Origin of the sequence: Herbaspirillum lusitanum (genome assembly GCF_046025995.1) — a bacterium.
GTDB classification, from domain to species: Bacteria; Pseudomonadota; Gammaproteobacteria; order Burkholderiales; family Burkholderiaceae_D; genus Herbaspirillum; species Herbaspirillum lusitanum_A.
Map to the genome: position 1 here is coordinate 173015 of NZ_JAQQFM010000008.1, position 57671 is coordinate 230685.

Sequence of the window (57671 nt, forward strand, 5' to 3'; positions counted from 1 at the left end):
CGGCTGATTCGCGCATGCAGCGCTGCTACTGATCATTCCCCGAGTTCGTAATAGCGGCGATCCAGGTAGACCAGCCCGCGCGCCGCATCGCCGAGCGCGATCGCCTGCACTTCACAGAACAAGACATCGTGCGTGCCGACGCTGGTGCGGTTGACGATGCGGCAATCGAAGGACACCAGAGCACCCTGCAGCAGCGGTGCGCCGCTCGCCTGGGTGTGCCACTGCGCGGCGGCAAAGCGTTCACCCATCGCAGTCTTGCCGCCGAACAGATTCGACAACGCCTGCTGGCCGGCGCCCAGCACGTTGACGCACAGCACGCCATTGACATCGAAGGCCGCATACACCGAGGCGCTGCGATTGAGACAGACCAGCAAAGTCGGCGGCGAGTCCGTCACGCTGCACACGGCCGAGGCAGTAAAACCCGCACGCCCGCCGGGGCCGTCAGTGGTGACGATGTTCACCGCAGTCCCCAGGCGCGTCATGGCATGGCGAAATTCATCCTTGCCGGGCGCCGTGGCAGCCGACGACAACGGTTCCGCAATGGCCGCCATCAGACCAGGCAGCGACTGCGCAGGGCTCGATGAAATTGCATCCGAGGATGCCGGCGCCAGTACGGTAGCCATGATGTGCTTCCTTTCAAGTCAGCAGGATCGAACGCCTGCTGTCGCCTGCCGCGATGAATCGAGAGCAGCCAGAAACGCCAGCATGCTGCGATTGAACGCATCGGCGCAGGTGACATTGTGGGCATGGCCGCCGGCCGGCGACAATTCGAGACTGGCATTGGGCAGGCGATCTGCCAGACGCTGCGACGCGGTCCACGGCACCAGCACATCGTCGCGCGATGCGGCGAGCCAGACCGGCACGCTGATCTCGCCCAGACGCTGCTCGACGTCGAAGGCCTTGAGCGCCGCCACTCTGGCGTGCAGAACATCGGCGCCGGGGAAATGCGCGCAGGCGTGCTCCACTTCCGCCGAGATCTGTGCAAGATGCGCCTCGCTCCAGGCGGCGGGATAGAGAAACAGCGGCTGCGCCTCGACATAGGCGCGTGCGCCGCAGGCATCCAGCAGCGCCAGACGCGCGGCAAAACAGCGCTGGGTATGCGCCGCCACCCGCGCCCAGGCGTTGATCAGCAACAGGCTGTCGATGCGCTGCGGCGCACTCAGCGCCAGTTGCAGGGCCACCAACCCGCCCAGCGCATGACCAGCCATGTGGCAGCTGGCGGTACCGCTGTGATCGAGAATGTCGATCACGTCCTGCATCATGTCGGCAATCGAATAAGGCTGCGGCAGCGCACCTTTGCTGCGGCCGGTGCCGCGATGATCGTAGACGATGACGCGATAGCCTGCCGCCAGCAGCGCCGGCCATTGCGCCTGCCAATACCCGGCTGCGCCGCCCAGCCCGGAAGACAGCAATACCGTCGGCACCGCGCACTGATCCGCACGCAAGTCATGCGGATCATGCACATCGTAGGTCAGGCCATTCACCGTCGCGCTGCGCATGATCGGCTCAGGTCTTTTTGCCGACGTTGGCGATCGAGGCGATTTCGACCAGCGCATCGGGTTTCACCAGGCCGCACTGTATGCAATAGCGCGCCGGCTTCACGTTGGCGAAATACTCGGCGTAGACCGTGTTGATGGCCGCGTAATCGGCCCAGTCTTTCAGCATGATCATGTTGAAGGTGACGTCATCCATGGTGCCGCCGGCTTCGGCCAGCACCGACTTGATGATGTCGAGCACATGGCGCGTTTGGGCCGCCGCGTCGCCCACGTGCACCACATTATTGTCTTTGTCGAAGGGCAAGGTGCCGGACACGAACACGAAGCCTTCGGCCAGAATGCCCGGTACGAAGGGAGCGATGGGTGTGCCGCTGCCGGCAGGGATGAGCGCTTGTTTTGGCATTGCAGTTCCTTGTTGTTGAGGGGATGCGGTAATAGAAAATCAGAAGTGAAATTTCAGCGTGTGCCGGTCTCGCTTTCAGCCGCCAGCGCGGCGCAGAATTGGTCCACCGTGGAGACCCAGCCGAAGAAGGTTTCTATGTTGTAGACGGCGGCAGCCTGAATCGCCGGCCCGCCCAGTTCATGCGTCGCGTCTTCCAGCATCAGGCCGAAATATTCCAGATGAAAGGCATCGCGCAAGGTGGACTCGACACAGACATTGGTGGCGATGCCGGTGAACACCAGATTGCGGATGCCGCGGGCGCGCAGCGTGCTGTCGAGTACGCTGTTGAAGAAACCGCTGTAGCGCGTCTTCGGCACCACGATGTCGCCGGCCTGCGGCTTGAGTGCATCGATCAGTGCGTAATCCCAGCCGCCCTTGGCCAGAAAGCGCCCCTGCAATTCTGGGCGACGGCGCATGGTCTTGAGCGCATTCGACTTGTACCAGTTGGGCGAACCGGGGCCGCCGGCTTCGACGTAATCGGCGTCCCAGCCGTTCTGTAAATAGACGATGAGGATGCCGGCGGCGCGGGCCGCTTCCACCGCGCGCGCGATATTGCCGATCACGCCGCGCGCGCCGGAGATATCGAAGCCGGCGGTATCGACATAGCCGCCTGCTGTGGAATAGGCGTTCTGCATGTCGACCACGATCAGCGCCGTGGCGCCGCGCGCCATCGCCAAAGGTTCCGGCCGCGCCGGCACCACCAGCGGCGGCGGCATGCCCGGCAGCACGGGAGCGCCAACGGCGACATCGGAATGCAGCGTGGCGTTTCTTTGCGGGGTAGCGGACTCAGTCATGCGCGCTCCTCAGGCGGCCGTGAGTTGGGTCGCGGTGGCGCGACTGGCGACCGGGGTATCGATATGCATGCGGCTTTGCATCAGCGGCTGAATCCGTTCGCCAAACGCCTGCACGCCGCCGACAAAATCGTCGAAGGTCAGCAGCACGCCTTCGGTGCCGGGCACCTCGGCCACTTCATCGAGCATGCGCGCGACGCTGGCGTAAGAACCCACCAGCGTACCCATATTGATGTTCACCGCCGAGGCCTGATCCGCCATCTGCCGCACATTGGTATCGCTGCCGGAACGGGTGTCGACCGCGCTTTGCTGGCCGAGCCAGGCAATCGCCTCCTGATCGGCGCCGGCCTTGTAGTACTCCCATTTGGCGCGCGCGGCTTCGTCGGTTTCATCGGCAATCACCATCATCAGCACATAAGTGGTGACATGGCGGCCGGTTCTGGCGGTGGCCTGAATCAGTTTTTCGGCGGCCGGCGCAAACGCTTTGGGCGTGTTGATGCCCTTGCCGAAGCAGAAATTGTAGTCGGCGTGTTTTGCGGAAAACTCCATGCCCGCATCGCTCTGGCCGGCGCAGATCACTTTCATGTCGGCTTGCGGCCGCGGACTCAGGCGGCAATCATCCATCTGGAAATGCGCGCCCTTGAAATCCGATCTGCCCTCGCCCCACAGATCGCGCAGCACCTGTATGTATTCGGACAGGTATTCGTAGCGATTGCCGAAGAACTGATCGCCCGGCCACATGCCCATTTGCGAATACTCGGGACGCTGCCAGCCGGTGACGAGATTGAGACCGAAGCGGCCGTTGGAGATGGAGTCGATGGTGGAGGCCATGCGCGCGACGATGGCCGGCGGCATCACCAGCGAGGCCGAGGTGGCAAACAGCTTGATCTTGCTGGTCACCGCCGCCAGCCCGGCCATCAGCGTGAAGGATTCCAGGTTGTGATCCCAGAACTCGGTCTTGCCGCCGAAGCCGCGCAGCTTGATCATCGACAGCGCGAAATCGACGCCGTAGTGCTCGGCCGATTGCACGATCTGCTTGTTCAGCTCGAAGCTGGGCTTGTACTGAGGAGCGTTTTCCGAAATCAGCCAGCCGTTGTTGCCGATGGGAATGAAGATGCCGACATTCATGATTGCCTCGCTAGAAAGGTGGGTCACGCGTGCTCACCTGTTTCTTAGCAATCGTCATGCCATAAAAATTAGTCTCTAATAATCAATTACTTGCGTTTAATTATTATTTATTTTTTACCAAACGGTCTATTTTGAAGCAAGCGATCAAACCGACTTCGTGCCGCGCTGGTGCGCGGCGCACCGGAATGGCATTACCGGCGCCGTCGCTCCTGCCCTGCCCGGCCCTGATGCTGCGTTTATTTCTCTTGAGGCTGATCGTCGGGATGTTGCTTATCCGCCGCTTCCTCCTGCGCAACTGCCTGTCGCTTGCTGCTGAGGCTGGTCACAGGCCAGCTGGCGATTGATTCCTGACGCCGCTTGATCTTGGCGTTGTGCGCTTCGATCCGGTGCGCCTCTTCGGCGGCGATCTGCTGCGGCAGTTCAGCTGCGCCTTCGGCGTTTCCAGCGATTGCAGGCAGGCTTGCGGCGCGCAGGCCCACGGCATCCGGATGCTTGTTCAGACTCAACATGTTGATTTCCTTTTCACGATCTACTTGGAGGGACATCGGAATGCTTCCCGATGCGATGCCGGAGATGACGCGTGATCCTGCGCTCAAACCGGGCAAGTAGATGTAGGCGCAATCCTCATGGGCTCGTAGTCGTCCCGGCGAAATGGCAAATCAGCTAGCTTGCGCGCAAATCAAGGCTCACGCCGCGCAAGGCGCTCAGAACTCAATCGGCTGTTCAGCCAGGGCATAGCGGCGGCAATGCTCAAGATAGGCGCGCTCGTGACTGGCGACCAGATCAACCACGCTGCTCCACAGCCAGGACGGCACCTCCAGCGTCCTGGAGCGATGGCGCGCCAGTTCCGCGCTCCATGCGGCTTTGGTGGGTTCATCCATCTGTTGGGCATGCGCCAGGCCGACCACGCGCGCCAGATAGCGCGCCGCGCGAATCGCCTCCGCTTCGCTGACGTGATCGATCTCCAGCTTGAGATCCTGCGGCAGCAACTCGCGCATGAAGACCGGCTTGTCCAGCACACGCGCCGCCTTCATGCGCATCCCCAGATGCGGGGCAAGCTGGCGCGCGCCTTCGACGACACGCTCGGCATTGTCGCGCGGCATGCTGGCATTGCGGTAGCGCGGGGCGGCGGCGGTCACCGCTTCCTTGATGTCGAACAGGCACAGATCGCTTTGCTCGACCGCCTGACCACCGGCGTCGAGCAGCACGGCAAAGCGCAGAAAGCCGAGCGAACTGCAGCCCTTCATCCAGTAGGCGGTATCGAGCATCTTGACCTTGGCGTAATCGGAACGGTGGCGCAAGGAGGTCACCAGTTCCTGGGCATCGGCTTCCTGAAACAGTTCTCCGATGACCTGGCGCTCATGCTTGGACGCCGGCCAGAAACGTTTTCCCAGCGGAATGCGCACCGTCTTTCCTTCAACGCGCTCCCTGGCCAGCTCTTGCCAGGTGCGACGATGCGCGCTCTTGAGCGCAACGCGAACGGATTTGGGTTTCTTGCCGACCTTGGCGTCGGCTTCTGCCAGAAACGCCGACTCGTAGCCCTGTACCAGCACCTCCATCAGCTTGGCCGTGATGACGCCCGGAAGATCGGAGCTGCGCGCCGCCATCGCCAGCGAAAGCGCCAGGCGAATCAGATCATGCGATGGATTGCCGATCACGGTCTGGTCGAAATCCCTGATCTGGATTTCAATCTTGCCGTCGGAATTGGCGACCGGCCCCAGATTACCGATATGGCAATCGCCGCAAATCCAGATGGCCGGCCCCTCCGGCAGACTGGTCGACTTGACTTCATTGAGCCAGTCATAAAAGCGCAGCGTGCTGCCGCGTACGTAGGCATGGGCAGAGCGGGCCATCTTCAGGTTCTTGGCAGTTTTGAGGATGTCTTGTCGTTGAGAAGGACGTGGTTGTTTTCTGATCAGTTTGCTGGGCATGGGCGTATGTGGATAACGTTCAGGAAAGGCGCGAAGTTTTTTTATGAAGAACAGAATGAGGGTGAGCACAGGACTTCCGCCTCAGCGTTGCCCCGACCCGGAGTTGCGTCTAACAAAAGCGTAAGACCGCATGGAGTATCCGCCGGTCTGGTCGGCCTGCGTAGCGGCGTAGCGATACACCTCGCGTAAGACAGCATGCTGTGCATGCCATTCGCACCCGCGTAACAGGCAGAGAAAAAATATATACAGCCTTGCGCAGGCATGTGGCAGAACCCGGCGACCCGATGTACCGGCATTTGCGGGCACTTTATAATCAGGAAACTTTACGGAGAATGCGGCGATTTCTTTCGTTGCAGACCTGACAGACAAGCTGCTTCGCCGGAGTCGGGATTGGCCATGGAGGCCTCGCTCGCGCGACAAGCGGCAAGCTCTGCCGCCGCGATTGCTGCAAGCTCATCCGTTCGCAATGGAAGTCGGACGCCGGCGGAATCGTCCCCAAAGGGATGATGTCGTCATATCCCGCGTAACGTGTGGCCAGCGGGTAGCTATCCGCATTGACTTCCAGGATGATGCGCGCACCACTACGCTGGCGTGCCCAAGCCACCATGCGCAGAAACTGGAAGGTGTCGCCATAGCCCTGCTCCTCCTGGATAAGCAGGTCTTTCCCACTATCGGCTGACCTTCCCAGGGCCTTGTCAGGTCATGGTGATCGGGAATTCAATCTTCCGATCTTCACTGCTGTCAGGAGCAGGCATGGCCGCAGCCATGGTGCCAAGCCTTACGTCACGGTGGTCCGCTATCGGCCTGGAGCCGTCATCTCAAAAAAGTGAAAAAGCCCACTTAACGGGCTTTACGATATTCGGCTGCCTGGTTGCAAGTCCGGATAACGACGGCCGAGATTACTTCCCCGCCGAGTAATTGATGGGAACCCATTGGAAGCCCTGCGGTTTCGCCTGCAGCCGGCCCAACCCGGGAAAGGGGATGTGAGCGGCGGCGAACAATAGCTTGCCATCCGCGATGCTGGTGAATTCCTTGAGGCGTTCCTTTTCGGCCTGTTTGCTGTCGCTGTCGAACGCAACGGAGACCGTCGGATCCTGGAACTGAATGGCCGCGACATGGATAATGTCACCCACGACCATCAGCCGATTTGCCTGGCTCTCGATCATGTAGCCCACGTGCCCAGGTGTATGTCCGGCGCTTTGATATGCCCGGATGCCGGGACTCAGTTCTGCCTCGCCGTCAAACGGACGCATCCGGCCAGCCTTGACGTAGGGAGCCATGATTGTCATGGCGCGGCGGTAGGTCCCTTTCTGGTCGCCGCGATTGCCCTCAGGCGCCTTGGCCATGTTCGCTTCGCTCAGCCAGTAGTCGAGTTCCTTCCGATTAGCGCGGATGATCGCATTGGAAAAGTTCATTTCTCCATCCGTCGTCAGCCCGCCGATATGGTCCGCGTGCATATGTGTGATGTAGATCTCGTCCACTTGAGACGGGGTGTAGCCCGAGGCGCGCATGTTTGCTGCCAGCTTCCCGAGACGCGGGCCGAAGATGTTGCCGGCACCGGTGTCGATCAGGATGAGTTTGGTTCCCGTATTAATCAGGAAAGCGTTATAGGAGGTTTCAAGCGGGCTCTCCAGGTAGTGCGCGGCCAGCGCGTCGTTGATTTTTTGGGGAGTGGTGTTGATGAGGAACTGGTCGACCGGCAATTCCAGCGTGCCGTCATTGAGCGCGGTGATCTCGAACCCGCCCATCATGAAACGGTAGAACCCCGGTGCCGACGTGCGCGCCAACGGGGCAGCCGCGTACGCCGCACATTGCAGCAGCAGGCACAGGGCAAGCAAGATGTACAGGGCAAGTAGCTGGTGCGATGATAGTGAATCGCGGTATTTCATGATTGTCCTTTTGTTGAATTCAGGGGCAACGCAAACGATTAAAACGGTGCATCGGCGCATGGCGCCTGGTTTGGTCATGACAGCCAATGCGACCGCGTCTTCTATTGTCCGCCCAGAGTCGCTCTCGCCATCGCCGACCAGTCATGGTCACCGTAGCCGGCATCCACTGCGGCCTGCATGCGCGCATGAACGATGTCGAGCATTGGCAGGTTGCCGTTGGTATTCCTGCCGGCCTCTTTCGCCAGGCGCAGATCCTTCAGGCCCAGAGTGGCCTTGAAGCCTGGCTGGTACTCGTTCTTGATAATGTTGCTGGAGTAGGTCTGGTAAGGCCGGCTGCCGAAGAGAGTTCCGAGGATCAGTTCAAGAAAGCGTTCCCGAGGGACGCCATGCGCTTCGGTAAGCACGACCGCTTCGGCCATTGCTTCGATCGCGAAGGTAATCATCATGTTGCAGGCCAGTTTGGCGGCATAGGCCATGTGAGGGTCCTCACCCATGTGCCAGATGCGCTTGCCAATCGTCTCCAGCACCGGCTTGACCTTGCCGATCGCGTCCGGGGCTCCGGCCACGAGAATGTTGAGTTCCGCCCGGGCGGCCACATCCGGCCTTCCCAAGACCGGCGCCGCCACGAGAGCAACGCCTCTGGCGCGATGATGGTCCGCCAGTTCCTGCGCAAATGCGACCGAGATGGTGGACGCCACCACATGTACCAGGCCCGGCCGTGCCTGCGCCAGCATGTCGCCCTCCATCAGCACGCCACGGATAGCCGAGTCCTCGGACAACATGGTCAATGCCATGTCGGCCTGCAATGCCTGCGCAGGCGTATCTACCATATGCACGCCCTCGACATTTCCGCCTGAGCGGTTCCACGCGATGACGGTATGTCCGGCCGCCACCAGGTTGCGTGCGATTTCGCGGCCCATCGCACCAAGGCCGATTATTCCGATTTCCATGTGATTTACTCCCTCGATAGGCTCGCTCCATTGAAACGGAGCGGCTAGTTGGCGACTGAAGCCGGCCGTATGACATGCAACGGAGCGTAGTGTCGCAAAGTTCGATATTGTTCATCAACTGAATATAATGAACACCATCCGTTCAATTTTGTAAGGGAGTGATATGGAGTGGAGCGATGTCAGGATCTTTCTGGCCGTAGCGCGTACAGGCACGCTCGGCGCCGCCGCACGCTCACTGCATCTTAGCCACCCGACCATTGGGCGGCGGCTGCGCGCCTTGGAGGAAGCCACGGGGCAAGTGCTTTTCCAACGGACGGCCGACGGCTTCGTCCTGACCGAAGAAGGCATGGGGGTTCTTCCGCTGGCCGAACAAATCGAGGAGGGAGCACTGGCGATGGAACGGCGGCTGGCCGGGAAGCAGCGAACGCTGGACGGCACCTTGCGAGTTACCTCCGCCGACTGGTTCGGCGCCTATGTATTGCCGCCGGTGCTGGCTGAATATGCGGCCAGCTATCCCTTGGTCGAGATCGAGGTGCTCACCGGAACGCGCCTGTTCAACCTGGCGCAGCGCGAGGCCGACGTAGCCTTCCGCATCGTTCCCTTCGAGGAACAGGACACCGTGCAAAGACGGTTGCTCAGGATGCGCTATGGCGTCTATGTGGCCACCGCCAGCCCCGACCCGGTCGTCGGCGACGGCAGCGGGATCCGCCTGATCACCCCCGATACTTTCAGCGGGACTTTTCCGGATACCGCATGGCTGAGGGAGATGTTCCCGAACGCTGGGGTCGCATTGCAATCGAACAATCGGAACATCAAGGCGCAGATGTGTGCGATGGGGATGGGCATTGCGGTGCTGCCGCGCCCACTGGGCGATCAGGTTATTGGCATCCGCCGGCTGGAGTTGGGCGTGGAGCCGCCGCATCGCGAGATCTGGATGGGCTACCATCGCGACCTCAGGCGGCTGAATCGTCTGCGCGCATTCGTTGACCTTGCAGTTAAGCATCTCGCCAATTCGGTGTTTGACGCGTCTACCGAACTCACATGAGCTTCTGAAAATGGACGTTTTTTTGCCTCGTCCTATGTTCGTTTCATACAGACGAGGAGCGCTGGGAAAACCCAGGGAACATGCGTAAGATCCGAAGTCGCCTGCCGGCCAGTAGCCGCCATATTTGAAGAGCCTAGGATCGACTGCAAATTATCCGCATGAAAATAACAAACACTAGTGGGCACCTTCTACTGACAATGTATTGATTTTTTCGCAGAATTGGCCCCTCTGCAATTTATCCATCTTCCAGTGCCTGGCGAAGGCGGCGACTGGATCGTACGCTCCCTCATAAGTTAACGTTCGCAGCTCCAATGGCGCTGTTTTAACGTACGACGTTGCTTGCGTGTCTTGGCCGCATCGGTCTTCAACCAGGCCGAGGGTTTGAGATGTACTTGTCCAGAGAACTCCGTGGGCCTCTTTCTGCATCGCCTGGCTAAATGGTTTCGGCACGGAGGTAACGCCTGGTCATTGCGAGAGATACCTGAGAGTCTGGCGATCTCTAGCAATGGGGCCCGGTCACGAAAGTGCCACCGTCGAACAATGCCTAGTAATGCCACGTCGATCACTCCAAACGCCTGCTTATGGTCATAAGCAGAATTGCGTTCTAAACAAAGGCCAATTCTCGGTGCAAACTATGCGGCCAAACGGGTCAGTTTCCCGGCTCAAATCAGCATTAACCGCTGCCAATCTTTCAGAATCGATTTACTCCATCTAAGATAAGGCGATCATCTTGGCAAGCATCAATGCGACTTATTGGCAAGTCTGAATATAAATGAGCGACGGTGGCCAATGCGAATCGGTGGCAGGTTGTATGCGAACGAATGGCTGCGTGAATATTCGAATTGATTCAATGTTTATGCGCATACGCACACTTCATCGCCCTCGTCCCTTTCGCTTTCAGCGCAGATTCTCTAATAGCACCTGCAAGGGATGCCGAAGCTGTCTTGCCGAAAGGCGTTTGACCTGACTACGGCACGAATAGCCGGTGGCCAGCACTTCCCCCTCCTGCGCAGCATCTTGCTCCACCCGAGCTTTCCACGATTGCGCGTAAATCTTCCGTGAGGTATCCAGATTGCGCAGTTCATGTCCGTAGGTGCCCGACATGCCGCAACAGCCGGCAGCTTCAATGTTCAGGCGCAGACCGAAGCGCTGAAAAACGCCAAGCCATTGGCTGCTGCTATCCGGGGCGTTGGTTCTTTCTGTGCAATGGGGCATCAGACGATAGTTGCCAGCATGCTTGCGGCCATGTTCCGGGCGCGATGCACTTTGTGGAAGATGCGCAAGGAGCCACTCCTGCGGCAAGGCAACCTTGGGCACTTGGCCTATGCCATCTATCTTGAGATATTCCTGACGATAGACAAGCGTCATGGCGGGATCAAGCCCGACCAGGGCAATATCCTGCGCGGCCAATGCCTGCAATGAATGCGCATTGCGAATGGCTGCCTTGTGGAAGGCGTGCAGAAATCCTTGCACGTGCAAAGGCTTGCCGTTGGGCAGCAAGGGGGCCAGCCAGACCTGAAAACCGAGGCGGGAGGCCAGTTCGATAAACGTCTCCAGTTGTTCGGTTTCAAAAAAGCGCGTGAAGCTATCCTGAACCAGCACCACGCTGCGCGCGCGTTGGGCTGCAGACAAAGCGGACAAAGCTTCGGGGGTGGCAGGTTTCACTTGCCAGGTCTTTAGCGCGGCGGCCAGATCAATGCGGCTGATCATGGGGCTATCAACGAGCCCTATCCTTTTTTCCAGAAACTGCCGGACCCGGCTTTGTCGCATGATTCCGTTGTAAATAAAGCCGGTTCTCGCAAACCATGGGATGGTGAATTCCAGCGAGCCGATCATGTAATCGCGTAGCGGACGCAAATAGCGCTGATGGTAAAGCTGCAGGAAGCGCGCACGAAATTCGGGCACGCTGACTTTGACAGGGCATTGCCCGGCGCAGGATTTGCAGGCCAGACATCCCGCCATTGCGTCATACACCTCATGCGAAAAATCGGACGTGCCGCGTGCAGCATCACGCGTGTTGTGCCAGCGGCTCCAGAGTTGCCTGACTGCGGTAGCCCAACGTCCGGCTCCGGTACGAGTTTTTCCCAGTCCCAGTTCCAGTACATTCACACCGGCCAGTGATTGCAGGCGCAGCCATTCACGCATCAGCGATGCCCGTCCCTTGGGAGAATGCACGCGCTCGCGTGTGGCCTTCCACGAGGGGCACATCGCATCGTCCGGGTCGAAGTTGTAGCAGGCGCCATTGCCGTTGCAATGCATGGCGGCGCCATAGCTTTGCCACACGCGTTCGTCGATCTGGCGGTCGTGCTCGCCGCGCGTCGGCACGCTGTCTATCTTCAGCAGCAATTGCTCGCTCAGCGGGGAGGTGGCGATTTTTCCGGGATTGAATTGATTGTAGGGATCGAACGCGCGCTTGATTTGCTGCAGGAAGGGATAGAGCTCACCAAAAAATTGCGGCGCATACTCTGAACGCACGCCTTTGCCGTGCTCTCCCCAGAGCAGGCCGCCATAGCGCTGGGTCAGTGCCGCCACTGCATCGCTGATCGGGCGCACCAGCGCAGCCTGCGCCGGATCTTTCATGTCCAGCGCCGGGCGCACGTGCAAGACTCCGGCGTCGACGTGCCCGAACATGCCGTACTCAAGCTTGTACCCGTCCAGCAAGGCACGGAATTCAGCGATGAAACCGGCCAGTTGTTCAGGCGGGACAGCGGTATCTTCTACAAACGGCTGAGGACGCGCCTCGCCTTCGACATTGCCCAGCAATCCCACCGCTCGCTTGCGCATGGCATAGACGCGTTTGAGCGCCGCCTCACCCTCTGCCAAGGTATGCCCCAGACGGTCGACGGTCTGGTCGTCTCTCAGATAGGCAAGGAAGGCCGCTACTTTCGTATCGACGGCATCGCGCTCGTCGCCGCTGAATTCAATCAGGTTGATGCCCAGCGTCTGGCGCGATGACTCCTGAGGAAAATACTCGGCGACGCTGCCCCAGACAAAATCTTTCATCGCCAGCAGCAGGACCTTGGAATCCACTGTTTCGATCGACAAGGGTTGATGCGTGATGAGCGTCTGCGCATCCCGCAAGGCATCCATGAACGCGGCGTAACGCACGTTTACCAATACCGAGTATTTGGGAATGGGCAACACGTTGAGCCGCGCCTCCACCACAAATCCCAGCGATCCTTCTGCGCCGCACAGCAGGCTGTTGAGATTGAAATGGCCATCCGGCTGCCACAGATGTGCGAGGTCGTAGCCGGTGAGACAGCGGTTGAGTCTGGGAAATTTCGACTCAATCAGATCGGCCTGCTCTTCGCTGATGCGGCGTGCCGTGCTGAATACCTTGCCGATGCGGTCCGGGCGCGCGCAAGCCTGTTCCAGCTCATCTGCGTCGAGCGCCCGGCTGTGCAGATGCTCTCCGCCCATCAGGACAAAATCCAGCGTCTGCACGTGGTCACGCGTCTTTCCGTAAACACAGCTGCCCTGCCCGCTGGCATCGGTGTTGATCATGCCGCCGATGGTGGCGCGATTGGACGTCGACAGCTCGGGCGCAAAGAACAAACCGTAAGGCTTGAGGGCCGCATTGAGCTGATCCTTGACGACGCCCGCCTGCACGCGCACCCAGCGTTGCGCGGCATTGATTTCCAGAATCCCGTTCATGTTCCGCGATAAATCGACGACCACGCCGTCACTCAGCGACTGGCCGTTGGTGCCCGTGCCGCCGCCACGCGGTGTAAGCGTGACGGCGCGGTATGCAGGTTCGGCCAGCAAGTTCGCCAGAATTTGCACATCGCCGGCATGCGCCGGATAGACGGCCGCCTGAGGCAAACGTTGATAGATAGAGTTATCCGTGGACAACACGGTACGTTCGGCATGGCTGGCAGAAATTTCCCCCTCAAATCCTGCGGCCTTCAAGGCGATGAGAAATTCACGGTAAGGCTGTGCCGGCGGCGGAGCGGGCTGCGAAATCGATGCAATTGACATGGTGAAGACGATGGGGTTTGAAGGCTGATCCTGATGAGTCGGGTAAAAATGCATGCAAAAGATGCATGCAAAAAATACCTCATTGGAATTGTGCTCAGGGCATACTTTCAGTATCTTCGCGGGAAGGATCTTCCACAAACGGAAATCTTCACCACCAATAATGCATAAAACTCATGAATCATCGCCGCCTCACGCCGTCCATGTCCTTGCTTCTGGTGTTTGAAGCCGCCGCCCGCCATGAAAGCTATACGCGCGCAGCCGATGAACTTTCACTGAGCCAGAGCGCCATCAGCCGGCAGGTCCAGACGCTGGAGCAGCAGATGGGTGTGAGTCTGTTCCGGCGTGAGGGCCGCTCGGTCAGGCTGACCGATGTGGGGCGGCGTTATTTCATGGAGCTGAGCGCCGCACTGGGCCGGATACGCAGCGCCACCCTGCAGGCCATGTCACATCAGTCCGGCATGGGCTCGCTGCGACTGGCGACGCTGCCGACCTTTGGTTCCAAGTGGTTGCTGCCGCGGCTCCATGATTTTTATGTCGCCAACCCCGGCATCACGGTGCATATCCACTCGAGAATCGGCAACATCGATTTCGATGCCGGTGAGCTCGATGCCGCGATTACCGTCGGCTCAGGCGAGTGGCCGGGACTGACGGCGCACCGTCTTTACAATGAGTTTCTGGTTGCGGTCACCGGCCCTGCCGGTTTTGATGACAAAAATCAGCCAACGCCTGCGTGGGCGAAAAATCAGACCTTGCTGACCATTGCCAGCAATCCGCAAGCATGGGCCGAATGGTTTTCGCATCATCAGCTGGACCACCGTCAGATGCGCATGGGGCCCAGCTTTGAGCTGACCTCCCATCTGATTCAGGCCGTCAGGGCCGGCATCGGCATTGGTCTGGTGCCGAAGGCACTGGTGGAAGATGAACTGGCGCGAGGAGAGCTGCTTGCCGTGAGCGAAGCCATCTCCAGCCAGCGCAGCTACTACCTGGTGCATCCTCACAGAAACCAGACGCTGCCATCGCTACAGGCATTTCGTACATGGCTTCTGGCGGCTTGCTGAAACACCTGTGGCCATCCCTGGCCGACAAATCAACAAGGCTTGAGAATTGATCGTTTGACGATGTTCGGCTGCATTTTTAGTATGCAGCGTAGCAGTGCATCGGTGGTGAGGCGAACGCTTGTCTGCAACATCGAATTGTTCGTACTGCTGCCTATCGCTTCACCACCGAACCATCGTCCCGACAATATCGATATGCGCCATCGCGAAAAATCCTCCGGCGACGCCGCCACCGCCATGGCAAGTAACATCGCGACAGCTCCGGCCGGAGACAAGACAGGCGAAGCACGCGGTCTCATCCGCATCGCGGTGCTTGACGACTACCAGCTCGCTGCATCGCGCTTCGCCGACTGGAGCCCGGTGCTGCGTGAAGCCGATGTGCATTTCTTCTCCGACCACCTGGCCGATACCGGACAACTGATAGAGCGGCTGCGCTCATTTGATGCTGTCTGTCTGATGCGTGAACGAAGCTCGCTGCCGAAAGAGCTCATCGATGCACTACCTCGGCTGAAATTCATCAGCACCACAGGTTCCAGCAATGCCGCTCTGGATCTCGAGCATGCGCGCCGGCGCGGCATTGTCGTCAGCGGCACCAACAGCAAAGGACACGGCACGCCTGAACTGATCTGGACGCTGCTCCTGGCGCTGGCCCGCAATATTCCCGGGCAAATGGATGCCTTGCGGCAGGGACATTGGCAGACGGACATTGGCGCCGATCTCAACGGGCGCACGCTTGGCATCATCGGCCTCGGCCGCGTCGGCAGCCAGATTGCGCGCATCGGCAAGGCATTCAACATGAATATCGTCGTCTGGTCGCCAAACATGACGCCAGAGCGGGCAGCCGAACATGGTGCGGAAAGTGTCAGCAAGTCTGCGCTGTTCAGTACCGCGGATTTCATCGTCGTCTGCATTCAATTGCGGCCGATCACGGTGAATCTGATCGGCGCGGCGGAAATCGCATTGATGAAATCAAGCGCATTTCTCATCAATACCGCGCGCGGTGAAATTGTCGACGACGCGGCGCTCATTGAGGCGCTGACAGAACGTCGCATCGCCGGCGCCGGGCTGGATGCGTTTTGCACCGAACCGTTGCCGCCCGGCCATCCGTATCGGCACATGAAGAATGTCATTGCCACGCCCCACATCGGCTATGTCACGGCGGCGGGTTATCGTCAATTTTTTGAAGACACCGTCGCCAATATCATGGCCTGGCTGCACGGCTCGCCGATCCGCGAGGTGACGCGCCATGTGGTGAAGCGCTAGGCGTTTTCAGTCATCCGGCGCGGGCGATCACCTTTCCGGCAATCATCTCGCCGATGGGAATGGCCGAAGTCGCAGCCGGCGACGGCGCATTGCAGACATGCAGCATGCGCGGTGTTTCCAGAAACAGGAAATCGTGCACCAGCGTGCCGTCTTTCATCACCGCCTGCGCACGGATGCCGGCCTCATACGGCAGCAGATCCGATTTCTGCAGGCCGGGAGCGTATTTGCGGCATTGCTCGAGATAGCCGGCCTTGAAGATCGAATTGCGCATTTCCTTGATACCGTGGCCGAGATTGTGCGCCATGGTTTTCCAGAATCCCGGAAAGCCCATGTATTCCGATACGTCGTCCATGCTGAAGGAAAACTTCGCATAGCCTTCGCGAGAAAAGCCGAGCACTGCATTCGGGCCGACCGTCACACTGCCGTCTATCATGCGGGTCAGGTGGACGCCGAGGAAAGGCAGATCGGGCTCGGGAATCGGATAAATGAGATGCCTGACGATGCCGTTTCTGGCCGCAGGGAGCCGGTAATACTCGCCACGGAACGGCACGATCTGATGCTGAGTCTCGATACCGGCCAGGCGCGCCAGCCGATCCGACTGCAGACCGCCGCAGACCACCATCTGCCGGCTTTTCCAGACTGTTTTTCCGTTGCTTACCGTGACATGCTGGTCGGATTCGGCGATTGACGTCACGCGTATCCCGGTGTCAATTTGTGCGCCCTTGCTGCGCAGAACCACAGCCATGGCTTCGCATACCTGGCGGTAGTCGACGATGCCTGTTTCAGCCACGAACAAGGCGCCGAGGCCGGCGATTTCCGGTTCGCGCCGTTTCAGCTCTGCCGCGTTCAGCGTCTCGACCGTGATCTGATTCAACGCGGCACGCTCTTTCAGTGCCGCCATCCGTTCCAGCTCAACTTCGTTGGTCGCCACCAACAGCTTGCCGCAGGTTTCGTAACGAATTCCGTGCGTGTCGCAAAAGTCCTTGGTTGCTTTGGCGCCACGCCGGCAAAAATCGGCTTTGAGGCTACCGGGCGTGTAGTAGATGCCGGCGTGAATGACGCCGCTGTTGTGTCCGGTCTGGTGCCTGGCCAAGCTATCTTCCTTCTCCAGCACGATCAGGCTGGCGCCGGGTTGCAGGTCGAGCAGCTGCATGGCGCTGGCAAGTCCGACGATGCCTCCTCCGATAACGCAATAGTCGTAAATCATTTCTTTTTCGTGTGAGTTGGGAAACGAACATCTGTCGGACATCTTAGGATCCTGCGCCCGGGCGGGTCAATCGAGTATTCCTCATGCGCAATTGAGTTTCTGTTGATCCTCACTGTCTTGCGTCCGGCTCAATGCTCCGTGAGAAATGCTCGTTTGACCGGTATGCGAGTTAACTACAACATCCGCTCGCAGCCTCGCCAAAATAGAAATACAACATGGCGGGGCCGCAAAAAAAGGCTAGCCACATCCGACATCGAAAATAGAAAAGATGGGGGACATTTCGGCGCCAGGTTCGCACATCGTGCCGCCTGGAGTCGAAAAAGCCTTCCGGTAAAAGCGCCGCCTGATCAACGGCTCAGTTCCGGATCAACCCTAAAAAAATTTATTCACGGAGACAGCATGAAAAGGAAAGTGATTGCGTTCGCACTGATCGGTGCGACATCCGCCTATGCAATGGCGGACGACGAGGACGCAGTAAAGTCTGTGGGCGGTGGCAGCAGCAGCGTGACCATCTACGGCGTGGCGGATATGGGTATCACGCGTGAAGGCGGCGGCCCCGGCGGCACCGTCTATCGCATGACCAGCGGCGGCATGAGCGGATCGCGCATCGGCTTCCGCGGGATCGAAGATCTGGGTGGTGGTCTGGCAGCGATTTTCGGCATGGAAGCGGGTGTCTACATGGACACCGGTGCATCCGCGCAAGGCGGCGTCCTGTTCGGTCGTCAATCGTATGTCGGATTGACGGGAAAAGGCGGCGAGCTGACCATGGGACGCCTCTACTCGTTCATGGACAAGCATCTGGCGCGCGTCGATCCTTTCGTGACAAATTCGCCCGCGCAAATGGATAATCTGCTGGTAAAGGGCTACACGGTGCGCGCTGAAAACGGCGTCAAATACGTTACGCCCAGCATGAATGGCGTCAAGGTCGGCGTCATGACGGGACTGGGAGAAGTCGCCGGCGATTTCTCTGCGAAACGCTATCTCGGCGGCGTGCTGTCCTATGAAAACGGGCCGCTTTATGTTGGCGTCGCGCATCAGAATCTGAATACCTTGTCGGCAACCAACGTCAAGGGAAAAAACAACAAGACTCTGTTCGGGGGCTCCTACGATTTCAAGGTCGTCCGCATGCATCTCGGCTATGCCATCAACAAGACCACCGAAGGCGCCGCAACCACCGAAGACACGCGGGATTACGCCTTGGGCGCATCGGTTCCGGTATTCGGCACTGATCATGTGCTGGCCGATGTGGTCTTTCGCAAAGACCGCAGCAGCACGTCGAACAACGCTCGCATGTACGGCGTCGGCTATCTGCACGCGCTGTCAAAACGCACCAGTTTGTACACCGTGTATGCCCGTGTAAGCAACACCAACAAGGCGGCTTATACGATTGCCCCCTCTGCGGCGGGTGGCGCGGGTACGAACGCGCTCATGCTGGGCGTTCGCCACATATTCTGAGCGAAGCCGGCACCTGAATGCGTCGCCGGGCGAAAACGACCGGCGACGTCAATCGATGCAAATCTCATGCGATCAGCAATGGCGCCATGAAGCTTCTATTTTTCACTCCCTCTGCCGTTCGCGGTTGCCTCTCTACCGAGCGGTGGTTTTGCGGCTGCAGGCTTTCAGCGTCTTCTTCCCCGCTCGCGCAAGCGCTTTGCAAGCTGCCTTGCAGAGAACTCAACAGAGCGTGAGAAATCGTGGTTTGACCCTCTCCGATCCAGCCACGAAGATTGAAAAGTGGCAAGCCAAGCGCTTGCTTTTGTTTGTCTCAAAATAAAGGAAGTCTGGTCATGAAAGGCCCTTTAAGCGGCACACGCATCATCGAATGCGCGTCGCAGAATTGTCCCCTGCCCCTCAGGCTGGCGATCTCCTTCACTGGCCGCATGGCGGCCGATCTTGGCGCGGATGTACACAGGATCGGCGCGCCGGCCGACGATCCGATTCGCAAGGTCGGGCCATTTTTCGGAGAGGAATCGGCCTTGTCTGCATTCCTCGATCTGAACAAGAAGAAGCCGATTCAACAGCCGCTTCAACACTCAATTCAGCAGCCGATTTCCGCCGATGGCGCCGATCCTGCCGCCCTACTGCGTTCATTCAATACCGTACTGCCCGATATCCTGCTGTGCGACGACGCGGCCTTCGGTGCGCTGGGCGACTATGCCGCGCAGCGGGTGCGTACCGTGTTTTCGATGACACCTGCCGGAACTGATGCCTCAGGACGCGCCGATGCCAGCAGCGAGTTCACGCTGATGGCCAGCAGCGGTTTGCTGGACCTGGTCGGCGATACCGATCGCGAGCCGCTGAAAATGGGCGGTCGCCAGCTCGCCTATTCTTGCGGCCTGTCGGCTTACGCCGCGAGCATTGCGGCCCTGGCGGGCGTGCAAGGCGGCATTTCTTCAGGCGAAGTGGTGCGCGTGAGCATGGCTGATGTGGCGGTCTGGCTCAACTGGAAGAGCGTGGCCATGGCCGCGTGGTCGGGTTCTGGGAAATCTCGCCTGGGCCGCGATGCCGAGTGGCAGGTCATACGCTGCGCGGACGGCTGGATCGCACTGGTTTATCTGGAGGCGGACTGGCCGGTGCTGCGCGATTTTGTTGACGATGCCCGGCTGTCCGATCCACGTTTCGACGATCGCACGGAACGACGCAAAGAGGCGCGCCACATCACTGAAATAGTGGAACAGCGTTTTCTCAGACTGACGCGCAAGGAACTCAAGGACATGGCTCTGCAGAAACGTCTTCCGCTGGGTCCGGTATGGACGCCGCTGGAACTCGAAACCGATCCGCAAAATATCAGCCGCCACTTCTTTTCACGCGTCAAGGCGTCCGACGGCACCTCGCTGCTGATGCCGCGCCTGCCGATTTTATGGAACGGCAGTGCCATGCCATGCGCCACCGAGGAGGAAACCCGATGACACGACCATTGACGGGTTGCCGTGTGCTCGATCTCGGCATCATTACCGCCGGTGCTGCAACTGCGGCCTGCCTCGCTGACTTCGGCGCGGAAGTCATCAAGATCGAATCGGCCAGCTATCGCGATCCCTTTCGTCGCTGGCTGTCGCCCAAACCGATTGACGCTGCCGACGATCTGCCGCCCTTCTTTCGCGCCACCAATCGCAATAAAAAGGGACTCAGTCTCGACCTCAAACAAGCCGCCGGCCGTGCCGCGTTCCTGCGTCTGGTCGCCAACAGCGACGTGGTTGTCGAAAATTTCCGGCGTGGCGTGATGCAAAAACTCGGCATCGATTACGCCGCCCTGAAAGAAGCCAATCCCGACATCATTCTGGCATCGATCTCCAGTCAGGGCGAAACCGGCCCCGACGCCATGTATGTGTCTTATGGTTCGACGCTGGAAGCGGTCGCCGGTCTCTCCTGGATCACCGGCTATCAGGGCGGCGATCCGGTCATCACGGGCGTCGACATGAATTACCCGGATCAGGTGGTCGGCCTGTTTGCCACTTCGATGATCGTTACCGCCTGGCTGGCGCGCAAGAACGGCAAGGGCGGCGCGCATCTGGACATGTCGCAACGCGAACTGACCAGTTTCCTCTCCGGCGAAGCGTTCGTTGCCGCCAGTGCCGGAGTCAGCCCCGCGCGTCAGGGCAATGCCGACACCCCTTTCTTGTTACAGGATTGCTATCGCGCTGCTGACGGCGAATGGCTGGCAGTGACAGTGAACGACGATCAGCAGGCGCGTCTGGCATCGCTGCTGAATGATCTGCCTGGCTCAGCTTCAGCTTCAGCTTCGGCGTCCGCTTCGACGCTGCAGCTGGATGCCTCGCTGCGGAAATGGAGCGCCGCACGCAAGGCGGTGGACGCCGCCGCCGCCCTGCAGCAAGCCGGCATTGCGGCCGCCAAGGTGCTCAATGGCGCAGAAGTATTGCAAGGCGAAGGCAAGCTCTGGCGCCATGCATTGCAGCGACTACCGGCCGGCAATATGGTCAAGGGCTTTCCGCATCAATTCGAACAGGCGGCCATGGAAATTACTACCGATGCGCCGTTCATCGGCGGCGATACCGTTGATGTGCTGCGCCAGGTCGGCGGTTTCTCGCAAGAAGAAATCGCGGCCTTGCTGGCACAGGGCGTGATCGAAATCGCCCCCCCGGCTCCTTCCTCATCAGCCGCACCCGCCGCACTGACCTAATCTGCTTAAGGACATTCATCATGTACCCCAATGTTTCACTCTTCATCAACGGCAAATGGCAAGCCGCATCCTCCGGCCGCAGCATCGATGTCTTCGATCCTGCTACTGACGAAAAGGTGGGCACCGTTGCTCACGCCGACAAGAATGATCTCGATGCTGCACTGGCCGCTGCCGACGCCGGCTTCAAGGTGTGGCGCAAGATTTCAGCGTATGAACGCAGCAAAGTGATGCGCAAGGCGGCCGCGCTGTTGCGCGAGCGCAGCGAACATATCGCACCGATCCTGACGACCGAACAAGGCAAGCCGCTGGCCGAATCTCATACTGAGATACAGACGGCTGCGGACATCATCGAATGGTTTGCCGAAGAATCGCGCCGCACTTACGGACGCCTGATTCCGGCGCGGGTGGCCGGGGTACGGCAGGTCGTCGAAAAAGAACCGATAGGGCCGGTCGCCGCCTTTACGCCTTGGAATTACCCAATGGGTCAGGCGGTGCGCAAGGTCTCCGCAGCGCTGGCAGCCGGATGCTCGATCGTGCTGAAAGGCCCGGAAGAAACACCCGGCGGCAGCGCAGAACTGTACCGCGCCTTCCACGATGCGGGTGTGCCGGCCGGCGTCATCAATCTGGTCTTCGGCTCGCCGGCTGAAATTTCGGAATATCTGATTCCTCACCCGGTGATCCGCAAGATTTCGTTCACCGGCTCCACCGTGGTCGGCAAGCAACTGGCAGCGTTGGCGGCGCTGCACATGAAGCCATCGACGATGGAGCTGGGCGGCCATGCACCGGTCATCGTGTTCGACGATGCAGACATCGAACAGGCCAGCATGCTGCTGGCGCGCGCGAAATTCCGCAATGCCGGGCAGGTCTGCGTGTCGCCGACCCGCTTCATGGTCCAGGACAAGGTGTATGACGATTTTCTGTCGCGCTTTACCGCCCACGCACGCCAGGTGAAAGTAGGACCCGGTCTGGACAAAAACAGCACCATGGGCGCAATGGCCAATGAGCGGCGCGTTAGGGCCGTGCAGGCCATGGTTGAAGATGCCGCCCGACTTGGCGCCTCCATCAAGGCCGGCGGCGAGCGCATCGGTACGCGCGGCAATTTCTTCGAACCGACCGTCTTGGGTGAGGTGCCAAGTTCGGCGCGTGCGATGAATGAGGAACCGTTCGGCCCGATGGCGCTGGTATCGCGTTTCAGCGGGAAGGACGATGCGATCAGTGAGGCCAACCGCCTGCCCTACGGCCTGGCCGCCTATGTCTATACCCGTTCGCCGGAGACCGCGGACCTGATGGCCGCCTCGATCGAAAGCGGGATGGTATCGATCAATCACCACGGTCTTGCCTTGCCGGAAACACCGTTCGGCGGCATCAAGGATTCCGGCCATGGCTCGGAGGGCGGCACCGAAGCCATCGAAGGCTACATGGTGACCAAATTCGTCACGCGTCTGAACGTCTGACTCCTTTGATCACGCGGCATCCACCCGCAAGAAGGCCATGGCTGAGGTGCATGGCCTTCCCTCGTTAACCCGGGCTGAAAATCACTCGCCAAAACCAACAAGTCGAAAGAACCGTCATGTCCAATCCGATCATCGTATGTGGGGGCGATTACGAACACGTCCTCGATTTCTCCGCAGCAGCCGGCAGCGACCCGGCAAGCATCGCCTATCTCAAGAGCGGACTGGCCGAGCTGAGCCGCACCGTCCTCAACGGCGATCGATTCGATGTCGCTGAATATTCGCTGGCCAATTACATCATGCTCAAGGATCGTGGGGACCATCGGCTGGCGGCGATTCCAGTGTTTCCCAGCCGGGCTTTTCGCAATGCCTCGGTGTTTGTCGCCAACGACAGCCCGCTCAAAGATGTGGCCTCGCTCAAGGGCAAGAAAATCGGCATCTCCGACTTTGCCATGACCACCGCGGTGTGGACGCGCGGCCATCTGTCGGACGATTTCGGGCTGGATTGCCGTGAGCTCGAGTGGGTGATCGGAGCCAACCCGCGCTTCCCTCCTCCTGCCGGCGTAAGGGTGGAACAGAGCAAGGAAAATCTGGAACAGCTATTACTGGAAGGAAAGATCGATGCCCTGATGGCAGGCAAGCCCAAGGAATTTGCGCTGCCTCCCGGCGAGCGCCGCATTCGTTTCTTGCTGGAAGAGACGGAAGCGATCGAACGGACTTACTACGAGACGACCGGTTTCTTTCCGATCATGCATACCATCGTGCTGCATGCCAGTATGATGCGTGAACCTGAAGCGGCCCGGTGCGTGTTCGACGCTTACGTCGCGACCAAGAAGAAAGCCATCAAGCGTCGTCTCGGCGCCAGCTATCTGCCTTTCGCCGAGCGTGCCTGGGAACGGTACAACGGCCCCGGTATGGCGGACCCTTATCAGCACGGTCTGAGTGAGCGCAACCGCCGCATCATCATGACACTGGCGCGTTACCTTTTGGAGCAAGGCATGATTCAGGTACTGCCAGATATTGATCAACTGTTCGTACCGGGCAGCATGGACTGGCGCGATGAATAATAGCCAGCCCGATTACGGCGATTCCGGCATGGAAGAAAACATCAGACCGCTGCCGCGACCGATGGTGCAGCATCAATATCTGCGGCTTGCCGCTGGCGAGCTGCATTTTGCTGAGGCCGGCAATGGCCGGCCGCTGGTGCTGCTGCACGGTGGCCATGGGTCCTGGGTGCACTGGATCGCCAATATCGACGCGCTGGCGCAGCATTGCCGCGTATTGGTTCTGGACATGCCGGGGTTCGGCGGCTCCTATGATCCCGGCCAGCCGCCGACGCTGGACGAGTATCGCTTGGTTGTGGATGAGTTGCTGGCCTCGCTGGCGCTGGAAAACGTCGCGCTCGTCGGCTTTTCATTCGGCAGCATCGTCGCCACTGCAGTGGCTTTGGCCAACCCCGACCGGGTCAGCTCATTGAGCATCGTCAATCCGCCCGGCACCGGAGCGCGGACGGCGCAGGCCGCTGCCTTGCCCGGCGAATTGTCGACCATCGCCAGAGCCTACGGTCTGCAGGCGGGCATTACCGCTTCATTGCAGCGTCTGATGTTGTCGGATGCCGACCTTGTGACGCCGGAGCTGGTGAAACTCATTTCCGGATGCGTCACCGAAACGCGACATGTGACGCGCGATCTTTCGCGCAATGCCGGCATCGTCGACCTGCTGCAGAACATTACCCAAAAGACGCAGATTCTGATCGGTGCGAAAGATCCGTATCAGCGCCACATCATCGTCAATCACGGCGAAGAATTGCGGCGGCGATTGCCCCGCGCGGATATCCGTATCGTGCCGGGCGCTGCACACTGGCTGCAGTATGAGCAGGCTGAAGCCTTCAATCGTTTGCTGCTGGAATTCATCGGGCATTAACGGGCATTAAGCCTGTTCGCACATGCGCTGCAACTCGGCCAACGCATCCGCCACGGCGGCCGGTGCGTGCACCGGCATCACGTGGCCGCTATCGACTTCACGATATGCGGCGCCGGCAATCGCCGCCGCGACCGTCTTCACCATCTGCGGCGTGCGTGTGGTGTCGCGAGTGCCCGCCAGTATCAGTGTCGGGCACTGCACCCGGCTGAAATCCTTGTTCAAGTCCATCCTGCACAGCATGCGATAAGTGGCGGCATAGGAGTAGGGATCGACACTGAACAGCCGGTTTTTCAATTGTTCGCGTTCGCTCGCATCGGGAAAACAGCTTGCCGGATAAGAGTGATCGAAACGGGCGGCGATACGCTCGCGTACGCCTTCAGCCTCAATCGCATCGGCCTGAGCGAGCAGCGCATCGCGCTTGCTCTCATCGATTCCGGTGGAGGGCGACATGGCCAGCAAGCCGGCGCTGCGTTCCGGGAAACAGGCGGCGAAACGAACCGCCACGGCAGCGCCGACAGCGCAGCCGGCCAGGATAAGCGGCGTATTGATGCCTAGCGCGGCCAGCAATGCAGCCAGATCGTCACGCAGATCGTCGATTGAAAATGGCGCCCTTGGTTTTTCCGACAAGCCCGCACCGCGCATGTCGAAGCGCAATATGCGATAGCTGGCGCCGTCCAGCAGCGGCATGACTCTGTCCCAGCTCTCAAGACCACCGCCCATTTCGTGCAACAGCACCAGCGTGCGCCCGCTTGCGCTATTGCCGCTCAGGGCATAACGCAGCGCGATGCCATTACTCTCCTGCCATTTGACGAGGTCCGTATTCATGGCGCGACGAAGGCCGTGGCGCGCATCGAGGCGCGCTGTTCGACCTGTGCAAACCAGTGCGCCAGATGATCGCGCCCCTGACGCCATTGTTCTTGTTCGAATCTGAAATCGGCGTAGGTCAGCAAGACCGCAACGGCGATATCGCCGATATCGAAGCGCGCGGCCGGCCAGTTCTTGCAAGCGGCATTGACGGCGTCGAGCGTGCGATTGAATTTATCGCGGTGCGCCTGTATGTAGGCCGGCTGCAAGGGATCGTCGCCACGTTTGCGTTCGCCAAACCAGCGTACCAGTGTTTCCATCAGTGCCTGCCCGGTTGCATGGCGGCTCAGCGCCTCGGCCCGGGCCGGCTGCTGTTGCGGAAACAGACGGGGCTTGCCGGAGATCATGTCAAGGTACTCGCAGATCACCAGCGAATCATGCATCACGGCGCCGTCGTCCAGCACCAGCGTCGGAATCATGCTCAAGGGATTGAGTGCCAGCAGCGCCGCGTCAGGCTTGAGAATGCTGACCACCGTGGGCACCAGCTCCATGCGCTCCAGCAAGCCCAGCTCGCAGGCTGCAAGACTGACCTTGCGGGCAAACGGTGAGCGGGATGACCAATACAACTTCATCAGGCTGTCCTCGCGTAATCAGAGAGTCACTTCGATCAGGAATGGTCCCTTGACGGCAAGCCCGGCCTTCATGGCTGCCGCAAACTGTTCCATCGTTTCCACCCGGCGGCCTTCCACGCCCATGCCCTTGGCCAGACTGACCCAGTCGATCGAGGGATTGTCCAGATCCAGCATGCTGCTTGCACGTTCGCCCGGCTTGCCGGCGCCGACATTGGCAAATTCATTGTGCAGGATCTTGTAGCTGCGGTTGGCCCAGATCACGGTCAGCACGTTCAACTGTTCGCGCGCCTGCGTCCACAGCGCCTGCAAGGTGTACATGCCGCTACCGTCGGCCTGCAGGTTGATTACCTTGCGATCCGGGCAAGCCACGGCGGCGCCGGTGGCCATGGGCATGCCGATGCCGATGGAACCGCCGGTCAGTTGCAGCCAGTCGTGCTGCGGAGCGCCCCGCGTCGATGGAAAGAAAGTGCGGCCGCTGGTGATCGATTCGTCGCAGACGATGGCATGCTCGGGCAACAGCGCGCCAAGCGCCTGCCCGATTTTTTCCAGCGTGAGTTCGCCGGTCGGAATATCCGGACGTGCAAACTGCTCCAGTGGCACTTCGTCCACCCGGGCGCCGACCAGATCGGCCAGCGATTCCAGTGCCGCGACCACATCGTCGCCGCGCATCGCCAGCGTCAGGATATTGGAATCAGGCGCGGTCAGCTTGCCGACCTTGCCGGGGTGCGCAAAGAAGGCCACGGGCTCGTCTTCATCCACCAGAATCATCGTCTGTACCGAACGGAACAGTTCCGCCGATTTCTCGATCGGATTGGCGATCCGTTCCAGAGCAACCCGGCCGGCGCCACGCTGGATGCGCGGATTGCGGCTGATGACCCGCACCAGACAGCCGGTCTTGGCGCCGATTGCGGCGGCCAATGCCATAGGCTTGCTGCGCAAGGCGCGATTGCCCAGCAGCAGCATGGCCGAACCCGATGCCAGCGCTTGCGCAACCTCCCGCACCACTTCTTCCGGCACTGGTTTGGGCGCGTCGGCAGGCGCGACCTTGGATACCACGCCGCCGTTGCTCCAGGCGGTGTTGGCCGGCAAGATGAGCGTCGCTATCTGGCCCTTGGGCGAGTTGGCAACCGTAATGGCTTCGGCTGCGTCTGCGCCGACTGAACGTGCATCTCTTGAGGTGCGCACCCACGCCGACATTGGCCGGGCGATACCTTCCACATCAGAGGTGAGCGGCGAGTCGTATTGCAGATGATAGGTGGCGTGATCGCCCACGATATTGACGATAGGCGTATGCGCGCGACGGGCGTTGTGCAGATTGGCCAGACCGTTTCCCAGACCAGGCCCCAGATGCAGCAGAGTCGCAGCAGGTTTGTCGGCCATGCGCGCATAACCATCGGCGGCGCCGGTCGCTACGCCTTCGAACAGGCACAGCACGCAACGTACGCCGGGCACTTTATCGAGGGCCGCAACGAAGTGCATTTCAGAAGTGCCGGGATTGGCAAAACATGTATCCACACCGCCAGCCACCAGGGTCTTGACCAGACTTTCCGCGCCATTCATCTTCAATCTCCGTAATTTTGTTTTTCAGATTCTCATTCACATGTTTCTATCACTGCCGGGACCGTCGCGCTTCTGCTCAGCATGAGTACAGGAATTAATACAGGCATGAGCGACGCGAGCGATCTCTCGCAACAGGCCAGATGCTCCGGCAGCAGGAGGTCAGCGTCAACCCATCATTTCTCAAGCAGCTTTGATCTGACGGCAACCCAGGCGCTGACATCAGCTTTTTTCAAGACCATGCCCCGATACCTGGCATGTTGACTTAAAATATTCCACGTTTTGTTCAGGTTCCGCCAAGAGAATCCCACCATCAAGAAAAAAGGAGACACCTTCCATGGCCCTTCGATTGCCGCCATTTGGCGCCCTCAGGGCATTTGAAGCGGCGGCACGGCATGCCAGCTTTACCCGCGCTGCCACCGAACTGTTCGTGACGCCCGGCGCCATCAGCCGCCAGATCAGCAGTCTTGAGGAATACATCGGTTTCCCCCTGTTCGAGCGCACCAATCGCGAAGTCAAACTGACGGTGGCCGGCGCCGAATATGCGAAGTCGATCACGCACGCCTTCGAGCAGGTCAGCGAAGCAACCACCCGTTTGCAGGAGTCCGAACGCAACAAAGTATTGCGTATTTCGGCGCCGCTGACATTTGCATTGCGTTGGCTGATGCCGCGCCTCGCCTCGTTCCGTGCTTTGCACCCCGACAACGAATATCGTCTCACCACCGTCGTACCGATTCCCTTGAAACTGGCTGCGACCGAATTCGACATGGGCATCCGCATTTTCAAGGAAAGCCCGGCCGATCTGTTTGCCCACAAGCTGATGGAAGTCGAGTACGTGCCGGTCTGCAGTCCTGCGCTGTTGACGCAAGGGCCGCCATTAAAGGAGCCAGCCGATCTGCGCAAGCATATCCGCATCTATTCTTCCGCACGCCAGGGCGATTGGGCGCTGTGGCTGCAGAAAGCTGGACTGGTCGAAGAAGAATTGAGCCAGGGACTCTATTTCGAATCCTCTTCGGTGGCCTATGAAGCAGCACTCAAGGGCGTAGGCGTTGCGCTTGCGATGAAAGGTCTGGTCGCCGACGACCTCGCTACCGGAAAACTGGTGATGCCCTTCGATCTGACCTACAGCGACGGCAGCGCCTTCTGTATTGTCTATCCGCGCAAGGAAGTCATCGGCCCGGCGGTGTCAACCTTCCGCGACTGGATCGTGCAGGAAGCAGGCATGCCGCTGCCGCCGCTGGAACTCTGAAACAGAAACGCCCGCTGCTGACATCAGCGGCGGGCGTTTGTGACGACTTCAGCCGTAGAGCGCACGCGGATTATCGACAAAGATCTTTTGCCTCAGCCCGGGGTCAGGCGTCCAGCGATCAAACATGTCCACCATCTTGCCGACATCCGGCGGCGCTGCATCCATGCTGATATAGGGCCAGTCGCTGCCGAACAGAACCCGGTCCGGAATGGCCTGCATCAGGCGATCATGGAAGGGGCGCACTATTTCATAAGTCGGATCGGCCTTGGTCAGACGCACCGGCGTCATCTTTACCCAGAAATCGCCGTCTTTCACCATCGCCAGCAAAGAGGCAAAGAGTGGATCGTCAATGCCTTTGTCGACTTCGAAATACCCCATATGATCCAGCACCAGCGGAATTCCGTATGTGGCCAGCTCAGCGGCGGCGACCACCAGATATTCAGCCTTGGCCCATATCTGGGCATGCATGCCCAATGCTTTCAGGCGTGGCGCAAAGGCGCGCAGATCATTGAAGTCGAGTGAGCCCGGAAACAACTGCGAGCGTGGCCCGTTGATGGTGAAGCGCAAGCCCTGAAAGCCCTGATTGCGCAGAGCCTCCAGTTCCGCATCGGATACCGTGAGCGGCACCACGGCAATACCGGGTACGCGCCCGGCGGAGAACACGATGCCGTCGCGCGTCAAGCTGTTGTCGAAACCGCTGGCCGAAGAATGCACCAGTACGCCGCGCTCGAACCCGACCTTGTCGAGCATCTCAATGTAGTCCGCCATCGGCGCCAGAGGCGGCTCGTAACGGCGCGGCTCCAGCAAAGGATAGCGGTCGAAGGGCCCGAAAATGTGTGCGTGGCTGTCCCAGGCGCCCGCGGGAAGCGGAATCGCCGGCGCCGATACCGGACGCTTGCCGGATATGTTTTCCATCACTGGACTCCTGATTTCTGAGCGCCTGCGCTCGCATTCAATTGCGCGGGCCGGAAACACGGCACCGCAAATCCGTTCTCGCTAGGCACGAATACCAGCTCCACCGGATCGCCCACGCGCAATGCATCCGGGTCGCAATCGACGATATTGGTCATCATCTGCGGACCTTCGCTCAGGCTGACATAGGCCATCACGAACAGTTCCTTGGCGCGCCGCATGACGCTGTAGGTGTAGATGGTGCCGGTTCCTGCCCCCGGCTCCCAGGCGGTTTCCAGACTGCTGCAGAACGGGCACATGGTGCGCGGATACCAATGCACCTTGTTGCAGCTGCTGCAGCGGCGTACCAGAAAACGGCCTTCTGCGGCAGCATCCCAGAATGCCTGGGTCTCCGGTGAAATGACAGGATCGGGCATCACTCTTCGTAACTTCATTTCATTCCCTTTCCAGAATCAGGGTCGCGCTGGCATGGCGCACACCCAGGGTGCCGCCTATCGCATTGGCCAGCACCAGCTTGCAGTCCGGCACCTGCACCGCCGGATGCGCCTCGCCGCGTGCCTGGCGCACGGCTTCGATCACCTTGGTCATGCCGCCGCGATTGCCCGGATGGTTGTTGCACAGGCCGCCGCCATCGGTATTGAACGGCAGACGACCGACACCTGAAATCAGATTGCCATCCATGACGAAACGGCCGCCCTGCCCTTTCTCGCAGAAACCGAGATCCTCAAGCTGGGTCAGCACGGTGATGGTGAAGCTGTCGTACAGCGAGACATATTGAATGTCGGACGGCTTGACGCCGGCTTCGGCGAACGCAGTCAGGCCGGATTGCGCGGCGCCTGACACCGTGATGTCGAAGTAGCCTCCGGCCTGGCCTTTGGGTGACTCGCCGCAACCGATGACCTTTACCAGCGGCCGCTTCAACTGGCGGGCGATTTCCGGACGTGCCACGATCAGTGCGCCGCCGCCGTCGGTCACCACGCAGCAATCCAGCCGGTGCAAGGGGTCGGAGACCAGCGGCGAACTGATCACGTCTTCCACGCTCACAACCTCGCGCAGCAGAGCGTTCGGATTGTGCTGCGCGTGATGTGAAGCGGCCACCTTGATCCAGGCCAATTGCTCGCTGGTCGTGCCGTACTGATACATATGCCGCATCGCCGTCATGCCATAGACGTTGGCAACTGCCATGCCGTAGGGATGCTCCCATTGGTAGTCGGGCTGATGCGGATTGTCGGTGCGGGCCAGTGCGCCCTTGGCGCGTCCTTCGCTGCGCGGCCGACCGGCCAGCGTGATCAGCGCAACATTGCATTTGCCGGCGGCAATCGCCTGTGCTGCATGTGCAACGTGGATGACATAGGAAGAGCCGCTGGTATTGGTGGTATCGACGTGGCGCAGCTTCAGATTCAGATAATCGGCAATCGACAAGGGGCCGGTGCCCGGCGCATCCGGCCCGCAGAAGAAACCATCGACATCATCCTTGTTCAGACCGGCATCGGCCAGAGCACCCAGTGCCGACTCCATCTGCAATTGTGCCAGCGACTTGTCCGGCGCATTGCGGGTGGGATGTTCGTAGGCGCCAACGATGTATGCGGCCGGCCGCGTCATGACTGACCTGTCAGCTTGACGTAATGCTGCATGCGACCGGCATGTTCGCCATAAGCCAGTTCGACCTCGCGATTGATCCAGCTGCCCTTCGGTTCTTCACCCTGCAACTGGCTGATGATGATCGGCCCTTCCGGCAAACGGATCGCCACCGAGTTATAGGGCGGTACATGATCGTCGAAGTATTTGCGGTGAAAAATCACCCAGGAGAGAATCGTGCCCTTGCCCGAGACCGGCTTCCAGCTGGCCTTCTCGCTGAGACATTCGGGGCAGGCGGAGGCCGGTGGATAACGGAAGCTGGCACATGCGTCACACTGTTGCAGGGCCAGTTTTTCGTGTTTCATGCTTTCCCACATCGGGGCATCGTTGATCCCCATGACTGCTTTCGAATTCGCCATTTGCTCCTCCTACTTTCCGTAAATGATGGATACAGCCTTGCCCGCGACATCGGAACTGTAGTGCACGAAATTGCAATCCGGCACCTGGCGCGCGCCGCAGAGTCCGCGAATCTGGCGCACCGATTCCACCTGATGGTTCCAGCCCTGCATGTACGATTCGGACAAATGGCCGCCACTGGTATTGACCGGCAATCCCTTGGCCAATGAAATGCCGTGCTCGCTCATGAATTTGCCGGCGCCGCCCACCTCGCAATAACCATAGCCTTCCAGCGCCAGCGGAATATGGCAGGAGAAGCTGTCGTAGACCTGTACGCAATCGATATCGGACGGGCCGACTCCGGCCATGTTAAACACTTGTTCCGCCACCTTCTGCTGCGCCGGCAGATAGAAATTAGTCAGCCGCGGCTCCAGGCTGGTGGCGCCCTTGTTGAGATCATAGCGGCCGACGCCATGAATCACGACCGGGTCCTTGCGCATGCTGCGCGCCAGGCTGGTTTCGGAGATGATCAGCGCGACGCCGCCATCGTTGATCAGGCAGTAGTCGAACAGATGCAGAGGTTCGCACACGAAACGCGAGGCCAGATAATCGTCGACGGTGATGCGCTCCTGCATCAGCGCGTTCGGATTCAGGCTGGCGCCCAGACGCTGCGCGACGGCCACTTCACCCAGTTGGGCCGACGTCAGCCCGGTTTCTTCCATGTAGCGGCGAAACATCAGCGCATAAAGTGCGCCCTGCGAGGTCAGGCCCCAGGGGGCGTGATAAATGTAGGACAGGAATGAGCCGCCGCCGGCCGCGTTGTCGCCGCCGTAGTTGACCGCGCCCGAGCGCTGATTATTGCCGTAGACCAGGGCGACGGTTTTTGCCAGTCCCGACTTGATCGCCATGCAGGCCTGAATCACCGCCAGCATCGCATCCGCCTGCCCGCCCCAGCGCACGTCCAGCCCGAGCACTTCGCCCATGCGTTCATAAGGCGTGGTGGGGCCGACGATCAGGCCATCGATATCGCTGGCCTTGAGGCCGGCATCGACCAGCGCATTCTTGAATGCGGCGACGGCATAGCCGTTGGAATCATGCGGTTTTTCGCCATCCTTGACGCGTCGGAAATCATCGCGCCAGTCAGTGTGTCCGACGCCGACGACTGCGGCGACCTTGGACAAGTTGTTATCCATGTAATGCTCCTGAAAGATCCAAAAAGGTCGGGAAGAGAAATGTCTGCATGCGCTCAGTTGCTGATCGGATCACCTTCATCGATGACGGTATTGGTGAGCGTGCCTATGCCCTCGATCTCGACTGCGATACGGTCGCCACGCTGCATCCATACCGGCGGCGTACGATCCTTGCCGACGCCACCGGGCGTGCCGGTGGCGATGATGTCGCCCGGCTGCAATGGCGTGATGCGCGACAGGTAAGAAACGATGAATGGAATATTGAAGATCAGATCGCTCAGGTGGCCGGTCTGCATGACCTCGTCATTCAGGCGCGTCACCAGCGTCAGTTTTGTGGGGTCAGGAATTTCGTCGCGTGTGACCATCCACGGCCCCAGCGGCCCGGTCGACTGGAAATTCTTGCCGATGGAGACCGAGTGTTTCTGATAGTCGCGGACGCTGCCGTCCATGAAGCAGGTATAGCCTGCCAGGTGCTCAAGCGCACTGGCTTCCGGTATGTGGCGGCCGCCACGCCCCACCACCAGCGCCAGCTCACCTTCGAAATCGAAACAGGTCGAGACTTGCGGCCTGACGATGGGTTCGCCATGCCCGACCAGGCTGCTGTGCAGGCGGAGGAAAAAGGCAGGACCATCTTCCATGGTGCGCACCTTGCGTCCGGTCTCTTCGACATGCGCCCGATAATTCACGCCGGCGGCAAACATGTGGATTGCATCCGGCACGACCGGCAGAAAGCGCACGTCCGCCAGCGCGTGATCTGCACTGTGGCGCGCGGCAATATCGCGCATGGCGTCAAAACAGTCGGCTTCGATGGCCTGACGCAGGGTCTGGATGCCTGCGGGCAGACGTCCGTTCATGCGCACCAGACCGTCTTTTGCAAGTGCGCCGAACGTGGCTTGCCCATCGGCAAGGTAACTGGCCAATTTCATGTGATCTCCTCGGGAATGTAAAGGCGGGCCTGATCAGCTTGATCCGCCCGATCCGCTACTGATTTATTGCAGGAAGTCCTTGCTCCATTGTTCGTATTGCGCGTCACCGCTGAGGCGCTTGACCAGCACATCGGCGTCGACTTCGCTGGCCGGCATTCCGCGCGCTGCCGCGAGCTGATCGTAGATGAGCTGTGCCGCCTTGAAGAAGGCCTTGTGTCCTTGCAGGCAGACGCGCACCTTGAAGCTCGCCAAAGTGGCGGCGTCGATGCCCGGCATCGGCGCACCCAGGACCAAGGGGACGGTGGCGGCTGCCGCCAGCGGTTCGAGTTGCTCCAGCGTGCGCACGCCGACCACGAACAAGGCGTCGATGCCGGTATCCTGATAGCGCTGCTGGCGTTCCAGCAAGTCCTTGCCGGTCGCCAGACGTGCATTGGTCCGGCCCAGAATCGCCAGACCGGGATCGATGCGCGCCTGCAGCGCCGCACGCAGTTTTCCAGCCGCCTCCTGCGGCGAAACCAGTTGCGCAGCAGTGCTGCCGAAGGCATCCGGCATCACGGTATCTTCGATCGACAATGCAGCGACGCCGGCGGCTTCCAGATCTTCCACGGTGCGTCTGACATTGAGCGCATTGCCATAGCCGTGATCAGCATCGACCATCAAGGGCAGATTGCCGGCGCGGCAGATACGCCGCACCTGTTCGACGAATTCGCTGAGCGTGAGCAGTGCGATGTCGGGTGCTCCCAGCACGGCCAGCGATGCAATCGAGCCGCCAAGCACACCGCATTCATAGCCCAGATCTTCGGCCGCCAGCGCCGATAGAGGATCGAACACCGATGCCGGCTTGATGGTCAGTTCACCGCCAAGAATGCGGCGATAACGCTGCCGTTTTTCAGCAGCGGACAAGCGCTCACCGCCGCTCATGATCTTGCTACCGATGCCGGTGCAATCAGACGCGCCTGCGTCAGCTCCTGCAAGGCGTCCAGACTCATGCCGGCGACCATGTCGCGCACCTGAAAACCGGCAGGCGTCACATCCAGCACGGCGTAATTGGTGTACACGCGCGTGACGGCAGCCTTTGCCGTCAGCGGATACGAACAGCTGTCGACCAGACGCGGCTTGCCTTCCTTGGTCAGTTGCTCCATCAAGACCCACACCTGTTTGGCGCCGGCCGCCAGATCCATGGCGCCGCCCACCGCCGGCGTACGGTCGCCATTGGTGGTCCAGTTGGCGAGGTCGCCGCTGGCGGCCACTTCGAATGCACCCAGCACGCACAGATCGATATGACCGCCGCGGATCATGGCGAAGCTTTCTGCCTGATTGAACAGTGCGCCGCCGGCGCGCAAGGTGGTCGGAAATTTGCCGGCGTTGACCAGCCAGGGATCGACGGCATCCGGTTCGGGCGCAGGGCCCATGCCGAGAATGCCGTTTTCCGAATGGAAGACCACGTCGCGGTCGGCAGGAATGAAATCGGCAATGCGGGTCGGCAGGCCGAGCCCGAGATTGACATACCAGCCTTCGACGATGTCCTGGGCCAGACGCTGCGCCATGGCTACGCGATCAAGTGGAACGACGGAACTCATGATGTGACCCTCGACGACGACTGAAGCAAAAGAAAGAAATGATCAGAAAAATCAGGCATGCGCAGCCTCCGCAAGGGGTTCAAGGCAGACCAGACGGTTGACGAAGATGCCCTGGGTAATCACGTCATCCGGTGCGATTTCGCCCAGCACGGCGTATTCGTGCACTTGCGCAATCGTGGTTTTGGCCGCCATGGCCATGATGGCGTTGAAGTTGCGGCCGCTGCCGCGATACGTCAAATTGCCCCAGCGGTCGCCGCGCCAAGCTTCGACCAGAGCGATGTCGGCGTGCAGAGCTTCTTCCAGCACATATTCACGGCCGTTGAAAACGCCCGTCTGTTTGCCCTCCGCCAGCTGCGTGCCGACGCCGGTCGCGGTGTAAAACGCGGGAATACCTGCGCCTGCCGCGCGTATGCGTTCGGCCAGCGTTCCCTGCGGGACGATTTCGAGCTCGATCTTGCCGGCCTTGAACAATTCATCGAAGGCCGGTGAGCCCTTGGGATAACTGCAGATGATCTTGCGCACCCGCCCCAGATCCATCAGTCGGGGAATCCCCGTTGCGCGGCTCCAGCCGGCGTTGTTCGCCACCACCGTCAATTCGCGCGCGCCTTGTTCGCACAGGGCATCGATCAGAAAATCCGGCTGGCCGACGGCGCCGAAGCCGCCGATCATCACGATTGATCCGTCCTTGATGTCTGCCAGCGCAGTCGCGGCATCCGCCATTCGCTTGTCTATCATGCCGCCCTCCCCATCGGTGCCGCATCTTCTGCCCTGGCGGCGTCTCGCGCGTTCAGCGGAGCTGGTCTGGGTGTGTGATCGATGCTGTTTTTCTCCAGCCCGGAGCTGGCCTCAAAACTGAAATCGATGGCGACTTCGCTGCCGACTTCAAAGCGTTTATCAATGGCGGCTACCGACTGCAGATTCAAATCGCCAACCTTGAGCGTGTGGCGATATGCGTGGCCCAGAAACGCACAATTGGTCACCACGCCATGCAGACGATTGCTGCGATTTTCCTGTGGTGCACTACGCTGTTTCAGTTCAATGATCTCCGGCCGCACCGACACCGCCACGGCCTGCGCGGCTTCGACTGCATAGGGAAACGTTGCCTGGACGGCGCTGCCGTCGCTCAGACGCACCGTGCCGATTTCATTGACGCCGACGCGCTTGGTGGCCTGACCCTGCAGCAGGTTGGGCGAGCCCATGAAGCCGGCCACGAAAGCATCGCGCGGGCGCTGGTAGATATCTGCGGGCGAACCGATCTGCACCAGACGGCCCTTGTTCAGCACTGCGATCGTGTCGGACATCTCCAGCGCTTCGGACTGGTCGTGCGTGACGTAGACCGTCGTCACGCCGAGTTGCTGCTGCAGGCGCTTGAGTTCACGCCGCATGTCTTCACGCAGCAGCGCATCCAGATTGCTGAGCGGCTCGTCCAGCAACAGCAGACGCGGCCGCCGCACGATGGCGCGCGCCAGTGCGACCCGCTGCTGCTGGCCGCCCGACATTTGCGTCGGCGAACGCGGGCCATAGCCTCCCAGATTGACCGTATCGAGGGCTTCTTCAACCAGCTTCCTGATTTCCGCGGCACCGTATTTGCGATCCCGCGCGACACGCAGCGGAAACGCGACGTTCTCGAATACGCTCATGTGCGGCCAGATCGCATAAGACTGGAACACCATGCCGATGTCGCGTTCATTGAGCGCAACGTTGGTATTGTCATTCGAGTTGAAGAAATACTTGTTGCCCAGCCTGATCGCGCCCTGGTCGGGTTGCTCCAGTCCGGCGATGCAACGCAGCGTCGTGGTTTTGCCGCAGCCGCTCGGGCCCAGCAGGGTGAAAAACGTGCCGCTGTCGAGACTGAATGAAATCTGATCCAGTCCGGCTCCTGCCCCTGACTTGGTTGCAGGGTATGTTTTGGACAGGGAGTCAACACTAAGAATGTCTTGAGGATTCATGCGCCATTACCTTTTTCGGAACGCCCCTGGCGTTCATTGACATAATAAAAAACCAGTGCGAACACGCTCATGATGCAAGTCCATACGACACCCAGCGCGGCGGCTTCGCCGGCCTGGCCGTTGGACCACTGATCGAACATGGCGACCGCCATGGTCTGAGAATCGGCGCCGGCAAGCAGCACCGCGAGCGACAGTTCCTTGGCGCCGAGCAGGAAGATGAACAACCAGCCGGCCACCATCGATGGCGCCAGCAGCGGCAGCACCACACGCCGCAAGGTGCCCTTCTGCGACGCGCCAGACACTGCTGCCGCTTCTTCCAGTTCGCGATGGATCTGCATGACGCCGGCAAATGAATAGCGCATGCCATAAGGCAGGTAACGGATCAGAAAGGCAATGCCGATCAGCCACAATGTTCCGTAGACCGGAATGGGCGAACTCAGGGCCACCTGAATCAGCGCAGTACCCAGCACCACGCCCGGAAAGACCAGGGGCACGCTGCTGAGCTGTTCCAACAGCTGGCTGCCGGGCCAGCGGCGCACCGACAGCCAGCCGGCCAGCACGGTCAGCAGAATGGCTGCGGTGGCGGCACTGGCCGAGACCAGCACGGTATTGAGGCCGAGGCTCAGATAGCTGCCTTCGGAGACGACGGCAATGTAATGCTCAAGCGACAGGGTCTTGAAACCCGCCACGCTGAAAGCCCGGGTGAATGGCGTGAGTGAGTTCCAGACAATCGCACCCAATGGCAAGACCAGCACCAGCAGACAATTCACCAGGATGATGAGGCCGCCGAGCATGCGCCCGACACGTCCCAGCTTGAACGGACGCGGGCGAAACCCTTTGCCCGTCACGCTGGCATAGCGATCGGCACTGCGTGAAATACGTCCGTAGAAATACAGCAGCACGGCCACGATCACCAGCAGAATGGCCGAGAAGGCGCTGGCGTACCCGAGCTGGGGCGGATTGCGGGTCAGGCTGAGGTAGATGTCGGTGGTCAGCAGGTTGATATGACTCGGTGTACCGATGAGTACGGGCACGTCGAACGATTCGATATTGCGGATGAACACGAACATGCCCAGCCCCAGAATTGCCGGCCACGCCAGACGCATGGAAATGCTCCAGACCGTCTTGGGTACGCTGGCGCCCGCCATTCGCGCGGCTTCTTCCATCTCTGCATTGGCGCGCCGGAAGGTGGTCGAGAGCAGCAAGAACACCAGCGGCGACCACAGCAAACCTTCCACCAGGATCATGCCGGTCAATGAATAGACATTGAACAGGATGTCGGTGGTATCGCTGACGGCGCGGTACAGATCGTTGACCGGGCCGACGCGGCCCAACAAGAACAGCCAGGAACTGACATACAGGATGTAAGGCGTGCCCAGCGAAACGATGGCGGTGAAGTAGGCCAGTTTCTTGAAGGGCGCATCGCTGCGTTCGACGATCCATGCCAGCACGCCGCCGATCGACAAGGAGATGACGGTGGCGCAGGCGGCGAAGATCATGGAGTTGGCGGCGCTGATATACAGCGTCGGATCACTCAGCAGGCGCAGATAATTGTCAAAGGTGAACAGATGCTCGTTCAGAGCACCCTGCTCGCCACGGAAACTGCGGTCGATCAGCACCAGAATCGGCGGCAGCACCAGACAGGCCAGCAGCACGGACAGGAGCACCGCCGGGATCCACGCTGCATGTCCCTGCGCGCGCCAGTTGCCGCTGGCGCGCCGCTTGACGTAGGTGACGGCGGCAGATTGCGAAACGCTCTGGCTCATTTGAATAGCTCGTTGTAAATGTTGATCCACTTCGGCATATCCGCATCAACCAGCGACAGCGGCAGGAATACGGCCTTGAAATGTCCGGTTTCCGGCTTCAGCCCGGGAATGGAGGCCGGCACCGCAGGGTCTGCCGGAATGTAGTCGGCGCTGCGGAAGATCGCCTGACCTTCGGACGACAGCAGGAACTCGAGGAATAATCTGGCGGCGTTAGGATGCGGACCGTTCTTGATCAGAAACGCCGGATCGACTGTGCCGACCACATAATCCATCTTGAGCCACTTGATCGGCGCGCCCTTCTTGGCGCTCAGTTCGGAGTGATGACTGAAGGTCGACAGGGCAATCGGATATTCGCCGGCAATCGCCTGATCAAGCACTACGCGCTGATTGGCCGGCACATTCACAATCCGCTGTTGAGAAAACTTGCGCAGGAAGTCCATGCCCTTTTGCTGTCCCATCACGTTAAGCGTGGCGCCTATGAATCCGGGCGGACCGCCCTGCGTCATCTGCTGCGCCCAGGCCATCTTGCCTTTCCATTTCGGATCGAGCAGATCGTTCCAGGTCTTGGGTTCATCCTTGGGTTTGACCAGATCCGTATTCATCGCCGGCACCAGAAAGCTCACCACCTGACCGGTCCAGTAGCCTTTCGCATCCTTGTATTGCGCCGGATAACGGGCAGCCTCGGACGGAATGTAAGGCACGATCATGTCACCCTTGAGCAAGGTCGAGAGGCCGGAGCCGGCGTGCGAAACATCGGCACGCGGGCTGTTGGCGCGGCCTTCGGCCATGATCTTGAGCAAGAGATCGGTGGCGGTGCCACTGGTGATCTTGACCTTGATGCCGGGATATTTTTTCTCGAATGCAGCCGCGATAGGACGTGAGGCCTGATTGACCACCAGCGAGGAATACCAGGAAACCTCGCCCTCCTTTTTTGCTGCCGCGATCAAGGCGGCGTCTACCGCTGCATTGGCTGTTGCCGTTACGCCCGCTGCCAGCAAGGCAACGGACAGCACCAGACTGCGTCGGGTGATCCTCATGCTTGTCTCCATGAATATTATTTTGTGTGTCGTTATTGTTACCGGATTTCCGGAAAGCTGCTCATTAGGCTACCGGCCAGGCTGGGCTTATCGCCCTTGATAGACCGGTTTGCGCTTTTGCTGGAATGCGACCCGGCCTTCGATCCGGTCTTCCGTATTGCGCAATATGCCCCAGGCCATCCGCTCCGCTTCGATCGCCGGGTTGAGCGCCAGATCACTGCCGCGCGTCACCAGTTGTTTGACGGCACGCACCGCCAGCGGTCCATTTTTTGCAATCGATTCGGCAATTGCCCGGGCTTCCTGCATCAGCTTGTCGGCATCGACGATACGGCTGACCAGCCCGATGCGCAAAGCCTCGGCGCTATCGATGCGGTCGCCGGTCAGCAACAGGTGCATCGCGTTCGACATGCCGACGATGCGCGGCAGACGCTGGGTTCCGCCGGCACCGGGAATGCTGGCGATCTTCACTTCAGGGAGACCGAAACTGGCGTGCGGCACGGCGACGCGGATATCGCAGGTGAGCGCCAGTTCCAATCCGCCGGCCAGTGCATAGCCATTGATGGCGCAGATCACCGGCTTGTCGACCACCAGTGAATTGATGAATGAACTGTCACCTTTGCCGGCGAAGGCGGCACGCGCATAGGTTTCGTCCGGCGGCATGGTTTTTTTCAGATCCATGCCGGTGCAAAAGGCTTTTTCACCGCTGCCGGTCAGGATGACGACACGGATTGCATCATCGCTTTTGATCTTTTCCCAGATCGCGCCCAGCTCGGCGGTAGTCTCGCCATCGATGGAATTGAGTGCATCGGGGCGGTTTAGGGTGACCGTGGCAATGGCATCGGCAACAGAAAATAATACGCTCACAACATCTCCTGAATTTTGGTGGTCGCGCTGGATCGCGATCCGGTTGATATTTTTAAATCGTAGTATTTGCGCAAGCCGGGATACGGTCAAACGAGTAATAAGCGAGGCACACTTGAGTAAAACTCAATGAAATGCGGCCAGCTCAGGCAATGCAGAACCGGCGCGAGATGCGCGCCGGCTGCCGCCCGGATACCAGCCCCCGGCAACGCCTTGCGCGCTTATATGCCTGACTTTCGCTGTGCTCAAGACGACATGAGAAATGCTCGTTTGACCTGATATGGCGCCTCGGAGCATCGTTCTGCCGTCGATATCCACCCGCCCGGCGACGCCGGGTCTGCGATCCGGCATCACCACAAGTCCAATAAATTCAAAGGAGACCATCATGAAAACCATCGCCTCATTCCTCTTCGCCGCACTATTCGTGGGCGCCATGTCCGGTTGCGCCAGCCCTGCCGCTGACATCGCAGCCAGGCCGCAACGACATCTGTTCATGGTGTACAGCAACCCAGTGGAAGGCAAGGAAGACGATTTTGTCCGCTGGTATGCCGGTCAGCATATTCACGATCTTCTACAGATCAACGGCGTGGTCGGCGCCCAGTTCTTCAAGCTCTCCCAACCGCAATACAAAGGCGGTCAGCCGCATGCCTTTCGTTATCTGGTGATCTGGGAAATCGAAAGCACCGATCTGGCCGGCGTGTTTGCCAATATCCAGCGCAATCTGGCCGACGGCAGCACCGTGCGTTCTGATACCTTCGCGCCGGTCTCGGGCAACGACACTTTTACACCGATGACAGCGCATCTGAGTAAAGATGACGTCAAGGGCAAGAGCCCGGCGCAAGTGCTGGAGATGAGCGGTATCAAATAATCGCGGTAATCGTTGTGGCTGCAAACCTGCGGGTGGGAGGAGGGGAAGCCGTAATCGCCTCCTCTGCCCTGCGGCGACGGTCTTTACAGCGCAAGGGCAAGCGGTGCCGGCACTTGAGGCAGCGCCGGAGGCTGAAGGGCCTTATCGTCGCCAAGCTGAAATGCGCTGACTGCGGCCGCCATCTCGTTCGCCTGTTCCAGCAAGGATGTCGCCGCGCCGGCTGCCTGTTCCACCAGCGCCGCGTTTTGCTGAGTCATCTGGTCCATCAGGTTGATGGCGTCGTTGATCTCTTTCAGGCCGACACTTTGTTCACCGGTCGCGCCCGATATCTGGGCGACCACATCGCCCAGGGCCTTCACCCCCGCCATCATTTTTTCCATGGTTCCGCCGGCGATTCCGACCAGCGCGGCGCCTGATTCAACTTTTTCCACCGAGTTTCCAATCAGCGTTTTTATCTCTCTGGCTGCAGAGGCGCTGCGTTGCGCGAGATTGCGAACCTCACCTGCGACGACCGCAAAGCCCCGTCCCTGCTCACCCGCGCGCGCTGCTTCGACGGCGGCATTGAGTGCAAGGATATTGGTCTGAAATGCAATGCCATCGATCACGCCGATGATGTCGACGATGCGCGTGGAAGAATCGTTAATGGCGGTCATGGTCGTAATCACCTTCTGAACCACGATACCTACATCTGTCGCCATCGCTGATACGGCCAGGGCCAGGCGGTTAGCTTCCTGAGCGCTGACTGCATTCTGCTGGACGGCCAGCGTCAGTTCTTCGGTGGCGGAAGCGGTCTCTTCGAGCGAACCGGCCTGGCGCTCGGTGCGTGCCGACAGATCCATGTTGCCGCTGACGATATCGTTGGTCGCCAGCAGAATCGCATCGGAAGTCGAGCGTACTTGTCGCACAATGCCTAGCAAGGTCCCGGCCATCTCATTCAGCGAACGCAGCAAGATTCCGATTTCATCATGGCGCGCCGCCTCGATACGAGTATTCAGATTACCCGCCGCCACGTCACGTATGGCGGCGACCGCCACATGCAGGGGACGCGTCACGCTGGTCGCCAGACGCCAGGCAAAGAAGATCGCGAGCAACAGCGCTGCGGCGCCCGCTCCCATCAACATGCCGCGCCCGCTCCGGTAGCTGGCATCGACCGCGTCCGCAGTCTGATTGATGGCATTGCGCTGATGGCTGGCCAATTCGCCGACGCTGTTGGCATAGGCATTGATGGCCGGCGTGAGAATTGAATCCAGCTGTTCAAGCGCATCGGCATATCGCCCCTGTTCGCTCAGGCCGAAGACCTCACTTTGTATCTTCTGAAATTTATCGCGGTGCGCGAGCAGACGCGTGATCAAGGCCTTGCCTTCGCCGGAGTGAAGCGAACGCTGCAACTGGACTTCAATTGCTTTGGCGCGTGCGTCGGAAGTATTGAGTTGTTGTTTGTAATACTCCTGCTGCGCGACGTCTGAGCTTTTGACGAATGCGGTCGTCAGGATCGCGCCTCGTTCAATCTCGCCGGCCCATGCAGAGGCCAATCGTTCGTTGACCAGATCGTCACTGATCATTGCTCTGGTGCGCTCACCGATATCCTGCAATCGCCATGTGCCCATCACGGTCATCAAGCCCACCATGGCGATGACACAGCCAAATGCCATGCCTAAGCGCCAGGCAATCCCCTTCTTCTTGAACATGCTGGTCTCCTCATTATTATGTTGAGCCGCTGCGGCGGGCTCTTCACTTCATCCTGAAGTGCAAATTATTGAGGCGAGAGTAAGAACAAGAGAAAGCTTCGTCAAACGACTTAATTTCTACGACGCTTGAAGTGAACTCAACGCAGAATTCTTTTGCGAAACCAGCAGTCTGAGAGCTCGATTCAAGCCGGGTCTCCTCCTCATTCCGGTGCCTTTGAAATTGCGACATCGCGAGATGTCGCATCAGCGAACCGATCTCCAACCAGCGATTCGTGAGACATGAAAATGAAAAAGCCTGCATCCGCAGGCTTTTGTCGGGTCTTGCTAATCAGCCATCTCAGAGCGCAGCTGCCCCCACAATGCAATCATGAGAGAGAGTCGTCGTAACCGCTGCTGTCGCTGAGATCGATGTTGCTCAAGTCGGCAAGGTCGTTGTTGGAAGCCGTGTCACTGTCGCTGGCGCTGTGACTGTCGTCGTGAGCTTGAGTGCTTCGCTGGTGGGCGTTGTCGTCGTAGTGGTTATGGACAGTGGTGCTCGTCTCCTTTTCCACCGGTGTGCCCAGCCCATTCTGATGCGTCCAGAGCTGTTGCAGCCATTCACCAAATGTTCGATTCCTTGCAACGGAAAAGCACCACCGGATGCGACGGCGCCCAGTATGTTCTCCATGCCGCCGCCAAAGGTTGTATGCCTAAGTCGCGGCCTTCCCTGAACGCTGGCAGCGTGGCGCAATTGGAGAGAGTCAGTTCTGCAAGCAAATCAGCACTCAGGATGGATTGCCAAAGTAGATGCAAGCAAGCATGCCTATTGGTATGGAAGAAATAATTTCCACATGAAAATGTCAGATTTGGATCAGAAAATTTAGAGTTAAGTGATAAAAATTCAGACTTAATAAATTCTGACAGCAATCGTGTCCGCATTCGCCAAAATCCTCCCCTTGAAAAATCCATAGGTCGTCCCTATACTTAGCACTCACCAAGAGGGAGTGCTAACAACCTCTGGCCGACCACTTTTTCCATGCGGCACTTTAACGGTTGCTGCGTAGTTGAAGAAACCGTTGCAGCCCTTGCCGCAATAATTGATAACTTATTGAAATTTAAGGAGTTCTTATGAATCTTCGTCCTTTGCACGATCGCGTTATCGTCAAGCGTCTCGACCAAGAAACCAAAACCGCTTCCGGTATCGTTCTGCCTGATGCAGCGACTGAAAAGCCAGATCAAGGTGAAATCCTGGCAGTCGGCAACGGCAAGATCCTGGACGATGGCAAGGTTCGTCAACTGGCCGTCAAGGTCGGTGATCGCGTTCTGTTCGGCAAATACTCCGGTCAGGCAGTCAAGATCGATGGCCAGGAACTGCTGGTCATGCGCGAAGAAGATCTGTTCGCTGTTGTCGAGAAGTAATCGGCTCCGGCCGACCGCCGCGCTCTCTTCTTAATAGAAAGCGCTTGAGCGGCGACCGGAATGCGAAAGCTGGTGCATTAGCGAATTGTGTGTCCGCCCCGTTCTGATCGGGGCAGACACAATCGGAACAAATTCAATCGAATTTCTGGAGAATCCAACATGGCAGCAAAACAAGTAATTTTCGGTGATGACGCACGTGCAAAAATCGTCAACGGCGTGAACATCCTGGCGAACGCAGTCAAGGTCACCCTGGGTCCCAAGGGCCGTAACGTGGTTCTGGAACGCAGCTTCGGCGCGCCGACAGTGACCAAGGACGGTGTCTCGGTCGCCAAGGAAATCGAACTGAAAGACAAGCTGGAAAACATGGGTGCGCAACTGGTTAAAGAAGTTGCTTCCAAGACTTCCGACAACGCAGGCGACGGTACAACTACCGCAACCGTGCTGGCTCAAGCGATCGTTCGCGAAGGCTTCAAGTACGTGGCGGCCGGTTTCAACCCAACTGATCTGAAGCGCGGTATCGACAAGGCTGTCACCGCCATCGTCGCTGAAGTGAAGAACCTGGCGAAGCCAACCACCACCAGCAAGGAAATCGCTCAGGTCGGTTCGATCTCGGCTAACTCCGATTCCGATATCGGCGACATCATTGCCAAGGCAATGGACAAGGTCGGCAAAGAAGGCGTCATCACCGTGGAAGACGGCAAGTCGCTGGAAAACGAACTGGACATCGTCGAAGGTATGCAATTCGACCGCGGCTACCTGTCGCCGTACTTCATCAACAACCAAGAGAAGCAAGTTGTTGCGCTGGAAAACCCGTTCATCCTGCTGTTCGACAAGAAGGTTTCGAACATCCGTGACCTGCTGCCTATCCTGGAACAAGTCGCCAAGGCCGGCCGTCCACTGCTGATCATCGCTGAAGATGTCGAAGGCGAAGCACTGGCAACTCTGGTGGTGAACAACATCCGCGGCATCCTGAAGACTGCAGCTGTCAAGGCTCCTGGTTTCGGCGACCGTCGCAAGGCCATGCTGGAAGACATCGCTATCCTGACCGGTGGTCAAGTGATCGCTGAAGAAGTCGGCCTGACACTGGAAAAAGCAACTCTGGCAGAACTGGGCCAGGCAATGCGCGTTGAAATCGGCAAGGAAAACACCACCATCATCGACGGCGCCGGCGAAGCAATCTCCATCGAAGCACGCGTCAAGCAAATCCGCGCTCAGATCGAAGAAGCAACTTCGGACTACGACCGTGAAAAACTGCAAGAACGCGTCGCTAAGCTGGCTGGCGGTGTGGCACTGATCAAGGTCGGCGCTGCTACTGAAGTCGAAATGAAGGAAAAGAAAGCACGCGTTGAAGATGCTCTGCACGCTACCCGCGCTGCGGTTGAAGAAGGTGTTGTGCCAGGCGGCGGCGTTGCCCTGCTGCGCGCTCGCGCCAACGTCAAGAACCTGAAGGGCGACAACGCCGATCAGGAAGCCGGCATCAAGATCGTTCTGCGCGCTATCGAAGAACCACTGCGTCAGATCGTGTTCAACGCAGGCGATGAGCCTTCGGTCGTGATCAATGCAGTGCTGGCAGGTTCGGGTAACTACGGTTACAACGCAGCCAACGGCACCTACGGCGACCTGGTTGAACTGGGCGTGCTGGATCCAGCCAAGGTTACCCGCTCGGCGCTGCAAAACGCAGCATCGGTAGCTGGCCTGATCCTGACCACCGACGCAATGATCGCTGAACTGCCGGAAGACAAGGCAGCCGGCGGTATGCCAGGCGGCATGGGTGGTATGGGCGGCATGGGCGGTATGGACGGCATGATGTAATAGCCGCTTATCCGTCACTACCGGTGACTCGCGCATCGGTAGGTCGACCAAAGCACAAAAAAGCCCGCAAGGAGATTGATCCTTGCGGGCTTTTTTTATGCGCTCAGCTCATTCTGAATCAGGCCGTGAGTTTTTCCAGCCAGGGCTTGAGCTCCGCCTTTTGCTCCAGACCGAAGCCGGCAGCATCCGTCGGCCGCACCGAGCTGTTTTCCAGCGCGCATTCGAGCGGATAACCGCCGAACGGCTGGAACACGCCCGGATAGGCTTCGCAGCCGCCCAGCTCCAGCCCGACCGCGATGTGCAGATTGATCAGATGGCCGCCGTGCGGATAGACCTGCGCTCGATCAAAGCCGTGCTGCTCCAGCACCGCGATCATGCGGCCGAATTCGGTCAGGCCGTAGCTGAGGCCGGGATCCATCTGGAAAATATCTTTGCCGGCGCGCATGCCGCCAAACAAGGCGAGATTCTTGATATCCGGCGCCGAGAACAGATTCTCGCCGGTGGCAATCGGGCCGGCATATACCTCGGCCACGCGGCGGTTCAGATCGTAGTCCAGCGGGTCGCCGATTTCTTCATACCAGCGCAGACCGAAAGGTGCGATCGCACGCGCATAGTCCAGCGCGGTATTGAGATCGAAGCGGCCGTTGGCATCCACCGCCAGACGCTTGCCGTCGCCATTGACCACGGTCAGCGCCGACTCGATGCGCGCCACATCGGTGCTCAGCGAAGCGCCGCCGATCTTCATCTTGAAGGCGCTGAAACCCATGCGCTGATACGACTCCAGCTCCTGCTTCAGCGTGCCGGCATTTTCGTCGGCATAGTAGTAACCGCCGGCGGCATACACGTCGATGCCCTGCGCCTTGCCTGTGCAACCGAACTGACGGGCGATGGTGACATGCGCCGGCTCGTCGTTGATCTTGGCGTTCAGATCCCAGAATGCCAGCTCAAGGGCTGCTGCAGCCGCAGCGCGGTCGCCGTGTCCGCCCGGCTTTTCATTGCGCAGGGCGACCTGCAAGACCCTGGACGGATCGAACAGCTCACCGCCATCGGCCAGCAAGGATTCCGGCTCCGCCCGCAGTACGCGCGGAATCAGACGCTCGCGCAGAATGCCGCCCTGAGCGAAGCGACCGATGGAGTCGAAGGCGTAACCGATCAGCGGCTTGCCGTTGCGGATCACATCGCTGGTGACTGCGATCAGCGACACGTTGTGCTCGGCAAAACTGACCAGTGCGTTGGCGACGTTGCCGGCCAGCGGCACGGATAATTCTCGGATGTCTGTAATTTTCATGGAGCCCGTCCGGTGAAGATTGAGTGATGAAGGTGAAGCGATGCAGTTGTGCGTTCAGATCGCGGCGGTCTCGCTGCGTCCCAGCGCCTGGCTGTATTCCTGACGCATGGCGGCGGGGTAGAACTCGCCGCTGATCTTGGACACCACCATGGTGGCCACTGCATTGCCCATGGCATTGCAGATGCAGACCGCTTGCGAAGTCAGGCGATTGATGCCCAGCAGCAGCGGCAGGCCTTCCACCGGCAACACGCCGGACGCCGTGACGGTCGCGGCGAACACGATGAAGGTGCCGCCCGAAACCGTCGCCGCACCCTTGGAAGTCAGCAGCATCAGCGCCAGAATGCCGAGCTGATGTTCCATGGTCAGGTCGATGCCGTAGGCGTTGGCCAGGAACAGCACGCACAGCGACATGTAGACTGCCGTGCCATCCAGATTGAAGGCATAGCCCGTCGGCAGCACCAGCCCCACCGACTGCTTGGTGCAACCCAGGCGCTGCAGTTTTTCGATCAGGCGCGGCAAGGCGCTCTCGGAAGAAGCCGTAGCGAACAGCAGCACGATTTCATCCTTGAAGTAGCGCAGGAACAGGAAGATGTTGAAACCGTAGATGCGCATGATCACGCCCATCACCACCACGATCATCAGCGCCAGCGTGATGTACATCACCAGCAGCAGATAGCCGAGTGAGAGAATCGCCGCCATGCCGCTGTTGCCGATGGCAAAGGCGATGGAACCAAAGGCGCCGATCGGCGCCAGCTTCATGATGATGTCGGTGAGTTTGAAGAAGCATTCGGACATGCCGTTGAGCGCAGCTTCAGCCCCCTTGCGCTGTTCCGGCTTGAGCGCCAGCAAGGCCGCGCCGAACAGGATGGAGATCACCAGAATCTGCAGCAGCGCGCCGTCGGCAAAGGCGCCGAAGAAGCTGTGCGGAAACATGCTGAGCAAGAACTGCGAGAACGACATTGACGCCGTCTTGCTATAGGTGGCATTGGCCGATGCCGCCTGCGCCGCATCGCTGACCAGGTGCAGATTGCTGCCGACGCCGGAGAAATTGGCGATCACCATGCTGATCACCAGGATGATGGTCGACACCACCTCAAAGTAAATCAGGGCTCTGAAGCCGATCCGCCCCACGCTCTTGAGATCACCGGCGGCGGCGATGCCCAGCACCACGTTCAGAAACACCAGCGGCGCGACGATGGTCTTGATCAGATTGAGGAAGATGTCGCCCAGCACTTTCATCGGCACTGCAATCTTGGGCGCGATGAAACCGAGCGCGATCCCTAAGGCGATACCGATGAAGATCTGATAACCCAGTCTGAAATACCAGGGCTTTAGCTGTGGACGCGGGGATGGCGCAGGCTGACCGCCTACGCCGAGGTTTGAGGATACCGCCATGATGACTCCTAGTCTGACTTAATATGTACGGACTTTATAATATGTACGGACTATATTTATTTTCCTCGCCAGCGTCAACCGCTAATTTTTTCAGGCTCCAGCTTGCGTGCGCAGCAACGTATGTGGCGACAGACACGCCGAAAATCAGCGCCGGGCGCTGCTGCAAAGCCGGCCTCGGCCGCTTTGCTTGGCAAACCCGGCGCTTGCGGATACCATGGCGCACGGCCTCCGGCCCATACAAAAGCAGTACAGAACCAACGCCAGATCAACGCTAAATCAGCTCCATACCGCCCGCAGGAACCCGCATGCAACCCCGATACGCAGAACTGGCCCAACAACTGATTGATGAAATTGGCACGGGCAAGCTCGGCATCGGCGCCACCCTTCCCAGCGAAATAGAACTCTCCGCGCATTACGGCGTGAGCCGCTCCACCGTGCGCTCGGCCCTGCAGCTGGTGCAGGATCAGGGTCTGATCTCACGCCGCAAACGCGCCGGCATCCGCATTGAAGCGCTCAAGCCGCAAAAGGTTTTTGAACAGTCGATTTCCAGCGTGGAAGACCTGATGCAGTTTGCGGTGGTGACCGAACGTCATGTGCAGGAAATCAGCGAAGTGAGCTGCGATGCCGGACTCGCCGCGCAGTTGCGCTGCGACGATGGCCAGCGCTGGCTCAAGGTCGAATTGCTGCGCGTCGATCCCGACAAGACCGAAGCCCCCATCTGCTGGACCGATGTCTACCTGGAACCGGCCGTGGCCAGCGGCATCCGCCGCCAGCTGCGCAAGAGCTCTGGCCTGATCTGTGAAATGGTGGAAGAAAAATACGGTCGCGTGGTGTCTGAAATCCGTCAGGAAATCCGCGCCGTCGGCGTGCCCGCGCCATTGGCGAAAGCGCTGGGTGTGGCGGCCGGCGAGCATGCGCTGGAAATCACGCGCCATTATCTGGATCAGCACGGCACCGCATTCGAAGTCACCGTCAGCATCTTCCCGGCCGACCGTTTTACCTACGCGCTCAATCTGCGGCGCTGAACCAGCAGCAGCAGCGCCCGCCGCCGCTGCACTCGTCCTTACATTTACACCGCTTGCCCGCATCTCCCGATCAATTCGCTTGATACGGGTGGCACGCGTTCGCGCAACAATCGAAACAATCGCAACAGTCGCAACAGTCGCAACAACCGATGCCCGGACGATTTGACATCCGTGCGCTGAATGTTATTATGTCCGAACTTATTATAAGTACGAACATAATCGGATTTCATTCCAGAGTTCATCCGGACCTCCCGAAATCCACTGCACACAGGATATTTCTATGGCGACCACCGTTTTCGATTCTGCCCTTTTCCGCGACATGTTCGGCACCGAAGCCATGCGTACCATCTTCGACGACCGCGCTTACATCACCGCCTGCATTGACGCCGAGACCGCGCTGGCGCGCGCTCAGGCCAGGACCGGCGTGATTCCGGCCGAAGCCGCCGCGCAGATCACCGAGCTGAGCGCTTACGACAAGCTGGATGTGGAACAACTGCGCAAGGAAACCGAGATCGTCGGCTACCCGATTCTGCCCATCGTCAAACAGCTCAGCGAGCAATGCGGCGAAGCCGGCCGCTATGTGCACTGGGGCGCGACCACGCAAGACATCATGGACACCGCCACCATGATCCAGTGCAAGCGCGCCATCGCGCTGATCGAACAGCAACTCGACGCCACCCGTTCCGCGCTGAAGAAGCTGGCGCTGGAACACGCCGACACCGTCACCGCCGGCCGCACGCACTTGCAGCATGCGCTGCCGGTGACCTTCGGTTTCCGCTGCGCGGTGTGGCTGTCGGCGCTGAACCGCCATGCCGAACGCCTGCAGCAATTGAAGCCACGCGCGCTGATGGTTGAATTCGGCGGCGCCGCCGGCACGCTGGCCTCGCTCGGCGACGGCGATCAGGGTCTGAAGGTGCGCGCCGCTTTTGCCGCCGAACTGGGTCTGAGCAATCCGGCGATCACCTGGCACGTGGCGCGCGACGGGCTGGCCGAAATCGTGACTACACTGGCGGCCATCGGCGGTTCATTGGGCAAGATTGCGATGGACGTGATGATGATGTGCGCTTCGGAATTCGGCGAACTGGCCGAACCCTTCGTGCCGGGACGCGGCGCCAGCTCGACCATGCCGCAAAAGCGCAATCCGATTTCCAGCGAGCTGATGTTCGCCGCCGCCAAGCTGCTGCGCGAACGCGCCGGCCTGATGCTGGATGCGCTGATGCAGGATTTCGAACGCGCCACCGGCCCCTGGCATCTGGAATGGAGCGCCCTGCCGGAGAGCTTTTTGCTGGCCTCCAGCTCGCTGTTTCAGGCGCACTTCATGCTGAGCGGGCTGAGCGTCGATGCACCGCGCATGCGCCGCAATCTCGATCTGACCGGCGGCCTGATCGTGGCCGAGGCGGTGATGATGGGACTGGCCCCGGCCATCGGTCGCCAGCACGCGCATGACGTGGTGTATGAAGCCTGCAAGGAAGCCATCGAAAACAGCGAGACCTTGCTGGCGGTCTTGTCGCGCAATGCCGACATCGTCGCCAAGCTGGGGCTGGAGAAGCTGGCGCGGCTGACCGATCCGGCCAACTATCTTGGCGCCGCCGCGGCGATGGCGCGTCAGGTGGCCGAAGCTACGCCGGGTTGAAGCTGATACGGGCGCAGCGCACGGTTTGAACAAACCTGACCGGACCAGTTCCGGTCGCAAAAAAGCCCGCAGGGATCAGCGATCCTTGCGGGCTTTTTGTATGTCTGCATGAACGATGCAGCTTGCTTCAGGCAGCCTTGTAACCCTTGCTGCTCATCGGCACGAAGGCCATCAGAACACCCAGGATGGACAGCGCCAGCACGTAATGGCCGGGGCCTTTGACATCGTGCTTGAGCCACAGCGAAATCAGCACCGGCGTGAGACCGCCGAACACGGCATAGGCCATGTTGTAGGCGAAGGACAAGCCGGTGAAGCGCACCGCCGGCGGGAAGGCGCGGGTCGAGACGATAGGCGTGAGCGCAATGCTGCCGACGAAGAAGCCGACCAGCGCGTAACCCCAGATCAGCGATTCGGTGGTGCCCGGCAACTGGCCGTAGAACCACCAGGTGCTCAGACCGAGGCCGCCCCAGCCGATCAGCATCACGGCGCGGGTGCCGATGCGGTCGCAGGCCCAGCCCACTACCAGACAACCGATCGTCAGCATGAAGGTGCCGGCGCAGTTGGCTTCCATCGCCAGCTTGGCGGGGATCTTGTACCAGGTCTGCAGATAGGACGGCGTCATCAGGATCACCACCACGATGGCGCCCGACAGCGCCCAGGTCATCGCCGCCGTCACCAGACAGGCGGCGCGATGTTCACGCAGCACGGTCTTCAAAGGCATTTCCATGGCTTGAGCGCGACGCGCGGCCAGCTCGCGGAACACCGGGGTTTCTTCCAGATAGCGGCGCAGATACACCGAGACCAGACCGAAGGCGCCGCCGACGATGAAAGGCAGGCGCCAGGCGAAATCGGCCACTTCCTGGGTGTCGTAGACGGTATTGATCAGAATGCCCATCAGCGAACCCAGCAGAATGCCGCCGGTGATGCCGGAGGTCAGCGCGCCGACGCCGAAGGCGTAGCGATTGGGCGGCACGTGTTCGGCCACGAACACCCAGGCGCCCGGCATTTCGCCGCCGATGGCCGCGCCCTGCAGCATGCGCATCACCAGCAGCAGCACCGGGGCTGCCGCACCGATGCTGGCGTAGGTCGGCAGCAGGCCGATGATCAGCGTCGGCACCGCCATCAGGAAAATCGAGAGCGTGAACATGCGCTTGCGGCCGATCACGTCGCCGTAGTGCGCAATGATGATGCCGCCCACCGGGCGCGCCAGATAACCGGCGGCGAAGATGCCGAAGGTCTGCAGCATGCGCAGCCATTCCGGCATGTCGACCGGGAAGAACAGCTTGCCCAGCACGGCGGCGAAGAACACGTAAATGACGAAGTCGTAGAACTCGAGGGTGCCGCCGAGGGCGGACAGACTGAGGGTGTTGTAGTCGCTGCGCGTCAGCGGGCGATGAGCGGACTCGGCGAGCGCACCCGCGTAGTCGGAAGAGGTAGACATGGCAAAAATCCGAAACAATCAAATAATGAGCTCGGCCGCGCTGGCGATCCTGCATGGCGGGCGGGCGCATTGAAGACTGCGCTTGCTGCTGTTGAGGTGCGGGGGATCCAGAGGGCCGGAGAAGAGCAAAGGTCAGGGTCTGCGCGTGTCGCGAACGCCGGCTGAGGAGCCGCGACACAAAAACATGCAGAACGGCGCAGCTTGAAACCCTGATCGAAATCTTAAGCGCCGTCGCAGAAGCGCAGGCATCATAACATTTTGCTCAAATTTCGTCATAAACACGGCAAAAACCCAACAAAAATTGCGAGTTGAATGCATTTCCCGGTGTGACATTCCACCAATATGACAAATGACGCGCTAAACATACAACAAGGGCAGGCCTCAGCCTGCCCTTGCCGGTCTCGCTCCCGCCTGAATCGGCTTATGGAGTTCAGAGCCCTATTTCTCTTTGCCGCCAGTCAGACAAAGCGATTCAGGCCTGCGCCGGCGGCCCGCCAACTCCGTGGCGAATCCAACCGGCCCGCTCTCCTCTTCAGTGATGGAATCGGTACTGATATTCGACGATACGCTTGCCCCGATATTCACATGCCGGGCGATGTACCGGGGCCGCCGCGCCCGAAGCCGGGATCACGCACATGGCTTGCGCCACAGCTGGCGTCGGCACTGCGCGAATAGATGCAAGCTGGTTTTTCGGGGGGACGAATAAAAAATCTTCAAGGCGACAAGCGCAAACCGCGCGCCCTGAGCTGCTGTCTGCGGCCGTACGGCCTTCCGGCCTCACAACCGCCACTGTTCCCGCCCGACGCCGCCGGTGCGACCGATGTTGATCGTACACTCCTTGCGGCGATGAAAACGGTGCGGGACATGGCGAGACTTATTTGCCGACCTGATGACGGCCAATCAGAAACAACTTCTATCGACACACAAAGCAATCAGGCGCCGTTATACAGACCTTGCTGAGTGACGCCATTGCGCGATTGCGCCAGCTCGGACTGCACCTGGGCGCGAGTCTTGGTCGATGCCACTTGCGGCAGCTTCGGATAGTCGGCGTCGCTGACATTGGCCAGGCCCTGAGCTTGTGCTTGCTTCAGTTCGGCGACGACATCGGCGCGGGTCTTGGTGGAGACGAAAGGACGTTGCTTCGGATAGTCGTAGTCGCCGGTGCTGAGCATGCCTTCAGCACGTGCCTGCTTCAGTTCGGCAATCACCTGAGCGCGTGTTTTGCCGGGCGCGGCGGATTGGGTGTAAGTTGGTGCGGAGTCGAAGGGTGCAGTCGCGTCGCCTTCGGCCATCACGGAACCACTGGTAGCGGCGAGGAGCAGGGCAATCATCAAAGTTTGGTTTTTCATTTTGTGCTTTCTCATATTAGCTAGGGTTATCAGCGGGCCGCGCATTGCACGCGGCAGGCCGGAGATGGCAACCGGCGGCTTGCTTGGGCCGGTCTTTACACATCACGGAACGAACTTTAATCCTTGCCAAATACTTTAAAAATACCTCAAAAAGAAATTGATTATTTCTTATAACGAAATAGTCTGATACACACCAGGCGGCAGGCGCGCAAATTGAATGTGGCGGCAAGCGATTTCCCGGATCATGAGAAAGACTCAAACCGAGTTTGCAAACTTGCTGCGCGAAGCCAGGCCCGGATCAGCGTATTCGCCGCAAACCGGCGTGCATGGCGGCTTATCAGACGTTCTGGTTATATGCATAGGCGAAAATTTGTTTTCCCTATATAACCTGAACGACTTAAAATAGCGTCTTCTTATAAAAAATATCGATGGCAGTGGAGACTGGTGATTTCTTCCCGCCTGCGGCGCTCAGCGTCTGCAGCGTGGTTCAGAAACATTGAGCCCCGCTGCCATTTCTTCATTCATCATGATCGAAATCCAAGCTGTAACCCAGCGCTTCGACAGCGCCAGCGGCAGTGTAGAAGCTGTCCGCAATGTCAATCTGTCGATCCGCAAAGGCGAAGTCTTCGGCATCATCGGCCGCAGCGGCGCCGGCAAAAGCACGTTGGTGCGCACCATCAATCTGCTGAACCGCCCTACTTCCGGCCGCATCGTGCTGGACAACCAGGACCTGACCACGCTGTCGGCCGACAAGTTGCGCGAAGCGCGACGCGGCATCGGCATGATTTTCCAGCACTTCAATCTGCTGTCCTCGCGCACTGTGTATGACAACATCGCGCTGCCGCTGGAGCTGGCCGGCCTGTCCAAGGCCGATATCGCCAAGAAGGTTGAGCCGCTGCTGGAACTGGTCGGTCTGACCGCGCTGAAGGACCGCTATCCGGCGCAAATTTCAGGCGGCCAGAAACAACGCGTCGGCATCGCCCGCGCGCTGGCTAACGAGCCCAAAGTGCTGCTGTCGGATGAAGCCACCTCGGCGCTGGATCCTGAAACCACGCGTTCGATTCTGGAACTGCTGCGCAAGATCAACAAGGAACTGGGTCTGACCATCGTACTGATCACGCACCAGATGGAAGTGATCAAGGTCATCTGCGACCGCGTAGCGGTGATGGAACGCGGCGAAGTAATCGAACAGGGCGAAGTGCTGGACGTATTCCGCCAGCCGCAACATGAAGTGACGCGCGCCCTGATCGGCGATGTGATCGCCCATGAATTGCCCAAGGGCGTGGTCGAGCGTTTGCGCGCGCGGCTGGCCAAGGCGGAAGCCGAGGCCGATCCGAATGCCGGCACCGACCATCTGTTCCGCTTCGCCTTCACCGGCTCGGGCGTGGATCAGCCGCATCTGTCGGAAGCGGTGCGCCGCTACAACCTGGACTTCAACATCCTGCACGGCCAGATCGACGAGATCCAGGGCCAGGCTTTCGGTTCGCTGGCGATTCTGGCCAACGGCACCACTGAAAACATTACCAACGCAATGAATTATCTGCGCGCACAAGGCGTCGTGGTGGAGGAGCTGAACCATGTCATCTGAACTGATCGATCTGTTTATCAGCTCCTTCGGCGAAACCCTGATGATGGTCGCCATCTCAGGGCTGCTCGGCGCCGTGCTGGGCATCCCGCTGGGCATCGCCCTGCATCTGACCGACCGCAACGGCATCCTGCCGAACGCCCTGTTCAACCGCGTGGCCGGCCTGCTGGTCAACGCCGTGCGTTCGACGCCCTTCATCATTCTGCTGGTGGCGGTGATCCCGTTTACACGCTTCTTCGTCGGCACTTCAATCGGTACTGCGGCAGCGATCGTGCCGCTGACGATTGCCTCGGCGCCGTTCATTGCGCGGCTGGTGGAATCGGCCCTGCGTGAAGTCGATCGCGGTCTGGTCGAGGCGGCGCAAGCCATGGGTGCCACCACCTGGCAAATCATTTACAAGGTCTTGGTGCCGGAAGCATTTGCTGGTATTGTCGCCGGTCTCACGATCACCTTCGTCAGCCTGGTCGGCTATTCGGCCATGGCCGGCGCGATCGGCGGCGGCGGTCTGGGCGACCTCGGCATCCGCTACGGCTATCAGCGCTTCCTGCCGGAAGTGATGCTGGCGGTGGTGCTGATCCTGATCGTGTTCGTGCAACTGGTGCAGTCGCTGGGCGATGTCCTGGTGCGGCGCCTCAGCCATCGCTGAAACGAGATCCGGCGTCCCTGACGCCAACGGCCGCCAGCCACCGGCATCGCGAATTAATGAATGACGGCAGCCCGGCGGCAACAACAAGCCAAGCAACACAAGCAACAAACCAAAAACGCAGCCACAAGCTGCCATTGATAAGAGGAAGATAAATCATGAATCGTCGTCAGTTAATCCAGTTTTTCGCAGGCCTGGGCGTTGCCGCCAGCCTGATCTCCGCGCCGGTGCTGGCGCAGGACAAGCCAATCAAGATCGGCGTGACCGCCGGCCCGCACGCCGAAATCATGGAACAAGTGAAGAAGCTGCTGGAAAAAGATGGCGTGAAACTGCAGATCGTCGAATTCACCGACTACATCCAGCCTAACGTCGCGCTGTCCTCCGGCGATCTGGATGCCAACAGCTACCAGCACCAGCCTTAC

The 57671-nt window shown here is 59.7% G+C and carries 51 protein-coding genes (1 of these 51 cut by a window edge); 18 read left to right on the forward strand and 33 right to left on the reverse strand.

The annotated features are described in order from the left end of the window. Positions 1-32 precede the first annotated feature (32 nt). From rutF to PQR62_RS18810, 9 genes are all read right to left on the reverse strand, one after another. Positions 33-551: an NADH-dependent FMN reductase RutF gene (rutF, locus tag PQR62_RS18770; RefSeq protein WP_408159702.1), complete on the reverse strand. Its 519-nt coding sequence runs from the start codon at positions 549-551 to the stop codon at positions 33-35. Between the two features lie 90 nt (positions 552-641). Continuing rightward, positions 642-1499, reverse strand: coding sequence for a pyrimidine utilization protein D (gene rutD, locus PQR62_RS18775; RefSeq protein ID WP_408159532.1), 858 nt, complete (start codon positions 1497-1499; stop codon positions 642-644). Positions 1500-1506: 7 nt separating this feature from the next. Next, a complete protein-coding gene (rutC, locus tag PQR62_RS18780) occupies positions 1507-1899 on the reverse strand; it encodes a pyrimidine utilization protein C (RefSeq protein WP_408159533.1) in 393 nt (130 codons plus the stop codon). Between the two features lie 53 nt (positions 1900-1952). After that, on the reverse strand, positions 1953-2732 hold the full coding sequence (gene rutB / locus PQR62_RS18785; RefSeq protein WP_408159534.1) for a pyrimidine utilization protein B: 780 nt from the start codon (positions 2730-2732) through the stop codon (positions 1953-1955). A gap of 9 nt (positions 2733-2741) precedes the next feature. Further along, positions 2742-3884 carry a pyrimidine utilization protein A gene (rutA, locus tag PQR62_RS18790; protein WP_408159535.1) on the reverse strand — a complete coding sequence of 381 codons (1143 nt, stop codon included), beginning with the start codon at positions 3882-3884 and terminating at the stop codon, positions 2742-2744. Between the two features lie 209 nt (positions 3885-4093). Beyond that, positions 4094-4462: a hypothetical protein gene (locus PQR62_RS18795; RefSeq protein ID WP_408159536.1), complete on the reverse strand. Its 369-nt coding sequence runs from the start codon at positions 4460-4462 to the stop codon at positions 4094-4096. A gap of 99 nt (positions 4463-4561) precedes the next feature. Next, positions 4562-5788, reverse strand: coding sequence for a DUF2252 family protein (locus PQR62_RS18800; RefSeq protein WP_408159537.1), 1227 nt, complete (start codon positions 5786-5788; stop codon positions 4562-4564). Positions 5789-6687: 899 nt separating this feature from the next. Further along, positions 6688-7677 carry an MBL fold metallo-hydrolase gene (locus tag PQR62_RS18805; protein ID WP_408159538.1) on the reverse strand — a complete coding sequence of 330 codons (990 nt, stop codon included), beginning with the start codon at positions 7675-7677 and terminating at the stop codon, positions 6688-6690. A 101-nt stretch (positions 7678-7778) separates the two neighbouring features. Then, the gene (locus PQR62_RS18810) at positions 7779-8645 is read right to left on the reverse strand and encodes an NAD(P)-dependent oxidoreductase (RefSeq protein ID WP_408159703.1); all 867 of its coding nucleotides are present in this window, start codon (positions 8643-8645) and stop codon (positions 7779-7781) included. A gap of 145 nt (positions 8646-8790) precedes the next feature. On the opposite strand from PQR62_RS18810, the gene PQR62_RS18815 reads away from it, so the two are divergent. Beyond that, on the forward strand, positions 8791-9672 hold the full coding sequence (locus tag PQR62_RS18815) for a LysR family transcriptional regulator (protein ID WP_408159539.1): 882 nt from the start codon (positions 8791-8793) through the stop codon (positions 9670-9672). Between the two features lie 897 nt (positions 9673-10569). Here PQR62_RS18815 and ydiJ read toward each other — a convergent pair. Then, positions 10570-13650, reverse strand: a complete 3081-nt coding sequence (gene ydiJ, locus PQR62_RS18820) for a D-2-hydroxyglutarate dehydrogenase YdiJ (protein WP_408159540.1) — start codon at positions 13648-13650, stop codon at positions 10570-10572. 173 nt (positions 13651-13823) lie between these two features. Here ydiJ and PQR62_RS18825 point away from each other — a divergent pair, with 173 nt between their 5' ends. Both PQR62_RS18825 and PQR62_RS18830 read left to right on the forward strand, forming a co-directional pair. Next, positions 13824-14708, forward strand: a complete 885-nt coding sequence (locus PQR62_RS18825; protein WP_408159541.1) for a LysR substrate-binding domain-containing protein — start codon at positions 13824-13826, stop codon at positions 14706-14708. A gap of 60 nt (positions 14709-14768) precedes the next feature. Beyond that, the gene (locus PQR62_RS18830; protein WP_408159704.1) at positions 14769-15968 is read left to right on the forward strand and encodes a D-2-hydroxyacid dehydrogenase family protein; all 1200 of its coding nucleotides are present in this window, start codon (positions 14769-14771) and stop codon (positions 15966-15968) included. Positions 15969-15978: 10 nt separating this feature from the next. On the opposite strand, the gene lhgD is transcribed toward PQR62_RS18830, so the two are convergent. Further along, positions 15979-17175, reverse strand: coding sequence for an L-2-hydroxyglutarate dehydrogenase (gene lhgD / locus PQR62_RS18835; protein ID WP_408159542.1), 1197 nt, complete (start codon positions 17173-17175; stop codon positions 15979-15981). A 399-nt stretch (positions 17176-17574) separates the two neighbouring features. Here lhgD and PQR62_RS18840 point away from each other — a divergent pair, with 399 nt between their 5' ends. From PQR62_RS18840 to PQR62_RS18865, 6 genes are all read left to right on the forward strand, one after another. After that, positions 17575-18630 carry a porin gene (locus tag PQR62_RS18840; RefSeq protein WP_408159543.1) on the forward strand — a complete coding sequence of 352 codons (1056 nt, stop codon included), beginning with the start codon at positions 17575-17577 and terminating at the stop codon, positions 18628-18630. Between the two features lie 332 nt (positions 18631-18962). After that, the gene (locus tag PQR62_RS18845; protein ID WP_408159544.1) at positions 18963-20084 is read left to right on the forward strand and encodes a CoA transferase; all 1122 of its coding nucleotides are present in this window, start codon (positions 18963-18965) and stop codon (positions 20082-20084) included. Then, a complete protein-coding gene (locus tag PQR62_RS18850) occupies positions 20081-21313 on the forward strand; it encodes a CaiB/BaiF CoA transferase family protein (RefSeq protein WP_408159545.1) in 1233 nt (410 codons plus the stop codon). The genes PQR62_RS18845 and PQR62_RS18850 overlap by 4 nt, the downstream gene beginning before the upstream one ends. A 20-nt stretch (positions 21314-21333) precedes the next feature. Then, entirely contained in the window at positions 21334-22767 is a 1434-nt protein-coding gene (locus PQR62_RS18855) for an NAD-dependent succinate-semialdehyde dehydrogenase (RefSeq protein ID WP_408159546.1), read from the forward strand. Positions 22768-22883: 116 nt separating this feature from the next. Beyond that, positions 22884-23831, forward strand: coding sequence for a PhnD/SsuA/transferrin family substrate-binding protein (locus tag PQR62_RS18860; protein WP_408159547.1), 948 nt, complete (start codon positions 22884-22886; stop codon positions 23829-23831). After that, complete coding sequence (locus tag PQR62_RS18865; protein WP_408159548.1) at positions 23824-24687, forward strand: alpha/beta fold hydrolase; 864 nt, start codon at positions 23824-23826, stop codon at positions 24685-24687. The genes PQR62_RS18860 and PQR62_RS18865 overlap by 8 nt, the downstream gene beginning before the upstream one ends. A 6-nt stretch (positions 24688-24693) precedes the next feature. Here PQR62_RS18865 and PQR62_RS18870 read toward each other — a convergent pair whose 3' ends face one another. Genes PQR62_RS18870 through PQR62_RS18880 form a run of 3 tightly spaced genes read right to left on the reverse strand, consistent with a single transcriptional unit; the run spans position 24694 to position 27683 of the window. Further along, complete coding sequence (locus PQR62_RS18870) at positions 24694-25512, reverse strand: alpha/beta fold hydrolase (protein WP_408159549.1); 819 nt, start codon at positions 25510-25512, stop codon at positions 24694-24696. After that, positions 25509-26123 (reverse strand): glutathione S-transferase family protein, encoded by a 615-nt coding sequence (locus PQR62_RS18875; RefSeq protein ID WP_408159550.1) that lies wholly within the window; start codon positions 26121-26123, stop codon positions 25509-25511. The genes PQR62_RS18870 and PQR62_RS18875 overlap by 4 nt, the downstream gene beginning before the upstream one ends. An 18-nt stretch (positions 26124-26141) precedes the next feature. Next, complete coding sequence (locus PQR62_RS18880) at positions 26142-27683, reverse strand: acetolactate synthase large subunit (RefSeq protein ID WP_408159551.1); 1542 nt, start codon at positions 27681-27683, stop codon at positions 26142-26144. 334 nt (positions 27684-28017) lie between these two features. Here PQR62_RS18880 and gcvA point away from each other — a divergent pair, with 334 nt between their 5' ends. Beyond that, positions 28018-28929: a transcriptional regulator GcvA gene (gene gcvA / locus PQR62_RS18885; protein ID WP_408159552.1), complete on the forward strand. Its 912-nt coding sequence runs from the start codon at positions 28018-28020 to the stop codon at positions 28927-28929. A gap of 48 nt (positions 28930-28977) precedes the next feature. Here the strand turns inward: gcvA and PQR62_RS18890 are convergent, their stop codons facing one another. The 14 genes from PQR62_RS18890 to PQR62_RS18955 form a co-directional block, all read right to left on the reverse strand. Then, on the reverse strand, positions 28978-29844 hold the full coding sequence (locus tag PQR62_RS18890; protein WP_408159553.1) for an amidohydrolase family protein: 867 nt from the start codon (positions 29842-29844) through the stop codon (positions 28978-28980). Then, positions 29844-30275 carry a Zn-ribbon domain-containing OB-fold protein gene (locus PQR62_RS18895; RefSeq protein ID WP_408159554.1) on the reverse strand — a complete coding sequence of 144 codons (432 nt, stop codon included), beginning with the start codon at positions 30273-30275 and terminating at the stop codon, positions 29844-29846. The genes PQR62_RS18890 and PQR62_RS18895 overlap by 1 nt, the downstream gene beginning before the upstream one ends. Before the next feature lies 1 nt (position 30276). Continuing rightward, positions 30277-31443: a thiolase family protein gene (locus tag PQR62_RS18900; RefSeq protein WP_408159555.1), complete on the reverse strand. Its 1167-nt coding sequence runs from the start codon at positions 31441-31443 to the stop codon at positions 30277-30279. After that, the gene (locus PQR62_RS18905; protein ID WP_408159556.1) at positions 31440-31838 is read right to left on the reverse strand and encodes a Zn-ribbon domain-containing OB-fold protein; all 399 of its coding nucleotides are present in this window, start codon (positions 31836-31838) and stop codon (positions 31440-31442) included. Before PQR62_RS18905 ends, PQR62_RS18900 begins: the two co-directional genes overlap by 4 nt. Before the next feature lie 9 nt (positions 31839-31847). Next, complete coding sequence (locus tag PQR62_RS18910) at positions 31848-33008, reverse strand: thiolase family protein (RefSeq protein ID WP_408159557.1); 1161 nt, start codon at positions 33006-33008, stop codon at positions 31848-31850. A gap of 53 nt (positions 33009-33061) precedes the next feature. After that, entirely contained in the window at positions 33062-33931 is an 870-nt protein-coding gene (locus PQR62_RS18915; protein ID WP_408159558.1) for a fumarylacetoacetate hydrolase family protein, read from the reverse strand. Between the two features lie 63 nt (positions 33932-33994). Next, positions 33995-34852, reverse strand: coding sequence for an isocitrate lyase/PEP mutase family protein (locus PQR62_RS18920; protein WP_408159559.1), 858 nt, complete (start codon positions 34850-34852; stop codon positions 33995-33997). Then, positions 34849-35511, reverse strand: a complete 663-nt coding sequence (locus PQR62_RS18925) for a 3-oxoacid CoA-transferase subunit B (protein ID WP_408159560.1) — start codon at positions 35509-35511, stop codon at positions 34849-34851. The genes PQR62_RS18920 and PQR62_RS18925 overlap by 4 nt, the downstream gene beginning before the upstream one ends. A gap of 51 nt (positions 35512-35562) precedes the next feature. Then, positions 35563-36246, reverse strand: a complete 684-nt coding sequence (locus PQR62_RS18930) for a 3-oxoacid CoA-transferase subunit A (protein WP_408159561.1) — start codon at positions 36244-36246, stop codon at positions 35563-35565. Next, complete coding sequence (locus PQR62_RS18935) at positions 36243-37460, reverse strand: ABC transporter ATP-binding protein (protein ID WP_408159562.1); 1218 nt, start codon at positions 37458-37460, stop codon at positions 36243-36245. Before PQR62_RS18935 ends, PQR62_RS18930 begins: the two co-directional genes overlap by 4 nt. After that, positions 37457-39226: an ABC transporter permease gene (locus PQR62_RS18940; protein ID WP_408159563.1), complete on the reverse strand. Its 1770-nt coding sequence runs from the start codon at positions 39224-39226 to the stop codon at positions 37457-37459. Before PQR62_RS18940 ends, PQR62_RS18935 begins: the two co-directional genes overlap by 4 nt. Then, a complete protein-coding gene (locus tag PQR62_RS18945; protein ID WP_408159564.1) occupies positions 39223-40263 on the reverse strand; it encodes an ABC transporter substrate-binding protein in 1041 nt (346 codons plus the stop codon). Before PQR62_RS18945 ends, PQR62_RS18940 begins: the two co-directional genes overlap by 4 nt. 87 nt (positions 40264-40350) lie before the next feature. Beyond that, on the reverse strand, positions 40351-41127 hold the full coding sequence (locus tag PQR62_RS18950; protein WP_408159565.1) for an enoyl-CoA hydratase/isomerase family protein: 777 nt from the start codon (positions 41125-41127) through the stop codon (positions 40351-40353). A 123-nt stretch (positions 41128-41250) separates the two neighbouring features. Further along, positions 41251-41511, reverse strand: coding sequence for a hypothetical protein (locus tag PQR62_RS18955; protein ID WP_408159566.1), 261 nt, complete (start codon positions 41509-41511; stop codon positions 41251-41253). On the opposite strand from PQR62_RS18955, the gene PQR62_RS18960 reads away from it, so the two are divergent. After that, on the forward strand, positions 41510-41992 hold the full coding sequence (locus tag PQR62_RS18960; RefSeq protein ID WP_408159567.1) for a hypothetical protein: 483 nt from the start codon (positions 41510-41512) through the stop codon (positions 41990-41992). The two genes, PQR62_RS18955 and PQR62_RS18960, sit on opposite strands and share 2 nt — an antisense overlap. A gap of 83 nt (positions 41993-42075) precedes the next feature. On the opposite strand, the gene PQR62_RS18965 is transcribed toward PQR62_RS18960, so the two are convergent. Then, positions 42076-43680 (reverse strand): methyl-accepting chemotaxis protein, encoded by a 1605-nt coding sequence (locus PQR62_RS18965; protein WP_408159568.1) that lies wholly within the window; start codon positions 43678-43680, stop codon positions 42076-42078. A 1107-nt stretch (positions 43681-44787) separates the two neighbouring features. Here PQR62_RS18965 and groES point away from each other — a divergent pair. Together groES and groL are read left to right on the forward strand one after the other, a co-directional pair. Continuing rightward, positions 44788-45078, forward strand: coding sequence for a co-chaperone GroES (gene groES / locus PQR62_RS18970; RefSeq protein ID WP_408159569.1), 291 nt, complete (start codon positions 44788-44790; stop codon positions 45076-45078). A gap of 159 nt (positions 45079-45237) precedes the next feature. Continuing rightward, on the forward strand, positions 45238-46890 hold the full coding sequence (gene groL, locus PQR62_RS18975; RefSeq protein WP_408159570.1) for a chaperonin GroEL: 1653 nt from the start codon (positions 45238-45240) through the stop codon (positions 46888-46890). A gap of 118 nt (positions 46891-47008) precedes the next feature. Here groL and PQR62_RS18980 read toward each other — a convergent pair whose 3' ends face one another. Both PQR62_RS18980 and PQR62_RS18985 read right to left on the reverse strand, forming a co-directional pair. After that, positions 47009-48178 carry an enolase C-terminal domain-like protein gene (locus tag PQR62_RS18980; protein ID WP_408159571.1) on the reverse strand — a complete coding sequence of 390 codons (1170 nt, stop codon included), beginning with the start codon at positions 48176-48178 and terminating at the stop codon, positions 47009-47011. Between the two features lie 54 nt (positions 48179-48232). Next, a complete protein-coding gene (locus tag PQR62_RS18985) occupies positions 48233-49573 on the reverse strand; it encodes a cation:dicarboxylate symporter family transporter (RefSeq protein ID WP_408159572.1) in 1341 nt (446 codons plus the stop codon). 305 nt (positions 49574-49878) lie between these two features. Here PQR62_RS18985 and PQR62_RS18990 point away from each other — a divergent pair, with 305 nt between their 5' ends. Next, entirely contained in the window at positions 49879-50598 is a 720-nt protein-coding gene (locus PQR62_RS18990) for a GntR family transcriptional regulator (RefSeq protein ID WP_408159573.1), read from the forward strand. A 280-nt stretch (positions 50599-50878) separates the two neighbouring features. Beyond that, entirely contained in the window at positions 50879-52231 is a 1353-nt protein-coding gene (locus PQR62_RS18995) for a class-II fumarase/aspartase family protein (protein ID WP_408159574.1), read from the forward strand. 127 nt (positions 52232-52358) lie between these two features. Here the strand turns inward: PQR62_RS18995 and PQR62_RS19000 are convergent, their stop codons facing one another. Both PQR62_RS19000 and PQR62_RS19005 read right to left on the reverse strand, forming a co-directional pair. Further along, positions 52359-53672 carry an MFS transporter gene (locus tag PQR62_RS19000; protein WP_408159575.1) on the reverse strand — a complete coding sequence of 438 codons (1314 nt, stop codon included), beginning with the start codon at positions 53670-53672 and terminating at the stop codon, positions 52359-52361. A 932-nt stretch (positions 53673-54604) separates the two neighbouring features. Next, positions 54605-55021, reverse strand: coding sequence for a DUF4148 domain-containing protein (locus tag PQR62_RS19005; RefSeq protein WP_408159576.1), 417 nt, complete (start codon positions 55019-55021; stop codon positions 54605-54607). Positions 55022-55547: 526 nt separating this feature from the next. On the opposite strand from PQR62_RS19005, the gene PQR62_RS19010 reads away from it, so the two are divergent. The 3 genes from PQR62_RS19010 to PQR62_RS19020 all read left to right on the forward strand — a co-directional run. Further along, positions 55548-56609 (forward strand): methionine ABC transporter ATP-binding protein, encoded by a 1062-nt coding sequence (locus PQR62_RS19010; RefSeq protein WP_408159577.1) that lies wholly within the window; start codon positions 55548-55550, stop codon positions 56607-56609. Next, positions 56599-57252, forward strand: a complete 654-nt coding sequence (locus tag PQR62_RS19015; RefSeq protein ID WP_408159578.1) for a methionine ABC transporter permease — start codon at positions 56599-56601, stop codon at positions 57250-57252. Before PQR62_RS19010 ends, PQR62_RS19015 begins: the two co-directional genes overlap by 11 nt. 155 nt (positions 57253-57407) lie before the next feature. Further along, a protein-coding gene (locus tag PQR62_RS19020; protein ID WP_408159579.1) for a MetQ/NlpA family ABC transporter substrate-binding protein crosses the window boundary here: on the forward strand, positions 57408-57671 show its 5' end (the start). Its footprint extends 537 nt past the window's final position; the window shows 264 of its 801 coding nt (coding positions 1-264); the start codon lies at positions 57408-57410; the stop codon falls past the right edge of the window.

Bases quoted from the DNA above. Each gene is read 5' to 3' on its own strand.
- rutD (WP_408159532.1), bottom strand. From the start codon at position 1,499: ATGCGCAGCGCGACGGTGAATGGCCTGACCTACGATGTGCATGATCCG.
- PQR62_RS18860 (WP_408159547.1), top strand. From the start codon at position 22,884: ATGTCCAATCCGATCATCGTATGTGGGGGCGATTACGAACACGTCCTC.
- PQR62_RS18940 (WP_408159563.1), bottom strand. From the start codon at position 39,226: ATGAGCCAGAGCGTTTCGCAATCTGCCGCCGTCACCTACGTCAAGCGG.
- PQR62_RS18925 (WP_408159560.1), bottom strand. From the start codon at position 35,511: ATGAGTTCCGTCGTTCCACTTGATCGCGTAGCCATGGCGCAGCGTCTG.
- rutF (WP_408159702.1), bottom strand. From the start codon at position 551: ATGGCGGCCATTGCGGAACCGTTGTCGTCGGCTGCCACGGCGCCCGGC.
- PQR62_RS18815 (WP_408159539.1), top strand. From the start codon at position 8,791: ATGGAGTGGAGCGATGTCAGGATCTTTCTGGCCGTAGCGCGTACAGGC.
- PQR62_RS18945 (WP_408159564.1), bottom strand. From the start codon at position 40,263: ATGAGGATCACCCGACGCAGTCTGGTGCTGTCCGTTGCCTTGCTGGCA.
- PQR62_RS18905 (WP_408159556.1), bottom strand. From the start codon at position 31,838: ATGGCGAATTCGAAAGCAGTCATGGGGATCAACGATGCCCCGATGTGG.
- PQR62_RS18870 (WP_408159549.1), bottom strand. From the start codon at position 25,512: ATGAATACGGACCTCGTCAAATGGCAGGAGAGTAATGGCATCGCGCTG.
- rutC (WP_408159533.1), bottom strand. From the start codon at position 1,899: ATGCCAAAACAAGCGCTCATCCCTGCCGGCAGCGGCACACCCATCGCT.
- PQR62_RS18890 (WP_408159553.1), bottom strand. From the start codon at position 29,844: ATGGAAAACATATCCGGCAAGCGTCCGGTATCGGCGCCGGCGATTCCG.
- PQR62_RS18840 (WP_408159543.1), top strand. From the start codon at position 17,575: ATGAAAAGGAAAGTGATTGCGTTCGCACTGATCGGTGCGACATCCGCC.
- PQR62_RS18900 (WP_408159555.1), bottom strand. From the start codon at position 31,443: ATGACGCGGCCGGCCGCATACATCGTTGGCGCCTACGAACATCCCACC.
- PQR62_RS19015 (WP_408159578.1), top strand. From the start codon at position 56,599: ATGTCATCTGAACTGATCGATCTGTTTATCAGCTCCTTCGGCGAAACC.
- gcvA (WP_408159552.1), top strand. From the start codon at position 28,018: ATGGCCCTTCGATTGCCGCCATTTGGCGCCCTCAGGGCATTTGAAGCG.
- lhgD (WP_408159542.1), bottom strand. From the start codon at position 17,175: ATGATTTACGACTATTGCGTTATCGGAGGAGGCATCGTCGGACTTGCC.
- PQR62_RS18895 (WP_408159554.1), bottom strand. From the start codon at position 30,275: ATGAAGTTACGAAGAGTGATGCCCGATCCTGTCATTTCACCGGAGACC.
- PQR62_RS18845 (WP_408159544.1), top strand. From the start codon at position 18,963: ATGAAAGGCCCTTTAAGCGGCACACGCATCATCGAATGCGCGTCGCAG.
- PQR62_RS18855 (WP_408159546.1), top strand. From the start codon at position 21,334: ATGTACCCCAATGTTTCACTCTTCATCAACGGCAAATGGCAAGCCGCA.
- groES (WP_408159569.1), top strand. From the start codon at position 44,788: ATGAATCTTCGTCCTTTGCACGATCGCGTTATCGTCAAGCGTCTCGAC.
- PQR62_RS18935 (WP_408159562.1), bottom strand. From the start codon at position 37,460: ATGAATCCTCAAGACATTCTTAGTGTTGACTCCCTGTCCAAAACATAC.
- PQR62_RS18850 (WP_408159545.1), top strand. From the start codon at position 20,081: ATGACACGACCATTGACGGGTTGCCGTGTGCTCGATCTCGGCATCATT.
- groL (WP_408159570.1), top strand. From the start codon at position 45,238: ATGGCAGCAAAACAAGTAATTTTCGGTGATGACGCACGTGCAAAAATC.
- PQR62_RS18800 (WP_408159537.1), bottom strand. From the start codon at position 5,788: ATGCCCAGCAAACTGATCAGAAAACAACCACGTCCTTCTCAACGACAA.
- rutB (WP_408159534.1), bottom strand. From the start codon at position 2,732: ATGACTGAGTCCGCTACCCCGCAAAGAAACGCCACGCTGCATTCCGAT.
- PQR62_RS18915 (WP_408159558.1), bottom strand. From the start codon at position 33,931: ATGAAATTGGCCAGTTACCTTGCCGATGGGCAAGCCACGTTCGGCGCA.
- PQR62_RS18930 (WP_408159561.1), bottom strand. From the start codon at position 36,246: ATGATAGACAAGCGAATGGCGGATGCCGCGACTGCGCTGGCAGACATC.
- ydiJ (WP_408159540.1), bottom strand. From the start codon at position 13,650: ATGTCAATTGCATCGATTTCGCAGCCCGCTCCGCCGCCGGCACAGCCT.
- PQR62_RS18910 (WP_408159557.1), bottom strand. From the start codon at position 33,008: ATGGATAACAACTTGTCCAAGGTCGCCGCAGTCGTCGGCGTCGGACAC.
- PQR62_RS18920 (WP_408159559.1), bottom strand. From the start codon at position 34,852: ATGAGCGGCGGTGAGCGCTTGTCCGCTGCTGAAAAACGGCAGCGTTAT.
- PQR62_RS18985 (WP_408159572.1), bottom strand. From the start codon at position 49,573: ATGGCGGTATCCTCAAACCTCGGCGTAGGCGGTCAGCCTGCGCCATCC.
- PQR62_RS18965 (WP_408159568.1), bottom strand. From the start codon at position 43,680: ATGTTCAAGAAGAAGGGGATTGCCTGGCGCTTAGGCATGGCATTTGGC.
- PQR62_RS18990 (WP_408159573.1), top strand. From the start codon at position 49,879: ATGCAACCCCGATACGCAGAACTGGCCCAACAACTGATTGATGAAATT.
- PQR62_RS18830 (WP_408159704.1), top strand. From the start codon at position 14,769: ATGTTCGGCTGCATTTTTAGTATGCAGCGTAGCAGTGCATCGGTGGTG.
- PQR62_RS18880 (WP_408159551.1), bottom strand. From the start codon at position 27,683: ATGAATGGCGCGGAAAGTCTGGTCAAGACCCTGGTGGCTGGCGGTGTG.
- PQR62_RS18865 (WP_408159548.1), top strand. From the start codon at position 23,824: ATGAATAATAGCCAGCCCGATTACGGCGATTCCGGCATGGAAGAAAAC.
- PQR62_RS18995 (WP_408159574.1), top strand. From the start codon at position 50,879: ATGGCGACCACCGTTTTCGATTCTGCCCTTTTCCGCGACATGTTCGGC.
- PQR62_RS18980 (WP_408159571.1), bottom strand. From the start codon at position 48,178: ATGAAAATTACAGACATCCGAGAATTATCCGTGCCGCTGGCCGGCAAC.
- PQR62_RS18805 (WP_408159538.1), bottom strand. From the start codon at position 7,677: ATGAAATACCGCGATTCACTATCATCGCACCAGCTACTTGCCCTGTAC.
- PQR62_RS18960 (WP_408159567.1), top strand. From the start codon at position 41,510: ATGAAAACCATCGCCTCATTCCTCTTCGCCGCACTATTCGTGGGCGCC.
- PQR62_RS19000 (WP_408159575.1), bottom strand. From the start codon at position 53,672: ATGTCTACCTCTTCCGACTACGCGGGTGCGCTCGCCGAGTCCGCTCAT.
- PQR62_RS19010 (WP_408159577.1), top strand. From the start codon at position 55,548: ATGATCGAAATCCAAGCTGTAACCCAGCGCTTCGACAGCGCCAGCGGC.
- PQR62_RS18825 (WP_408159541.1), top strand. From the start codon at position 13,824: ATGAATCATCGCCGCCTCACGCCGTCCATGTCCTTGCTTCTGGTGTTT.
- PQR62_RS18955 (WP_408159566.1), bottom strand. From the start codon at position 41,511: ATGATGGTCTCCTTTGAATTTATTGGACTTGTGGTGATGCCGGATCGC.
- PQR62_RS19005 (WP_408159576.1), bottom strand. From the start codon at position 55,021: ATGAAAAACCAAACTTTGATGATTGCCCTGCTCCTCGCCGCTACCAGT.
- PQR62_RS18875 (WP_408159550.1), bottom strand. From the start codon at position 26,123: ATGAAGTTGTATTGGTCATCCCGCTCACCGTTTGCCCGCAAGGTCAGT.